The organism is Deinococcus sp. AJ005, from assembly GCF_009017495.1.
Taxonomy (GTDB): Bacteria; Deinococcota; Deinococci; order Deinococcales; family Deinococcaceae; genus Deinococcus.
The window spans coordinates 1,105,062-1,162,732 of the sequence record NZ_CP044990.1; the positions used below are offsets into that span (position 1 = coordinate 1,105,062).

Genomic DNA, 57,671 nt, shown 5'->3' on the forward strand with positions numbered 1-57,671 from the left:
CGCTGACCTGCTGCGCCACCTGAATGCGGTCCGCGATGCCCACCCGCCGCCGCAGGGCGATGGCAAACAGCGTGCCCAGCGTGATCAGCCCCAGCCCGCCGATCTGGATCAGCAGCAGCATCACCACCTCGCCAAAGGTGGTAAAGGTGGTGCCCACGTCCACCACGCCCAGCCCGGTTACGCACACCGCGCTGGTGGCCATGAACAGCGCCTGAATCGGGCGGATGCTCTGGCCCGGCTCCAGACTGATCGGCAGCAGCAGCAGCCCGGCTCCCACCAGAATGGCCAGTGCAAAGGTTAAAGCGATCAGTTGTGGTGGCCGCAGCCGCGAGAGCAGGGGCTTGCGCCGCAGCCCGGAGGCGGAAGGTTTCGGAAAACGCGGGTCAGGGGCGGAGGGCCGGGTCATATACGCGGCCCGGATTGTACGCCTGTCGGTGGGGGGGGTGGCGTCAAACTATCGAACGGTCTGACCGCCAGTGCCATGTAACATTTTAGCGGTTAGACTTGTTGACCTTTAGACGGTCAGACGCTCTCCGACTGCCGCCAATTCCACCGTCAAACACAAACCTCCATCCTACCCCTGCGGAGAGCTATACTGCCCTGCTATGCCTCGCCCCCAAACAGACCGATTTCAGCCCGCCGGGAAGAGGAAAAGTCGTCCCAAGACCGATTACCGCACCCGCCAGCCCGCCCACGAATACGAGCTGGAGGTGCTGCCGGGTCTGGAACACGTCGCCGCCACCGAACTGGCAACAGTGCCGCTGGCCCGCGATATCCGGGGCCTGCGCTTCTGGTTTCCCGGCGATCCCGAACGCCTGACCCGGCTGCGTTCGGCGCTGGCCGCCTACCGGATTCGCGCCTGGGACGTGCCCCGTCCGCGTGGCCTGCTGGGGAACCAGCAACTCGGGGAGCTGACCGATTTTCTGCGTCAGGTGATCGCCGTGGGCGGGCATACCTCCTTCCGGCTGGGCGCGGCGGGCAAGGAATCCAGCGTGATGCAGCGGCTGGCTGAGGAACTGGAGAACGCGCTGGACATCCCCTTTCGCCCCGAGGACGGCCAACTTCTCATCCGCCTGCGCCCTGAACAGGATGGCCCCGGCTGGGAAGTGCTGGCCCGCACCACGCCCAAACCCCTGAGCGCGCGGCCCTGGCGCGAGTGCAACATGCACGGCGGTCTGAACGCCACGCTGGCCTACGCCACGCACAAACTGGCCGGGCAGCGCGACGTGGACCGGATCTTCAACCCGATGTGCGGCAGCGGCACCCTGCTGATCGAGCGCGACCTGCTGGGACCCTGCGACGCGCTGGTGGGCGTGGACATCGAGCAATCGGCTGTGGACTGCGCCAAGACCAACATCGCGGCTGCCGGGCGCAACATTGAGGTGGCGCGCATCGACGCCCTGCAAACGGGGCTGTCTGCGCGCTCCTTTGACCTGATCGTGGCGGACCTGCCGTGGGGCGACGCCGTGGGAACGCACGGCGGCAACGCGGCGCTGTACCCGGTCTTCTTGCAGGAGATGCACCGCCTGCTGAGCCGTCAGGGCCGTCTGGCCGTGATCACCCACGAAATCCGGCTGTTCGAAGGTCTGCTGGAAGGTTCAACCCAGTGGAGCGCCCGCGAACTGCTTCAGGTGGCCAGCGGTGGGCACAACCCGAAGGTGTATCTGCTAAACAGGCGGTAATACGGCAGGCTCAACCTCTGCCCGCCGCCGTGTCATGCTCAGCCATGACAACTTCTGGGACAACGGCTGCTCGTTCAGGCTCGGGCCTTCGCTGGGGCCTGCTGGGCGCGGCGCGCATTGCGCGGGCGCTGATTCCGGCCATCCGGGCCAGCGGCGGAGAGGTGGTGGCCCTGGGCGTGCGCGATCCCCACTCCGAACATGCGCGGGCTTTCGCTGAGGAATGGAACGTTCCCATCGTAGGCGGCTACCAGGAAGTGTTGAATGCCGATCTGGACGCGGTATACAACCCGTTGCCCAACGACCTGCATCTACCCTGGTCCCTGGCCGCCATGCGCGCGGGCAAGCACGTTCTGACCGAGAAACCCCTGGTCCTGAACGCCGCCGAGGCGCAGGAACTGGCGGACGCGGCAGGGGAGACGGGCCGCGTGCTGCTCGAAGCCTTTGCCTACCGCTTTCACCCGCATATCACGCGGCTGCGTCAGCTCGTGCAGGGCGGCGAACTGGGCGAGGTGCGGTCCGTGCGGGCGGCTTTTGGTTTTTCGCTGGACAACCCGGATGACTTCCGCTGGCTGGCCGATAAGGGCGGCGGGGCGCTGTTCGATGTGGGAACCTACACGGTCAATCTGGTGCGCCTGTTGCTGGGCGAACCCACTGCCGCCGTCGCCCGCGCCCGCTGGACACCAGGGAATGTGGACCTGGGCCTCAGCGGCGTGCTGGAGTATCCGGGGGTGCTGGCAGGGGTGGACTGCGCCTTCGACTGGGCCGAGCCAGCCCCCCAGCGCCTGACCATCCTGGGCACGCGCGGCACGCTGGACATGAACGGCGTGTTCCACAGCAACACCCACTCGCCCGTGTCGTTCACCGTCACCGACGCCGCCGGGGTGCGTGAGGAGGAGTTCCCGCCCTTCAACGCCTACGCCGCGATGGTGGAACACTTTCAGCAGGTGGTGCTGGGCGAGGAAGAGGCTCTGTATCCGCCCCAGGACAGCGTGAGGCACGCGCGGGTGCTGGACGCCCTGTTCGCCTCGGCGCGGATGGGAGGGCGGGTGGAAATCGGATAGAGCAGTGTTTTATGGAATCGGCCAGCGGATCGTCCCCATCTGATCGGTTCGCCAGACCTTGACGCCCGCCGCCCCCAATCGCCCCAGCATCTCTGGATTGGGGTGGCCGTAGGTGTTGCGGCCCACGCTGATGATGGCGTCGGTGGGCGTGGTTTCTTGCAGCAATGCCTCGTCCGTGGAAAAGCGGCTGCCGTGGTGCGCGACTTTCAGCAGGCTCAGGTGGCCCAGGCCCAGATAATTCTCGGCAGGATCGGGCAGGTCACCCAGAATGGCGGTGGACCACGCGCCAGACTGGAGGCGCACGGCCACGCTGTTCTCGTTGTCCTCGGTACTCCAGACCTTGCCGGTGGGCCACAGCACGGTCAGCGTCACGCCGTCCGAAGCGATCTGATCGCCGCGCCGGGCCTCGCGGACGGGTACGCCTTCCTCCTTTGCCACGGTCAGCACGGTGGTCAGCACCGGATCGTCGGTCTTGCGCTGGCCGATCCACAGTTCACCCACGGGCAGGGCGCGCAGCACGCCGCTGATGCCCTCAATGTGGTCCGTATCGGCGTGGGTGCCAATGATGACGTCGATTTTCCGTACTCCCAGCGCGCGCAGGGCGGGAACCACGGTCTTGCCTCCCACATCAAAATCACTGTTCACCGAGCCGCCCGCGTCCACCAGCACGGTCAGGTGGGGCAGGCGAATGAGAGTTGAGTCCCCTTGCCCGATGTCCACGAACACCATCTCGCGCGGTGGGTGCAGTCGCCCCGGCAATAGGGTCAGTACCGTGCAGACCATCACCACGCCCAGCACCGCCCGGAAGCGCACGCGGCCCCATAGCCACAGCACGCCTGCGCCCGCGCAGACCGCGTAGGCCACGAATCCGGCGGGCGACACCTGCCCCCAGGTCAGCACCGGGGCCTGCCCGAAGGTTTCCACGATGCCCAGCAACAGGGCGGCCAGCGGGCCTACCAGCCAGTTGACCAGAATGGCCGCTGGCCCCAGCAGCCCGGCGAAAAAGCCCAGCGGCACCAGCGCGGTCATCACCACGCCCGCCGCCAGATTGGCGGGCAGGCCCACCAGGGGCATCTGCCCGAAGGTGGCGGCAATGACGGGCAGGGTGCCGAACTCGGCCAGCACGGTGGCCACCAGTGCCAGCCGCAGCCACAGCGGCCAGCGCTCCGGCAATTTGCCCGCTGCCTTTAGAGACAGCGTGAGCGCTAGTACTGCCAGAAACGACAGTTGAAAGCCGATGTCCAGCAGCCATAGCGGGAACAGCAGCAGGCAGACCGTGGCGGTCAGGGCCATCAGGCCGTAAGGATCGGGCCGCCCACGCCCCAGCGCCAGTGCCAGCAGTACGGTCAAGCCCATGATCACCGCGCGGGTAATGCTGGGCGATACTCCCACCAGGACCAGATACGGCATGAGCAACAGGGCAGGCACACCGTAACGCCACAGCGGAGGCCAGCCGAACCAGCCGAAAATCCAGATCAGCACCACCGTGATCAGCGCGACGTTCTGCCCCGACAATGCCATCAGGTGGGCCAGCCCGGCGCGGTTAAAGCCGTCGCGGATGCGTGCTGGAAAATAATAGTTAAGTTCCTGAATAATAGTTACTGATCCGAGCGTAAGTCGGTAGCGCCCCGGAGGTCGGATCCCCCGCCAGGAGCGACACCGCTGCACTGCCAACGTTACGAATCGATGCACGGCTCAGTAGTTTCCAGGGCATTATTGATGACACGGGAAGATGATGTCGGGCTGTAGATCAGAGATAGGACTCAGGTGTGGCAGCCCAAGTTGAGGTTCTTGACTCTTCACCAGATGGGAGAGCGGCGACTCGTGGCTATGCCGTTGCTCTGACTACCCCTTGTAAGTTGGTAGGTGGGACAGGACATGGCAGACCGAACTACCCTGGATCGAACAGATCGGTTTTGAGCGAGCGTCGCCATGTCCCCCTGTCCCGGCCCGAAACCCGAACAGCTGCCAGAACCCAGAGTTCGTTTCAGCAAGGTTGGCGACCGCCGGAACACGTCCCAAAGGACCGCTATGGCGAATTCCAGTACGTTTGTCGGCGTGGACGTCAGCAAAACCTTTCTCGATGTCGGTGTCCTCAACGAGGACACCGTGCGACGCGTGTCCAACACCCCTGCAGGCATCCGACAATTGGTGCGGCTCTTCAAAGCATCGTCCCCACAGTTGATTGTCTGTGAAGCGACGGGTGGTTTGGAACGGGCGCTCGTCCTGGCGTGTACCGCAGCCGATCTGCCGATCACCAGCGTGAATGCCCGGCATGTCCGTCACTTTGCCAAAGCGATCGGAAAGCTGGCCAAAACGGATCGCATTGACGCGCTGGTGCTGGCCCGATTCGCAGCTGCTGTGCAGCCCGAAGTGCGTGCCCTTCCTGACGAATTGGTTCGTCGACTGGCCGCCCTGGCAGGTCGTCGCCGGCAACTCAAGCAAATGATGACGGCAGAGCGCAATCGGTTATCGAGCGGCCAGGATGCATGGGTTGATGTCCAGATTCATGACGTGCTGGCCCTGCTCACCCTCCAGGCGAAGCAGGTCACGGACGAAATGCTTGTCCTGGTGCGGGCCGATGTCGCAATGCGACATCGGTATGAGCTGCTGATCAGTGTGCCAGGCGTGGGGGACGTGGTGGCACTGAATCTGCTGAGTTCGTTACCGGAACTGGGCCGTCTCTCCCGGACACAGGTGGCCGCGTTGGTGGGTGTGGCCCCTCTCAATCGTGACAGTGGCGCGTCCCGTGGCAGACGCATGACGTGGGGCGGACGGGCAGAAGTGCGGACGATGCTGTACATGGCAACTGTCGTTGCCTGTCGACACAATGCCGTGATCAAGCCTCATGACGAGCAGCTCGTGGCGCGGGGAAAACCGAAGATGGTCGCTCTAGTCGCCTGTATGCGGAAACTCCTGGTGTGTATGAATGCCATGCTGCGTGACGATCTCCCCTGGCAGGCGGCGCCTGGATGATTCAACTGGTCAGGAGGTACGCTGAGTTCACCGGTCTCAAGGTGAGCTTTGAAGCTCGTCCCCACTCGAGAGGAGTGCCTGGCTTGAGATCGGTTCTTTCCTTTACAGGGTCTTTTGCTGTTGAACTTGACATTCAAGACAGCTGCTCAAAACGAGGCGTGAGCTTTGCCAATGCCTGCCAGGACGCTGTCGAAGGGTGAAGCAGCAGATCCTGGAGGTGATCCAGGCCCAACCGGAAGACGCTGACTTCTCCGTAGCCATGGCTCTTTTTCCTGATGGGGAAAGACGCGCCAGAACCTCTCCGATTACACAGTCGCAGATGAACGAGATCGACACTGCGGTGAGCAGGGCCGAGACGCGCTTAGCGCGGGTCAATCCGGTGTCCTCCAGATTGAAGACTCGTGTATTGAAAGCGCTATGCAGATTTAGGGTCTTCCATCTCAAACTGTACCGGGCCAAATTCCTGCCCCCGCGTCCCTAGTACACCAGGAACAAGGTCTCGCCTGCTGCATTAAAAGAGTACGGCAGTTATGGCGATTCGCAAGTTTGACTGTTCCAGGGACTCAAGCAGCGTAAACTGCGGGAACATGCCCCCTTCTTCCCAACCCAGCGATGCGAATGCCAAGGCTGCCATTACTACCTATCTTGACCGTATAGAGAAGGATCTGAAGGCCGGACACGCCACTGAACATACCCACCGAGCTGCGTTGAGCGCCTTGCTGGACGCATTAATACCTGGCACCACGGCCACCAACGAACCCAAACGTGGCAAATTTGGTGCGCCCGATTATCTGATTACTCGTGGGGAGGGCGCGATAGCGTTCACACTTGGTTACGCTGAAGCCAAGGATGTGGGCGTCAGCCTAGATGACATCGAGAAGACGGAACAGCTTCAGCGCTACCGCGACGCCCTGCCCAACCTATTGCTAACCGACTATCTGAACTTTCGCTGGTACGTGAAAGGTGATAAGCGGGACGCGCAGACTACGCTGGGCAATTGGGACGGTAAAAAGCTAAACCGGAATAAAGATGGGCTAACTAAGTTGCGTAGTGTGCTGGACGGCTTTGCGACTCAGGCCCCACTAAAAATTGGCACAGCTAGCGACCTCGCGCACCGCATGGCCCGACTTACGGCCCTAATCCGCGAAGTGACATTGAGCGTGCTACTCAAGAACGAAGCTAGCCAAACTCTTAAGGATCTACTGAATTCCTTTCGCGAAACCATGCTGCCAGGTCTGACGAACGAGGATTTTGCCGATATGTACGCCCAAACTCTGGCGTATGGCCTATTCGCTGCGCGGGTCCAGCATTCTCGTAATCCTGGCAATGACCTCTTCATCCGCCAAGACGCCGCCCGCAATATTCCCAAGACCAATCCGCTGCTCCAAAAGCTGTTCTACACCTTGACTGGCCCAGAGTTAGATGAAGAACCCTACGTTACATTCGTGGATGATCTAGCTGCCCTACTTAACCACGCCGACATTGTGCAGGTGCTAGCCGAGTTCGGAACGCAGGTGCGCGAAGAAGACCCAATTTTCTACTTTTACGAAAACTTTCTGGCTCAGTACAACCCCAGATTGCGCGAGCAGCGCGGCGTATATTACACGCCCACTCCCGTCGTGGATTACATCGTGCGCAGCGTAGACGTTCTTCTTAAACGGGATTTTGGCCTGTCAGATGGTCTAGGCGACACTGAGAGAACCATAGTCACTACTAGCGACAGCGACGGCCAGCCACAGCAGTTTAGTGCCCCACGCCTACTAATTACCGATCCGGCCACCGGCACAGGCACCTTCCTGTATCAGATTATCCGGCTGCTGCGGGGGCGCTACGCGGCGGGCGAGAACGCCGGACAGTGGCCCGCCTTCGTCCGCGAACACCTAATTCACTCCCTGTACGGCTTCGAGTTGATGATGGCCCCCTACGCCATAGCCCACTTGAAGCTGAGCATGGAGCTGGGCGGCTTGGATTTACCTGATGCCACCGCCGAGGAACAGGAGGAACGTCAGGCTTTGAGCGTCCACCTAAAAGACAAAGACCGTCTGAACGTGTACTTGACCAACACTCTGGATGACCCGCAGAACGAAATTCAGCAACTTTCCGGCCCCTTCCGCGCCATTAGCGACGAGGCGCAGGCTGCCGGTAAAATCAAGGCCGATTATCCGATCATGGTGGTGCTGGGCAATCCGCCTTATAGCGGCCACAGCGCCAACAAGAAAGAGTGGATCGACGATCTGCTCAAGGGTATTCGCCGCGACATCGAAGGCAAGGAAATGAAGGGCCGCCGTATTGAAGGTAATTATTACGAGGTGGACGGCCAACCGCTGGGCGAACGCAATCCTAAATGGTTGCAAGACGATTACGTGAAGTTCATCCGCTGGGCGCAATGGCGTGTGGAGCAGACCGGCGCGGGCATCGTCGCCTTTATTACACCACACGGCTATCTGGACAACCCCACTTTTCGCGGCATGCGCCAGAGCCTGAGCCGCACCTTCGATGACATTTATGTGCTGGATCTGCACGGCAACGCCAACAAAAAGGAAAAAGCCCCGGACGGCGGTAAAGATGAAAACGTCTTTGACATCCGCACGGGCGTTGCCATTGGCTTGTTTGTCCGCAAGCCCGGCGAATCTGGCCCGCGAAACGGCAAAATTCACCGTGCCGATTTATGGGGAGATCAGGATAGTAAATACAAGTGGCTAGCCCAACAGGACGTGATGACAGGGAATTACACAGAATTAAAGCCAAGCAAGCCGATGTATCTGTGGGCCGATCAGGACGAGACGTTGAAAGAGGAGTACGAACAGGGGTGGAGCTTGCCAGCCATTTCACCACTCAATGTCATGGGCTTTCAGAGTCACCGAGATGATTTCGCTATCGCCTTTGATCGCGAAGAAATTGAGCGTCGGATTGATGTTTTAAGGGGCGATGAATCTGACGATGTCGTTATGGATAAGTTTGGCATCTCCAACAATAGAGATTGGAAAGTAGATACAGCCCGTAAAGCCCTCAAAGCCAATAAGGCATGGAAAAAGAAGATCATTTCTGTCGCATATAGACCCTTTGATACACGTTGGAGTCTCTATGGATCGGAGACGATGGATTATCCGCGCCGTGAATTAGAAGATAACGTCGGAGGGCAAGAAAACTTGTGTCTAGGTGTGGGCCGACAAGGCTCAGCTATAGCGGAAAACGAATGGCAGCTTGTGACTGTCTCGGATTCACCAATGGATGCAAATATGTATAGGCGGGGAGGGGTAAATGTTTTCCCGCTCTATCTCTACCCGCCGCCCTCCGAAGGGCTGGGGCTACATGCTTTTGACTTTCCCGTAGACGCCAGTGGACGCACACCCAATCTGTCTAAAGCGTTCGTGGCAGCGCTGTCGAAAGGCATTGGCCTCCAATTTGCCCCGGACGGCAAAACGGGCGGCGACGCAGGTAAGTACACCCCCGAAGACGTGTTCCATTACATTTATACCGTGTTACACAGCCCCAGCTACCGCACGCGCTACGCAGACTTCCTGCGCTCGGACTTTCCGCGTATTCCCCTGCCCGATACGGCAGAGCGTTTCCGGGCGCTGGCGGCACTAGGGAAAGAACTGGCCGGGCTGCATCTATTAAAAACGGCCCCCCGACTGGGTGGCTTCCCGAAAGCTGGAGACAATGTGGTGGCGAAGGGCTACCCCAAATTCACGCCGCCGGAAGCGAACGAAAGAGTGGGCAAGGTGATGATCAGCCCGCAACAGTGGTTTACGGACGTGCCACCGGAAGTCTGGGCCTTTCGCGTGGGCGGCTATCAGGTGGCCGAAAAATGGCTGAAGGATAGACGCGGACGCGTGCTGAGCTTTGAAGATGTTCAACACTATCAGAAAACTCTAGGCGCTTTGCTAAAGACGCTTAATATTATGGTGGCTATCGATGAGGCCGCTCAAGACTTTTGGAATCCGACTTCAATTTATTCATTAAATATGCGGCTTTCAAAAGATATTAGATTAGAGCAAAAAGATATAGAAACCATGATGAAAATTGAAGATAGTGACCCTAATTCTAGTATCATAAGATTTACGGTAGATTGCTATGATCGAGTTAAACTAATAACTGGAGACGATTTATATGCGTCAAAATGGTTTTACATATCCAATCCTTCAATAGATGGGAAAACTCCGATGAAAGCCATATTAGATGGCGAGTCTTTCGCATTAACGCTCGCCTTGGATAAGCTTGAAAATGCCATAGGCTTAATAGGAACAAAATATGCATGATAGAGCTACTTTGATAGGTCTTTTGGGAGCAGTTGAATTAAAATATAGCAGTCATAACGTGCATAGGTGCGTTGCTGGAAGATTCCTGGATAGCTTAGCATCAACTAGAGGCAGCATGATTGCCGATAACAGATATAGTACTGCGAACACTTTTGAGGCATTATATACTTCATATTATGATTATTTAACAATTAAAGAAGTAACTCAAGATCGTATATACCAAGAAACACTCCCAGGAGCAGGTACAGTTGCAAATTTCGTTTTTAGTGTGCGAGCAGAATGCGATGGTATTTTAGATCTCACTGATCCTGATACACAGGCAATTTTAGGCACTAACCTACAAGAATTAACAGGAGACTGGCGACTACTAAATGAAAATAAGATTGTCGCTCCCACGCAAATGCTAGGTCAGGTAGCTCACGATTTTGGAACGATTCGAGGTATAAGATACCCGAGTAAGATTGAACCTCATAGGGCCAACTTAGTTATATTTAAAGCCCGTATGCTGTATCCATTACAGCCTATTAACCTCCCGCATGGCTTTCCTGAACAGGAGCCTCTATAGTCTGACTACCCCTTGTAAGTTGGTAGGTGGGCCAGGACATGGCAGACCGAACTACCCTGGATCGAACAGATCGGTTTCGAGCGAGCGTCGCCACGTCCTGACTACCCTTCAAAACAAGGCATAAGCTTTGTCAATGCCCGCCAGGACGTTGTCGAAGGGTGAAGTAGCAGATCCTGAAGGTGATCTAGACCCAACCGAAAGACGCTGACTTCTCCGTAGCCATGGCTCTTTTTCCTGATGGGGGAAAGAAGCGTCAGAAACTCTCAGGTTACACAGGCCCAAATGAACGAGATCGACACTGCTCATAGCAGTGTCGAGATGCGCTCAGCGCGGGTCAGGCCCGTATCCTCCAGATTGAAGCCGCGTGTTTTCAACGCACTGTGGAGATTTTCTACCTGCCATCTCAAGCTGTAGCGGGCCAAAATCTTGACTCCGCGTCCACGGTACGCCAGGAGCAAGGTTTCGCCTGCTGCGTTCTTGGTTCCCAAGACCCGGAGCTTGACCCCATAGACCACCAGCGGGCGGTGCCAGATCCTGAATTCGCTGTGCTGGAGGTTCTTGAAGCAGGCCCAGACGGGCATGCCACCTACCTTTGAGTCAGCGCGTAAGCGGATACATGGGGCGATGCCCTGCTGCTTGAGGAAGGTAAACCACGGCACAGGGTCTGGAAGGGGCACAAACCTGTTCCTGCGTTTCCAGCAGCCGATTGGCCCGGTTGAAGGCTTGCGTGTACGAGGGCAGACCGGAACGGTCTGCCCTCAGATCACTCCACCAGACCGAGGGGTACGCCTGCTTGTAGATCAAGCGTGCCAGCAGCGGAGCGATGAGCATGGCATCGGTGATTTTCTGATGACGACACTTTTTTGATCACTGAAGTGCTTTTTGGCCCAGCAGTGAAGCGTGCGAATATTGCGGCGACGGGCTAAACTGTGGTGGAGACGATATCTAGCCATATCGTCTCACTTTTTATCGTCTGGGTGCGGAGAAATCTACAACAGCTCAAGCCCTAAACGGGGTAGATAAGTGATTAGCGGTATAGAAGTTATATAATTTTGGTGTTTTCGTCATTTTAGTTAAATACGCTCCTTGAAGAGGATATCCAATCCTATCTGATTTTCGATTTCGAATCAGGACTTATAAAATTAAGCTAGCTGCTATCACTGGTTATTGAGATTTTTCGATAAGTATATCGCTCGCCATGCGCTATTAATTGGCAACATATAATATATTATGAATTCAAAGTATATTTTTTCCTGCTCTAATTGTAACTAGCCTAATGCTGTGAACATATTTTTCATATATGGTATTCGCTACAATCATCAATTTTTCTGTTCTATAACTTCCAAAAATACATGCACTTTCGAGAAACCGAGGAAAACTTATCAGTTTTCCGTCTTGCATTAGCCTGATGGCGAGATGATCAAGCTTGCGGATGTGAAAGTCTTCTAAGCTCTCCGAAAATTTCTTGATCTCTGCGCTTGTCAATGGTAATTTCCCAGTCCGAAATGCTCCATGTCGCAGATCTATATGAGAAATTATCTCATGACTGGTGATCTGCCGTATTTTTTGCCTCTCGTTGTCTAAAGAATACAAAGAGCGAACAAGCACTGGAATCTCCAATGCTGTTTTGACATCCATGGCATGCCATTTTTGCGCCAACCGCGCATAATCTGTCACATGGCGGCGTGGTGCGGGAACATGTTGATCAAACCATTCTCGGTCATGCCGCATCAGCCACTCATAATGTCGCTTATAGGGGCCAGTTGCCAATTGTGTTCGGGAAATATTGGGTTCTACAGTTATGGCGTTTAATATTTTCTGACGCCCTTGCTGTCGCCTTTCTCCCGATACGGCCTCTTTTCTTTCTGCTCTTGCAAAGATGCCTCTCATATACCGGGGAGAATCCCATCTATCACTGCCAAGCGACTTCGAGATTTTCATGAGCTTGGTTACGCTGATACCTAGAACATCGGCAATATAGCTTTTATCTCGATCTGATTCAGTAACTAGCTTGATCAGTTCTTCAATCCAAATTGCCCCATAGTCATACACAATTGTCTTTTCAATTGAATTTTTGACAAGAACTGCGTATGTATATCCACAGCTTTCGCATTTGAATAAATATGATTTATTTCGATAAGAGAGAGTTATCTCTCTTATCTTTCCCAAGCATCTAAAATTCTTTAAAGAGTTTTTGCAGCCCCATGGCCCTTTACCAAATGGATGGATAACTCTGGAGATGGAAGGCGGCTGACTAAAGAACTCATCAAGCGGAATCTTAAGGAATAGAATCATGAGGATATGTTGCAAAGTGTGTGAGCGTTTCGCGTGTGGTGAGATTAATCCTGCTATCCTTTTCCAAGGATCTTCCATATCCTTAAACCCCAATAAGAGTAAAAGTGATTTAGAATAATACTTCATAAGCATTTCTTTAAGACCAGATCTATCTGCCATCCCTCCTGGCGACATCAATCCCAGGACAGTAATCTTCTCACGGTATTTCAGAGTTCCCCAAGTTTGGTGTGGCATATTGCATTGTGATTGAATGAGTAGAAGTGATATAGTGGAAATATCTCTTAGTATATCATGATCTATTTGTCCCAATTGATCAATTTGCGCTGTAACATGTTTTGTTGGAGGGAGTTCCGAAACTGTTAAAATTTGTGAGCTTGATACTTTGCTTGATGTGGAGACAGATGTTTGAAGAAGAGCGGTGTCGAGGTGATATGGACATATCAGTACACCAGGAGCTTGATGCACGGTATGCCAGTATGGCTCACCATACCTTTCGGTGTCAGCTTTGACGCACTCTGGACATATATGGAGCCAGCTCTGCTCTCGAATCCCACTCATGGTTAAGCCCATGAATCCAGGCAAACCGCTACCGGACCCTTTCATTCTTTCCATAATTTCAGATTGACGGTCCGGCACTGTGAATGCTGTATAGTATCTGAATAGTGTATTTTGTGATATTAGATCTTCTACAGAATAGTCTTGCCAACTTGGTAGATTCTCGACTAATGTAGACAGATGGGCTGGTAGGCGAAAGCCAACTTTATTAATTTTTCCACTGAATACATGACGTATTGTCTGAGTATAGGTAATCTGAAGATTAGAGCTATATCGAGCTAGAACACTATACAGAAGCTCATCTGGATAAGCGTCAGGAATTAAATTTGGCATACTTCAGTCCTCCGAATTTTCTGTATTGACGACATCTAGAAGATTTTGAACATAACCATGCCGTTTTAGACTATTGTGAACGCTGGTGGGCGCGTCTTTTGCGATCTGTGGCAGCTCCAAGCCGCCAAGATTCGCTCTACGCTTCCTCTTGGGTCCAACTGTTACTTGTTTGGCTATCTGCTGCGCTGCTGCCGGTGCAGCAACTGCAATCAAATCTTGAGCTGTCGCGTGTTCACCCAGACTGCTCATCGCCACTCTGACCGCCTCAAAGGCAATGGCTTCTGTAACTCCCTGATTCCGAAGTCGAGCGACTGCTTCGATTGATGGCGTCATTGTCGTGTGAACTGTGACTAGGCTTTGTAGCTCGGTCATTAATCGTGTAGCTTTTCGCGCATCTTCGATGATTTGATCTGCAATGTCACCTGTAATGAAGAGGTCTTGGATCATCGCGAGTGGTGCTTTTCCTGTCGAACCTTGTCGCAAAACCTTTAACGCACCATGTGCGAGTCTTAGGCTATCTTGTAGGACTGAGTAAAATAGGTCAGCCGACATTTCTACTGGTTCGTCTCGAACAATCGCACGAGCTTGTGCCAGCATATAAATTTTGCAGGCCATGTCAGCGATACCCTGTGACGTGTTGAATAAAGCCATACTCAATTCTTCAGTCAATGGTGTCGGTATTGTAGTGTATTGATATCTCCAAAGCTCTTCAATAAATATTTGCCAAGCCTCATCATACTTGAGTACTTCCCAAATAAAGTCGCCTTGGCCGGTTCCACGTCTCGCGATTCGGAAATCACGAGTTAAAAGCTCTTTCGCGGCGAGAGTGCCAATGAGAATAACTGGAACGCCAATAGTGTTCATCAACTCCACAAAAAAGCTCAAGAGTCTAGCCTCACCTCCAGAGGAGGCTTGTTTGAGGTTTTGAATCTCGTCAATAACCCATACACCTAGGTGGATCTCGGCCATGACCACTTTAAGATTTTGAAGCAGAATATCAGCAGTTGTTGTGGTGCTGACATATAGCTTCTCATAACCAGTTTCAAGCACAGCATCAATTGCACGGAAAGCCGCGACACACATGGCTCTTACACTTCCATCGTTAGGGCAATCGAGTTTGAGCCACACCATCTGTGCAGCGGTGAAACGCTTATCAGCATATTTTCGGTGCAAGATAACCTGAGGATAGAGAAGTAATGTTCGTTCGATTGCTGTTGACTTACCCGTGCCTGGGGTTCCAAGAATATAGAAGCTACTTTGGCTTGCGGCAGGGGCGGGTAAGTCTTCGTCCAGAAATGTTTTTCCAGATAGAGCTTCCCTAATTCCACGCCTCTGGGTAGAATCGATTGGATTACGCCCAACATAGCCCCAGCGTAATGCACTGTTCACAGCGTTCATGAGGTAAACGTAATTGGGAAGAGGTTGTATGAAGCGTCGTGTATTATAAATCTTCTCGAGACGGTCATAGGCTGGAAGCTCTCTCTCTTCGTCGCTGTAAGCAGGTGCATGGCGTTGCTTATCGAGAGCCAGCCCGATGTTCCGGCGATCCGGGATCGCTTCAATCAGCGGATGCCCCTGGTATTCGGAAACGGACTGAGCGGTATATGTAGCGTGGATAATTGCTCCTCTGAGAAGAGGGCGCATTCTTGGCAGTGTGGCCGTCATTTAGTTCTCCTTGGTGTCGAGCGCAAGAGATCCATGAATGTAGGTGGGGCGATGTAACCTGCCGACCTCTGCGGGTGACTAGTGGCGTGCGGTGGTTCGTCCGATGGCACAAGGATGGTCGACAGCGCATCCTCTTCACGGCGGAGCGCTTTCTCTGAGGCTTGGAGGGCGGCATCAACCGTGGCTCTGGCCGCTTTGGAACGCCCTGCCCGGTGGACCTGGAGGCGGCCTTCTACCCTTGCTGCCTGGTGCTGGAGGTCAGCGTTGTAGTTTGCCGTACCCTGCCGAATGTGTTGCTCACCTTCTTGTTTCAGTGCCTTCTGATTAACCGTCCATTCGTCATAGTCCACAAAAGACCGGGCTTGAAACGCACTGTGGTGATCTTTAAGGGTGCAGATCTCATGTGTCTGCTCACCGGGAATACGCAGATATAGTTGATCCATCCGCCAAGGGTCATACGACACCTCTACGTATCTTGGGCCGGTGCGGCTACCTTTGTATTCCCGCTCTCGTTCCCGCCCCCACCATTGTTCGTCGTCTCCTCGCTGGGACCAGTACATATTGTTTTTGTACGACAGCCCAGAGGACGTCACTCTCGCCTTGCCCACCGGCAATAGGCTGAGCGCCAGTTCAGTGGCATCAACGACGCGGCGGTGCTGGGGCCGGTGTGTGAGACCCCAGGCCCAGATTTCGTCGGGGAACGGCTGTACGCCGTCACGCAGCATGTCTTCGTCCAGAAAATCAAGAGAGAGTCTGCGGAATTTATTCATGTGCTGCATCGTCCGCAGGAGCGCCCAAGTGAATTCATCCAGCGTGAAGCGGGCATCGAGCTTGACATCATGTTCGCCTGGAGTTCGCTTTCTGCTTCGCTCAGTACCGTCTAGGCGGGCAACCAGCATTCTCTTGAGTGAACTGATGGCCCCCTCCACGAGTCCCTTGAGGTCTGGACGGTAAGGCGGGTCTTGCATGAAAGCCAGGCCTAGATGTTCAGCGATATGCCGGATTTGACCGTTGGCAAATTCGCCCCCATCAATGTGGAGTTTGCTAGGCAAATAGCCTGCTGCAAACTCCGCGTCGTGTATTCCGTACCGGGCCAGAAAATCGGTCTTGTCGCTGGCGGCGTTGTATAAAGCTAGTTTCGCGGAGTGATAGTTCAAGTTTTCGTAAGTGACGCATACTCCGACCCACCGTGCGCTAAATGCGTCCACGAAGACGTATACCTTCGGAAACCTGTTTAGAAATGCGGGATTGATGCCGTTGAGCAGGTGAATCGGCACCACCATCCCATCACCCACGTACACTTCCCCCGGTCCTGAGACGCGGCGCTTGTCCCGGCCCATATGGGGCCGCAACTCCCGTCCATAGCGCCGTTCCCCTACGGTCTGGGTCAGATGCTTGGCGAGATCACCGTACTTCGTCTTCTTCATCCAGTACAGAAACTGGGTCTTGGTTGGGCAACGGTGTGCAGGCCATAGCACTGGCACTGGATAGCCACCCGTCCAGTCTTCATCCGAAAAAGAGTCTTCCAGGGTGGCTTGATATGCCTGCTCTGGGGTACGTCCTCCACGGATGTAATGTCTGTTGATGCCCAGAACAAGTTTCTCTGCCGTTCGGCCTGTGACGTTAATTCCCTCAACCTCTGGATTTAACTGGCCCCGTACCGATGGACGCCCAAGCTTGCGCCCGGTATACTCCCTCGGCTTTCCTTTCCCTCCCCGCCGTGCGTAAGCTGGGACAAGAGCATTTTTGGTCTGCCCCAATTGCAGATAAGTGCGAAGCCAGCGTCGTATGGTTTTTTCCGAGACTCCCGCCTTTAAGGCTGCGCTCCGAATTAGTGGGCGGCGCTTTGAAGGTTGCAAATACTGCTCTGGCCCTGCGTCGAGAATAGGGGTTAGTCCAAGCCAGGCGGTCTCCAGAGCGCGGCGCTGGGCATCACCCTCATTGGATGTCGCCGCTGCACCGCCGTTGAAGAAGAGCGGGGGGCGGCAGCGCGCCAGCACTTCAACACCTTCTGCTGTATTCTCATCCTGTAAAGCGGTCAGCGTGTCTGCTTGCCAATCTTCACTGAACTCAATTTTGCTTAGGAAAAACGGCTGCGCGAAAGGGTCAAACACATTGATGAAGAGCAGCGTTTCGCTGTCGTGAGAAATCCAGAGAAGGCGTTCGTAACGTCTCTCTCCGTCCTCACCGAGTCTACGGAGGACTGTATTGATCGCAGGCCAGGGCTGAGCCGTCATGACCGTACACTCCAAGTTGGCATCTGTTTGCGCTGATCCACGATCAAATCGGTCAGTGGATGGTTGACTCTGAAGATGGTGTTCCTTAGATCGCAGACCCACAGGCCGTGATAGATCAACTGCCGGACCACAGACAGGGCGCTCCCAGGTTCCAGGGCAAGGTCGCAGTCCACCCTTTTTCCTAGATTGGTCAGCGCGAGAGCAGGATGCCAGTGTTGCTCCAATGCCGCCCGTATTCTGGTCATCTGCGCTTGGGAGATCAGTCCAAACGTGCGCGGTGAGAGGTGGGTAATATTTTTGATCAGTATTTGCGGCAGTTCATGCTCTGTCACGATGGACCAATCCACTTCACGGTCTTCCAGACCGTAATCGGTCAGGTAGCGGCGCTCTAACTCCTGGCGTATCAACGTCGCGCGATTTTCCAACTGCGCTGACTTTTTGAAACTAATGACTTTGAATGGTACCGCAACATCGTCCGAGAGGGTCACCACAAAATCGATGGTGAGGACAAATGGCTGGGCACCATTCTTTGGGTCTAGTGGATGATGGATACCCAGACGATCCGCCAGTTCAACGGTGGATTCGAGAGGCAGCAGTGGATATTGCTCACGGATGTCGATAACGGCTGGATGCCATTCCAGGACACTTAGGCAGGCAGCCTCGCCGTCACTCAACAGGTGGTGTTCGCGGCCAGTCTTATAGCCGGGCAATAGATGTTTGCGACCCTTGGACGATATCTCGTGCATGAGTATCCACGGGACGTAATCGGCCAGTGTTCCCTTACCACGCCCCTCCTTGTGACGGCGTGCGTCCGCAGGGATCAGGTTTGCTTGTTCGCCCGTCATTATTTCACGCCTATCAGTAGGGTGCAAAGATAGGAAGAATAGCGTGCAGGACAACTGGTGCGTTGAACGTTGGAAACGGTAAACTGAGCAGAATACATAGGCATAACCTCCCCTACCTGCCCTCATCAGCGTTTTGCGCTGAAGTGTGGGTAGAGCAGGGGATGTCGCTCGCGCCTACTGCCAGACGTTTAATGTCGTCATTGCAGGTGCCTTAAATCTATACCCGGCTCGGCGGCGGAGCAAGGGGGTTGCAGGTGTAAAGATGCCGCAACGGCATCACGCACTATTTTTGTGCGCCAGCAGTTGCTCATTGGGATTTTCCTTTCTCATTCTCCATTGTGCTGTTGTGTGGGGTACGCCCGAGAATCAAGTAGAGATGGGAGTCCAAAATCAAAGTCCCAATGTTTTATCACTTGTGCTTCCACTGGATTCCCTGCAAAGCGTCTGATGCCTCACACGCCGAGCTATAATGGGTATAGGTTTCAAAGTATGTCCACTGACTACCCCTCAAAACGAGGTGTGAGCTTCGCCAGTGCCCGCCAGGACGATGTCGAGGGATGAAGCAGCAGGTCCTGGAGATGATCCAGACCCAACCGGAAGACACTGACCTCACCGTAGCCGTGGTTTTTCTTCTTGATTGGGGAGAGACGCGCCAGAACCTCCCCGGTCACACAGGCCCAGATGAATGAGATCGACACTGCTGTGAGCAGTGTCGAGATTCGCTCAGCGCGGGTCAGACCCGTGTCCTCCAGATTGAAGCCGCGTGTTTTTAACGCACTGTGGAGATTTTCTGCCTGCCATCTCGAACTGTAGCGGGCCAAATTCCTGGCCCCGCGTCCCTGGTACGCCAGGAACAAGGTTTCGCCTGCCGCGTTCTTGGTTCCCAAGACCCGGAGCTTGACCCCATAGACCACCAACGGGCGGTGTCAGATCCTGAATTCGCTGTGCTGGAGGTTCTTGAAGCAGGCCCAGACGGGCATGCTGCCTACTTTTGAGTCAGCGCGCAAGCGGATACACGGGGCAATACCCTGCTGCTCTAGAAAGGTGAACCACGCTTTGCCGACAAATTCGCGGTCTGCGAGCAGACCGCTGACCTTGCGCTCAGGACAGGCTGTCCGGAAACGCTCGACGAGAGCCTGTCGGGTGGCGCTGTTGCTGTTCCCACCGTGCGGGATTAACGTCCACATCAGAGGCAAGCTGAACCCGTTCCAAACGGCAGAGAGCAACAGAATGTTCACATCCTGTGAACCAAGTTTCCAATTCGTGCGGTCCAGGATGAGCCAGAGGTCGTCTTCAGGCAAGAAGGACAGGGCAAACCGGGCGAAAAAGGCATCAGGAAACTCGAACTGAACGAAGCGCAGCAGCCGCTGGTACCGGGTCTCGAGTGTGCCAGGAAGGTGGACGTGCGTTTTCAGGGTGTACAGCACCACCGTCCGGGCTTGGAGGATGGCGAGAATCAGGGCGGAGAGAACGGCCAGGCGGCGAGCGTCAATCGGAAAGGCAGACCGCAGCGCGGTCTGCAACGTATCCTGTGGGTGTCGGTTTCGGGACGGGGTCTTCATCGCAGAAAACACCCTACTGGAGCCGACCTTTTGTTTCAGGTCAGGAGTTTTGAGGGGTAGTCAGGTACTGCCGAATCCATATTAATCGTGATTTTAGCCTTTTAACTTAATAAATTGCATCAAGCCATTATTCCAGGGCGTTAGTCATTTGCCAATTACCGGTAGATGCATATTAATTAGCATTCCTCGTCGAGTTCTCTGTAAAACATATGAACCTTGCTTCGGATCATAAATTTTCATAACATCAAACACTTCTAGATTGAATTCAGTAATGGTTTGTGTCCCTCTAATCTTGATAGCAGGGCCACGAAAAACATATTGTGGAGTAGTGTAGACTGTCGTTTTAAAGGTTTTGAGCGGCTTTGCATCTTTTACGAAGATATTAATCATTTGTTCAGCTTCCTTATTAGTTACTCCCGCAGGATAATTAAGTTGTCGTGCCCGGTTACCAATACTCTTCGCAAAAATCGACTCGGAATTGATCGTACTAATAAATGACATCATCTTTAGAGTTTTTTCTTCTGGTAAGCTTGATCCAAGTTCTGTTACTCTGAGAATTGTGTTAGCATATATTTTCGGATTAAAATTTTTAATATTTAAAATAATATCTTTAAAAACCTCAGTTTTGCTGGCAACTGTAGCCAGTTTAGAGATAGGAAAGAATGGTATACATAAGGCGATATAATGTGTTGTAATTTCAAAATCAGATAACTCATGGCCATCAAACATACTTTTGCCCGTTAATATTGAGGCCGCAGATATGGGTATTGATGTCACAGGGAAGATACCTAAACCGATTTCCAAAGCTGATATTGCTAAGGTTCTTGCGATTTCGTATTCAATTTTATCTCCGCTGATTAGGGCAGTATTAGCAATCTTAACAGCTTTGATGCCAGCAGGTATAACATTTTTGTCCACTGCAATAGCTTGTGCATTCTTTAAGTCAATGTATAGCTGATTAAGACTAGAAGAATCTCCCAGTTTTTCATATTTATTTTGAGGCAGAAGAGATAAATTTTTTAGTGTTTCATCTGGCGCACTAATTTGCTTATCCAATAACGATCTATTGTTGGAAATTAAATTTTTATAAAATGCGTAGTAATTTGTTGCTTCTTCAAGTCTGTTCTGCGACATCAATTTATCCATAGCTTGCAGTGTATTTGTTTGAAGTCTCCTGCGGTTATGGTAGCTTCTCTCAATATAAAATTGGCTCTTGGAATAAAAATTATAGGTTGAGTTTTGAGGAAGGAATAAGTCTTGGTCTGGATTTTCACCCTTCAATCTGTTCGGATACTCACTGTTAGTCTTCATTTTTCCATATAATTCTAATGAATCCAGCAAATCTTGTATCATAATCTCGGCAACTAGCTTTCCTTGTGGCGTTTCTTGATTTGTTTTTATATTACCTTTTATTTCTTGATAAATTGAATTGGATATTTCTTTACCAATAGACGATGTGTCATCATTGGATTGAATCCTTGCAATAGATTGCTCAAGTGCTTGTTTCGTATCATTATATATTTTTTGCAGTTGCGAATTATTTATTGGAGTGATTCCTGTATATAATCCCGATGGATATGTCCCGATTGTTGGCGGAGTAAGAATATAGACTCCTGGCAGATGGGCTTCTCCAGTATTCTGACAACCCCCGTAACAATATCTTAAATCATAATTTATTTGAAGTGCATTAACAGGATCCGCGAGTATTGAAGTAGAAAGAATAAAGATTGTCATGTATATTCTGTTTTGGCAATTATTTAGTCTATTGTTTGACATGTTTGAGTATCTCCTCTCTCAAGGGAATTAACCCGTCCAATGTTGTTTTATAGTGATCTGAGAGGCCATTTAATCCCAATAGATATTTTTCCCTGGTAATTTTAAAATTTTTGGATTCTAGTAAATATGGCATATACTCGAATAAATCCTCAGTTTTCGTAATATCAGGCGTTCTCTTAAACTTTCTTTGAAATGCTTCAGTAGCTAATTTATCAAAATCGTCATGTACGAGCCAAAAGCCTTTTGTATCTTCAATAGAACTTTTTTCTAGATCTTTATATATATAGCCGCTGTTCCTTAAATAGAACGCATCTGTTTCGATTCGATTCAGTCCAGAATAATATCTATGAGATATCGCTGAAATTCCTACAAATTTTTCGGCAGAATCAAGCCAATCTTTGATGTCAGATTCAGATTTTTTATAATCTATAGCACAAACCCCATAGGCTTTTTCTCTCTCTAGCATTCCTTTTTCACTCTCATCTAATACAGTTATTAATCCTCCAATAATACTTGCGACAATACCATCACAAGATCCAAAAAGACATGCGATTCCTTGACCTGTGGCTGAGGCCATGGTATAATATGTAAAATTAACTCTATAATTCTCAACTGCATCCTGATATCTATTCCAAGCGTCTTCACATGGTATACCATTCGGCCATAACTTATTTAATCTTTCTATTTCATTATCAATTTCATTTAAACCTAATGCCTGATAAATTAAATAATTTTCTCCATCTTCACCACTTAGAATGGATTCTTTACTGTTTATTCCACACATAACATATCCTATGATTTCTTTTTGATACATAATCGGTAAAGAAAAGTTTTTGGATCCATTTGCTAATTCATTCTGAATCGAGATACCACTTGTTTTATATAAGTATCTCAATTCAGTACAGAAGGAAGATGGTATAGTAGGCGTATAAAACGACTGCACTTCTGCTTTTGCATTCGCAAAGCCTCCAGAGAGTAATAACAAAATAACTAAGATCAATCTTGACATTTTCCACCTCTAAATATGTAGTTGTTTCAACTTCTACCAAATTTCTTCTATACCGGGAACACTAATCCTGAAGACACCCATCGATCATCCTCGTCGATCTAAGCATGGAATTTCGAAGCGTCCTGTCTGCCCACCGCCTGCGCTATCCAAAATAATCAGGCGTGAGTCCATTGCCGTAAATGCACCGCGCACCTAGCTGAGTTGCGGCTGTCAGTCTTCTAGGGTGACATGCACCGGAGCAAAACTGATGACTAGGGCCTGCACCATCTCGGCTTCGGCAGCGCCGGGAACCAGCGTCTCGTTTCAGGCTTCCAGCGTCGCCGCCTCAGCGGGTGTGGAGTGCTTGAGGGGAATGCCCTGGACACTGGCCTATGCCGGACTGAGCGGACCCGGCGCCTTCATAATTGTGGGTGCAGTCAGTCCCAGACCCATCCGAGTCAGCACCTCGTAGCGGTTCAGGTCAGCGGCGGAGAAGAGCGGTTCATCCATAAGGGCCTCGCTCGAACAGATTCCGGGCGCAGCAGCAACTCAGAGGGGGGATCCTGTGGGAGCTGGGAGCGTCACAAGTGGCCTGTGAACATAAAGCTGGAGACCCGGTCAGTATGACACAGCGCGGCCTAGACGCTTGTAAATACAGCCTGATATTCTGACGGCATGGTCCCATGGCAACCCGCAGAATATTCTCGCGCCCAGCTTGAGCAACGTTGACTGGCCGCCGCCGAATGGCTCCAACACGGTACATACAGGTACCGCGAGATTGCCGAACACTTCAAATTCAGCGTGTCTGTGTTGACCGTCACCACCTGGAGCGCCCGGCTCAAGAAGATCGGGACACTTCAGGCCACAGTGGCCACCGGGCGACCATCACGTCTGACCTCTCACCAACTCGACCAGTTCAGCACCCTCCTTCGGGAGGGTGCGCCGCAGCACGGCTTTTCCAACGACACGTGGACGATTCGCCGGGTCACAGATCTGATCGGGCGGCATTTTGAGATCTGGTATCACCACGATCACGTCCAGAAGATCCTGCGTCAAATCGGTTTCACGCCACAGATGCCGGATGGACGAGCGGCTGAGCGGCTGAGCGGAATGAACTTCGGATTGCCTCCTGGCGGGAACAGATTCCGCCAGAGTTGAAAAAAAAGGTGGCTGCGAGAGCTACGCTCATCTCTCTGGATGAGGTGGGATTCTCGCTCAAGGGTGTGAGGCGGCGGACGTAGGCAATCAGGGGCATCACGCCCCTGGTCACGCTACTAGCCAACTGGGAAAAGCTCTCTCCCGTTGACGCGATCACATAGGACGGGCACTTCTTGCAGAACACCGTATTGGGGGCTATTCGCAGTGGGGACGTGATCGCATTTTTCCGGCATCTCCTGCGCCACATCCAGGGGGAGATCGTGATCGTGCTGGACAATGCTGGAATTCACCGGGCGAAAACGGTTCAGGCGTTCGTGGATCTCCACGAACGCCTTTCTCTGGTGGAGTTGCCGCCTTATGCGCCAGACCTGCATCCGATTGAGCTGGTGGGCGGACGTGAAGCGGAATGCATTGGGAAACTTCTGTGCCCGTTCGGTCACGATGTTGAAGCGGAAACTTGTCGGTGCCTGGCAGCGCATCAGGTACGTTCAATTGCCTCGCCAACTCATGAATTCCAATTTATGCCGCGATCAATAGTGAGGTTGTGGGCGATGAAGATAGGACGATGCGCAGCCGCAAGATAACCAATTTTATTGATATTCGTCTCGGTTATCGGAGTGTCGCTGCCCTGACTACCCCTCAAAACGAGGCGTAAGCTTTGCCAATGCCCGCCAGGACGCCGTCGAAGGATGAAGCAGCAGATCCTGGAGGTGATCCAGGCCCAACCGGAAGACGCTGACTTCCCCATAGCCGTGATTCTTCTTCCTGATGGGGGAAAGACGGGCCAGAAACTCCCCGGTCACACAGGCCCAGATGAATGAGATCGACACTGCGGTGAGCAGTGTCGACACGCGCTCAGCACGGGTTAACCCCGTATCCTCCAGATTGAAGCCTCGTGTTTTGAGAGCACCATGCAGATTTTCGGTCTGCCATCTCAAACTGTAGCGGGCCAAATTCTTGGCCCCGCGCCCCTGGTACGCCAGGAACAAGGTTTCGCCTGCTGCGTTCTTGGTTCCCAAGACCCGGAGCTTGACCCCATAGACCACCAACGGGCGGTGCCAGATTCTGAATTCGCTGTGCTGGAGGTTCTTGAAGCAGGCCCAGACGGGCATGTCGCCCACCTTTGAGTCAGCGCGCAAGCGGATACACGGCGCAATGCCCTGCTGTTTCAGAAAGGTGAACCAAGCCTTGCCAACGAATTCGCGGTCTGCGAGCAGACCGCTGATTTTGCGCTCAGGACAGGCTGCTCGGAAACGCTCGATGAGGGCCTGTCGGATGGCACTGTTGCTGTTGCCCCCGTGTGGGATCAACGTCCACATCAGAGGCAAACTGAACCCGTTCCAGACGGCAGAGAGCAGCAGGATGTTCACATCCTGCGAACCGAGTTTCCAGTTTGTCCGGTCCAGGATCAGCCAGAGGTCGTCTCCAGACGAGAACGACAGGGCAAACCGGGCGAAAAAGGCATCGGGAAACTCGAACTGAACGAAGCGCAGCAGCCGCTGGTAACGAGTTTCCAGCGTGCCAGGAAGGTGGACATGCGTTTTCAGGGTGTACAGCACGACGGTTCGCGCCTGAAGCATGGCGAGGATCAGGGCTGAAAGAACGGCCAGGCGGGCATCGATGGGAAAGGCAGACCGCAGCGCAATCTGCAACGTATCCTGCGGGTGTCGGTTTCGGGATGGGGTCTTCATCGCAGAAAACACCCTACTGGAGCCGACTTTCTGTTTCAGGTCAGGAGTTTTGAGGGGTAGTCAGCGTTTCCTCAACCTTAGACGCATTTGGGGGAATGGGAAGACATACGATTCTCAGGGCGGCGTGCCAGATCAGTTCACCGATCCGTTGCGCCAGACTGTCGGGCACCAAGCCATGGGCCAGATCATTGCGGAAGTTGTAGCCGTACCGGCTCACCAGTAGTCCCTGAAGCTCGAAGACGAAATCCTCGCCAAGCCATCGTCTCAGAGGTTCTAGAAACTCATCCTCTCTGAGTAGCCGATTCAACTCAATGGAATCTTGCACGCCATCGGCGGCCAGGGATGTGGTGATGACATCAGAGTGTTCTAGGATGTGCCGCAATAGCGTCTCAAACTTCGGGGTGAGGAGCGAGGCAGCCGTAATGAAGTCGCCGCGCAGACCTGCTTCCAGACCCAGCAATATGGCGTAGCTGTGTCCAGCCGGGATGAATGGGTTGCCGTCGAGCAACGGCATCAGATGATCCCGGTGGATAATATGCTCGTCTAGCAGGGCCGTCCGAGCTTCGTATAAGAAGGGGAACGCGAAAGTCTGATGGGTAAGGGTCTGGCGCTGCCGCATCAGCTCGTCTATCCGAGCCTCGTCTGAGGTGCCTGTGGACGCCTTCATTCGTCCCATCCCATCCACGTATTTTGTAGAGAAGAGTGACCGGAGTGAAGGTGCCGACAGTTCTTCCTCAGCGGCTTTTCTCAGTGCGCCAACGCTTTGCTCAGTGGCAACTCGGCCAAGTTTGATCACCGCGTCGGTGGGATCATCCGCTTTGACCTGCTTACGCGCCAGCTCAAGGACATTCCGAAAGTGTTCTTCCCCAAGAGGAACGCTGATGGTTCCAAATTCCTCTACTGAATCTGCCTGGAGATCAATCAACTGAAGGCGCAATGCCCTAACCCGCTCTTTCGTGCCAGGGATGCCACGGAGTTCCCGGATGGCGGTTTCTATCCAGGAGGCCGCATACAATTTCTTCCCACCTCCCTGTAGAGCGGTTTCGCCGTCGGCAACGCGCATTTCTGCGGCATCAATCCGCGCGGCATTCCTGGCTGCCGTATTGTCTGCCCTGCTGTGCCACTTCGACGCGATGATCCAGTAGTGATGGGCGAGATGCCAGTGCTGTGCGTCCTGAGCAGCCTGCGCGTACTGGGTTGCGATGACGCTATACGTGACAGGCTCTCCTGCCCCACGCTCTAGCAGCATTTCCATCAGACGGGCTGCGGCCCATGTTGTTCCCAGGCGCGGGTCTTGAGCATGCTTCTCCAACGCCGCTGTCACGGTGGCCCGCTCCACAGCTCCTCGCCCTAGGGAAAGTGACAGGTTGGCAGCCCGAACAAGTGCATCAATGTCCCGCACCCACTCCTCAGAGTCTTTTGCCTGATTTGCCACGTCCAAGTAGTGCTGGACAGCCCTTTGTCCCGCTGCATGATCCTTGGCGAAGACCCAGAGCAGATCATTGGCCCGCGCTTGCAGGCTGGAATGTTCCACATGTTCAGCCACAGCGCTGAATACAGTCGAGGCTTCGGCGGTCATTTGTCCACGATCAAACAGACGATTACGAACATTGTCAGTGGGTGAGCCGTAAGGCGTTTTCTCACTATCGGGATGAAAATGAAGGATAGCCGCGCATGCCAGGATTCGGCAGACAAGTTGTATGTCCTCGTCCTCATCGGCCTCAGCCTGCTTCAGTCGGTCTATCAGCGGGCCGAAGGCAAGGGCTGAGAAACCGTCACCGATGATGTTTGGGATGTTCAGTTGAGCCAGCACAGAAGGCCACGAGTGGGTCATGGTCCAACAGTAGACCTCTTGCGAAAGTCAGGCACATTTAGCGGTGGCGTTGCAGATGGCGGCGATGAGGTTGACTCGGAGGCTGAACCACTTTCGCCGATGGCGATACGTTTCCTTCAACACTCGAAAAATCTTGAGCCGACGAATGACATGCTCAACAGCGATTCTGAAGCGTGCCAGTCGAAGATTTTCTGCTTTCTGTGCCGGAGTGAGCTTGCGTTTCTTGCTCGCCTTGTGCGGTGTACGGCACAGCGGGTGTTGGTGTTGAACGCCCTGATAGCCAGCATCGGCAACCAATTCAGTTTCAGGGTGAATGTCGGTCTGGGAGGCTCGAAAGAGACGCAGGTCATGCGTGGAGCCTCGCCCAGCGGCAATGCAGAGAATCTCATGGGTGACTGGATGCACCAGCAACTGAAACTTCAGGGTATGGCGTTTTTTCTTGCCGCTATACCACCTTTTCTGATTTTTTTGGGCGCTCACACGGGACTTCGCTGACATCGACCAGCACGGCTGTGAAGACCGTGCCGTGGTCAATCAGGGCTTTTTTGCCAGGAAGCGAGAATTTCCCGCTTTGTATCAGGGCATCGTGGGCACGCACCACGGTTCGCTGAACCGTGGCCTCATGGACACCCCAGTCCTGGCCGATGTGAAACAACGTGCGGTACTCGCGCCAGAACTCCAGCGTCATCAGGAGTTGCGCTCCCAAAGAGAGTGCAGGTGGCCGTCCAGATTTGACTTTGTTGGCATGGCGTTCTTGCAACACGGTCTCCATCTCTAGAAATGTTTCGGGGTACACACCAGTGCGACGGCGAAAACTCGTGCGATTCAGCTTCAGGGCCTGGTGATATTTTAGCGTGCCAACCATCCCCTACCCTAGCGCACGACTTTCGCAAGAGGTCTAGTAATGGAGAGAGCGAGAAGCAAGGTATTTGCAGAGGGTGGCGTTTACACGAAGAAAGCTATCAGAACTGCCTGACTGAACTTGTCAAGGTTTGAGACGGCGAGGCCACTTCCGCCAACTCGTCTGCCTACCCACGCTTCGCAGGTTCGTCATTGCTTTGCAGCAAAAAGGCCAGAGGCACACCTACCGCGCGTGCCAGCGCCGCCATGTTATCGATGCCAATGTTCCGGGTACCGCGCTCCACCTGGGCGATGTAGGACCAATTCATGTCTGCCGCTTCTGCCAAATCTTCAAGGGTAAGTCCAATGAGGTGTCGCTCAGCTCGCAGCCGCTTACCAAAGACAAGGCGTTCTGTGCTGGGAGGTCGTTGTGTTGTAGGCATCGCACTAGCGTCACAAATCTTGTTGTTTGTAGTACAGTGAGTATCTGTACTGTGACTTTAAGGACTAGGAGGAAGATATGATCGAGAGCCGATTGAATTACATCAGGCACGGTGGCCCCCTGGAGATATATGAACGGTGACCCTGCCTTCATTCCACCCCTCCACATTCCCTTGCAGCGTCTCAGCGTGACCTACAGCGCATGCTTCACAGATTTTCTGAAGGCTGCTCGGGACGCCGCTAAAAAGCTGCGAACAGATAGGCAGCCGCCGTGGCATGTCGATGGCTACAAGAGCGACGCCCTGTTTTTAGTGTGCAGACATCCAGACGGTGCCATGCGCTACCCCCAGATTACTGCTCATTTTGATCTTCAGATTTCTGAGGATGCCGTGACTGTGGAGGTTTTTTCTAGATCTGAAAGCTTGCTCGGCCTTTACCGCGACTACATTTGGCAGCTTAATATGTTGTTGCCCAGGAGATTGTCGTGATGCGTTTTTCCCTCCAACTGGCTCTGATTCTCCCGCTCCTACTGAGCGCCTGCAAGAGTGAGCCTGATCAGGGACAACTCGACGCGTCTGCCAAAATTTTTCTCGATAGCGGTGGGACAGCGCTTCTGAATACGGCGTCTCATAACTACGGCCTTCCCTGCTTGGACAGCTTGGAGCTGGACGGCACCCGCCTCAGCTCAGGAATACTGTTCGGGAACCGCAGTGCGTTGGTGGATTTCATTGAGCGACATCGCCTGGCGAAGACGACGCACGAACGTTTACCCGATGGTGCGGATCATGTCATCCTGACGCCTGTTGTGCCTTATGAGGCCAACTGGCAGGCCGGTTCTGCCGGTTCTTCAAACTTCTGTCTTGGCTTTGATTTATTGAAGGCTGAGGCAGTGCCAGACGCCAAGACCATCACGGCAGGAGCTAGCGAGCCTTACATCATTCAAGGGAGTGAGGCTATCGCCACCCGTCTGACTTTCAAGGTCACAGGCATCCCAGGGGGCGACTTTCTGGACGATCTGAAGCGGCGGCCCAACCTGCTAACGCGCGGAGCCATGCGTCCCAGCGACTACGATAAAGAGATCACATTGGTTGCCACGTTGCCGCTCAAGCCCAGTAGTTTTATTCCTCCCATCATTCAAACCAAATAGGAGATTTTGATATGCGCCGATTCTTGCCTATGCTCCTCTTTCCCATCCTTGGGGCCTGTACCCCCCTGCCCGCTCGCAGCGCTCTCCCTGCGGCTGCGCCCGTTGCCACGCGAGTGACCGCCAACCTCAGATACACCACTGGCGTGGTCAAGGCGGGGGACGATAACCCCGTGCTGGCCGCCGTGGTCTCTCTGGCCCCTACGGCCCCGGTGCCCCAGGCCCGGCAGCCGTGGCGTGCTGAAGAAATCACCAGCAACAGTGTGGTGCTGCGCTCCAATGCAACGGCAATTGACAACGCTAGTTTCGAAAGCTACTTGGCAACACTGCCACTAGAAATGTCTTTTAACGTCATCACCTCTAGTGGAGTGACGACGCTGACCGCCACTTACAGCAGTGCATATGCAGCTAGCGCTCAGCATATCTTCGACAAATTGGATGACAAATTTAACCGGATGAAGTGAAGGAAGATCAATATCGCGCTGAAGGGCCATCATCTTGACGGGCGGTGCAAGCTCTCCAACCAGCGATGTGGCGGCAGTATTTCTAGGTGAGCAGCTAAGGCATGAACACTCTCCAGAGTTGTCACTGTGAGGTTCCCCCCTCCGTCGGTCCAGTCCCGTTGCACTTGAATCGTACCTCTGAGGCGCCCCCAAAAACCGGTCCAGGTCAGCTTGGAATCTCTGACGGGCGGTGGGTAGAGGCACTCTGCGCTGCGAACGCTCCAGGAGCGAGATTTCCCAGCGCCGAATGCGGCCTGACCTCAATTATAGTCGACCCTCCAATTTTCAATCTTCTCCGCGGCGTCCTCCAGCGACAGGAACCAGTGGGTATTCAGGCACTCATCCCGGAAACTGCCGTTGAATGATTCGATATGGGCGTTGTCCTGAGGCCGTCCAGGACGTGAAAAATCAAGAGTGACGTGTTGCTCATAAGCCCAGAGGTCGAGCGCTTTACTGACAAATTCACTGCCATTGTCTACCTGGATCCGCTCGGGGGTTCCCCGAGCTTGCGTCACGCTCCGCATGATCTCCACCACGCGCTCCGCGCGAATGCTCAGATCCACGTGGATGGCCAGGCATTCCCTGGAAAAGACGTCCAGCAGTGTCAAAGTGCAGAACCGCTTTCCGTTAAAAAGCGCGTCCGAGACGAAATCCATCGACCAGACCTGGTTCACCTTCATAGGATCTGTTCGCGCCGCGCGGTGCGCAGCGCTGACCCGTCGGCGGGGCCGCTTCATCCGGAGATTCAAGCCCGCCTGCTGATACAAGCGGTACAACCGCTTGTGGTTGATCTGCCACCCTTCACGCTGCATCAGGACGTGAATGCGCCGATATCCGTAGCGCACACGGGTCTGCGCGATCTCGATCATGCGCTTCAAGATGACGTATTCATCCTGCTGGCGTCTGGGCGCGTAGCGGAAGGTGCTTCGCGCGACGCGAAGCACCTGACAGGCCCGCCGTTCGCTGACCCGGTAGCCAGCCTGGAGATGCTGGACCAAGTGTTCGCGCTGGACGGGCCTCAAAGCTTTGATTTGATGACGGGGAAGGAGCATGATCTTGTCGAGGCTGAGGTCAGCCACGAGCTGCCCCTGCTTCTGGTTTTCATCCTCGAGCGGTCTCAAGCGGCGAAGTTCAGTGACCCCCAGGCCACTGAACTTTTTCTTCCAGTGGTAAAACGTCGACTCGGCGATCCCCATCTTCCGGCAGATTTCACCGACGGACACGCCAATTTCAGCCTGATTAAGTGCAAATGCAATCTGCTCTTCCGTGTGCTTCTTTCCCTTCATGCTGACCTCCGGGGATGGTCCCCTATGGTGCCAGACACTCCATTCTCATGTGGATCGGTTTTCGGGGAGCAGGTCAGTCATCGTCGGCCTGTCAGTGATTCACTTGAAGTTTGGGCTACTGTGGCTGCTGTCGCCCTGCATAAACTTTCTGACCTTCCTTGATGATGGGAAGATAACTATTCTTTCCAACTGCCTCAAGTCTCACACAAAATTGATTTTCGGAAGACAACTATTCTTTTTTTACGTTAGAAAATTCCACAAAATCCGCTGAATTCAGGAACTTAACTATTATTTTCCAGCATGCGGTAGCCCTCTGCGAAGTCTTCGCGCCCTATGTCGTTGCGGTCCCCGAGTTCGATGGCCGTCATCAGCGCCGCCTCACGTTGTGGGAGGCCCGCTGTTAGGCCGCGCCTGAACCACCCGCGCAAGCCCTTTTCGGCCTGGGAGTCGCGTACCTTCGCGGCCACCAGGATCGCCGTCGGCGTGGTCAGAAAAATGCCGCCCTGGGCACGCAGCCACGCCGCCTGATTGAAACCGCCGGGGGTGCGCTGTCCGTCCGGGGCCACCAGCCGCCCGCTGACCACCAGTTTGCCTGGTTTGACGGCAGGCTTGGGGGCCACCGCCAGCCGCGCACGCGGGTCTTTCAGGGTCAGAAACTGCCCGTCCCACTCGCCACTCAGCGTGACCTGCGCGCCTATCCAGGGGGCCAACGGATCGGCCCGCCCAGTGACCAGCCGCTCGGAGCCGAAGCCCAGCGCCGCGCCCAGCAGTGCCAGCGCCGCCAGCAGCGGGCGGGCGTCGCGCAAGGCCAGAATGACGCCCAGCAGCAGCGTCGCCGCGCCCCACCACGCACCCAGCCCCAGTTGAATGCCGCCCATCACGCCAAAGACGGCGGGCACGGACCACGCCAGCCGCCCCGCTGTTCCCTCGGAGGTCAGGGACGTGATCGAGAACGCCGCCTCTCGTGTCATACCGACACCAGCAGGTTCAACACTAGTAGCTGACCAGGGGCAAGAGCAGCTTCAGCGTCGCCTCGCCCACGCCCTTGATGGCGTCCAGATCGGCCTGTGAGCGAATGGGCCGCGCGGCGATGATCTTGAGGGCCATCGACGGGCCGACTTTGGGCAGGGCCTCAAGCTGCTCCTGAGATGCCGTATTCAGATTGACCCGGCCCGAGATCAGCGGTTTGATGCTGGCAGTGGTGGGAAAGGTGGGCGGTTCGGTTCTGGCTGTCGGCACAGCAGGAGCGCTCGGAGGCGGCAAAGCCACGCGCGTCACTGTTGGCACTTGCGGGCGAGGCAGCAGCACCGGACCCAGCGCCAGCGCGCCCACCAGCAGCACGCCAGCGCCCAGGCCCAGGGTCCAGCCGCGTTCGTTGTTGATCACGCGGTCATTGTAGGGGGAGGCGGGTGGAGGTGATTCAAGGGTTATCTACAGCGGCGGCGCTACAGACCGCGCGCCACAAACTCCGCTGTCCGCGCGCCGATCATCATTGTGGTGGCGTTGGTGTTGGCGTGGATGATGCGCGGCATAACGCTGGCATCCGCCACCCATAAACCCTGCGTGCCGTGGACGGCCAACTGGCGGTCTACCACCGCGTCCTCGCTGTCCCCCAGCGCCGCCGTGCCGACAGGATGATACAGCGTCGCCGATTCGGCGCGGATGTGGGCAGCGATGGCAGCGTCGCTGCGGATGCCGCCGCCGGGCAACGCCTCTCCCCCACGGTGGGCCAGCAGCGGCGGCGTGTCGGCGATCTCGCGGGCCAGTTTGACCCCGGCGATCAGGCTCTGCATGTCGCGCACGTCCATCAGGTACTGCGGGTCAATGTGCGGCGCGTCTCCCACATCTGCCGAGGCCAGCGTGATGCGTCCCCGGCTGTGCGGCTCCACCAGCACTGGCCCCACCGAGAAGTGATGGCCCGACTCTTTGCTGAAGCCGTGGTCCCGGAAATACGCTGGGCCGAAGTGGTATTGCAGGTCCGGTTCATCGGTCTGCGGGTCCAGTCCGGGGCGCGCGTGGGCAAAGGCCGATGCCTCTGCGATGTTGCTGGACAGCGGCCCGCTGCGGTTTCGCAGATAGTGGGCCAGCGCTAAGGCTTCCGGCATGGCCTCCAGCGACGGCGTGTGGGAGCGGAAGATGACCGGGACCGCCAGATGGTCCTGCAAGCCCTCGCCCACGCCAGGGAGGTGCTGGCGCACGCGCAGGCCGTGCCTCTCTAGCTCGGTGCGCGGTCCCACGCCCGAGAGCATCAGCAGTTGCGGGGTCTGCACCGCCCCTGCCGCCAGGATTACGCCGTCTGCCGGGGCGTCCAGCGTGCGGCCCTGCCAGCGAAAGCGCACGCCAGCCGCTTTTGAACCGTCCCACAGCAGTTCTAGCATCTGGGCGCCGGTCAGCACCGTCAGGTTGGGATGTTGCAAAACAGGCTTCAGAAACGCCCGGAAGGCGCTGTAGCGTTCGCCATGCAGGTGGTTACTTTCCAGCAGGCCCGCGCCTTCCAGCGTGCCGTCGTTGAACGACTTCGCCTCTGGAATATGCAGCGCGCCCGCTGCCGCCGTCACGAACGCCTCGCTTAATGGGTGGGAGGCGGCCCGCGCACCCACCGGGAGTTCTCCCTCTGCCCCGCGCGTTTCAGAGGCTCCGCCCCGGAAGTTCTCCAGAGCCTTGAAGGTGGGCAGCACCTCGTCCCAGGTCCAGCCCTCGCCCCACCCGTCGTAATCGCGCTTTGACCCCCGGATGTAGATGGTGGCATTGATGGCGCTGCTGCCGCCCAGCACCTTGCCGCGCGGCCAGTAGAAGCTTCGGCCATCGGCACATTGCTGGGGCACCGTCTGAAAATTCCAGTCCACCGCCGAGCGGAACAGGCGCGGAAAGCCCGCCGGGGCACGGATGAACGGGTTGCTGTCGCGCCCACCGGCCTCCAGCAACAGCACCCGCAGTCCCGCGTCCAGCAGCCGCCGCGCCGCCACGCAGCCCCCCGATCCGGCCCCCACGACGATCACGTCTGCTTGCATTTTTCCTGTCTGAGCTGTCATTGCAGCGAGTATAGACGGGGCGTCTTGAAGTTCAGACTAAGCCAGCAGACGTTCTGCCAGCCCGGGCAGCAGGCGGTAGATGTTGACGCCGCATTCGTGATCAAAGTTGGCCTTGAGTTGCAGTTTCGCACGCCATTTGTCGGGCGTTCTGGCGTTAAAGGTGTAGCGCAGCGCGATGTCTACCAACCTCTCCTCGATGGTGCAGAAGCCGCTGGCAAGGCCCAGCATGTCGCACAACTGGATCAGTCGGTCCTCACCAGTCTGCTGCGCGCCCAGCATCACTTCGCTCAGGCGCTGCCACTCTCGCGGTGTGCCGTCCCAGTCGCCCTGCAAGGTGTCCATACTGGGAATCACGAACGAGTGCGTCACGGCGATGCGGGCGGCGTCGGCATAGCCCAGCCCAGTCAGAAAGTCATAGCCGTCCAGCAGATGGCGGTCCCGGTTCGGCCCCGTGCGCCGCCCGATGTCGTGCAGCAGGCCCAGCGTGTAGGCCCGCGTGGGATCGAGATTGGGATGGACTTCAGCAATGTTCCGCGCGGCCAGGGCAACGTGGCGCGAATGCTTCACCCACGCGCCGGGGTTGAGGGCGGCAGCATCCAGCAGAAGTTGTTCGGCGGTCTTAATATCCGGCAGGCTCAAGCGCGGCTCCACTGTGCCGCCTGCCTGAGAGCGTCTGCGGCCCTATCGATCTCTTCCTCAGTGGTGGCCCGCCCGAAGCTGAAGCGCAGGCTGGCGCGGGCGTCGGCGTCGCTCAGGCCGATGGCGCTCAGGACATGGCTGGGCTGCATGGTGCCCGCACTGCACGCGCTGCCGGCGCTGGCGGCCACGCCCAGCAGATCCAGATTCATCAGTAGGGCTTCGCCGTCTGCCCCAGGCAGCGTCACCGAGGCGAGTTTGGGGCTGCCGTCCGGCGGATGGTTGATTCGCAGGTCAGGAATGCTGGACGCGGCAGCCACGAAGCGCTGACGCAAGTGGGAAAGATGCAGATATGTCACCTCGCGCTCCGCCTCCGCCGTGCTCAGGGCCACCCCAGCCGCATAAACTCCTGCCGTGTCCTGGGTACCGGGGCGGGTGCCGCCCTCCTGCCCGCCGCCGAAGGTCACGGGTGGCAACTCCGAGCCGCGCCGCACGTACACGAAGCCCACGCCGCGCGGTCCGCCCCATTTGTGCGCGCTGAAGGTGGCGTAGGTGACGCCCCACTCGGGCAGATTCACGGGCAGGATGCCGGGGGCCTGCACTGAGTCACTGTGATACGGCACCCCACGGGCGGCGGCGACGGCGGCCAGCGCAGCCGTATCCTGCACGGTGCCCAGCTCGTTGTTGGCGTGGTGGATGGACACCAGCGCGGTGTCGGGGCGCAGTGCGGCCTGCAACTCCTGCGGCGAGTAGCGTCCGTAGGCGTCGGGGGTCAGCCACGTCACCTGCCAGCCGCGCGCTTCCAACCAGCGGGCCGGGGCCAGCACGGCGGAGTGTTCGGTGGGCGTGGTGATCAGGTGGCCGGGTGTACCGTGCTTCTCCTGCCACGCCCGCGCCACGCCCAGCAGCACGGCGTTGTCGCCCTCGGTGCCGCCGCTGTTGGCGATCAATGTGCGCGGGTCCACCCCGAAAGCGGAGGCGATACGCGCGCGGCCCTCCTCCAGCAGTTCGCGGGCCGCCTGTCCCGCTGCGTGGATGCTGGCAGGATTTCCGGGCAGGGCGGCGGCACGGGCATAGGCCGCCAGCGCCTCAGCGGTCATGGGATGGGTAGCAGCGTAATCCAGGTAAATCATGTGGGGACCGCGTTAATTGGGCGTGACGGTGGCGTAGTCGGCCCCATCGCGGCGCACGATGAACACGGCATCCCCGGTCACCTGCACAGGCTGAGAACTGTTGGCGTTGCGTCCGGCCAGTTGCGAGGCGTCGGTGGCCTGCAAAATCTGGCGTTCGCCGCCCGCGTCGCTGACCACCACGCTGTAGGTGCCCGCAGGCAGATCGGCGGGAAAGGTGTACTGGAAATTGACGCTACGGGTCTGCGGGGCCGTGGTTTCAGGAGCCGTGTTGTTCGGGCTGGCGGTGTCCGGTGGAGTGGGAACCGAGGTATCCGGCGGAGTCGCTGGAATCTCCTGCGGCGTGGGAACCGTGGTGCCCGGCGGCTCCTGCGGGACTGGAATCTGCTCCTGCGGCAGCGGCTGGGGGTCCTGCGGTACGGGCTGCGGCTCCACGGGAGTGGGTTCGGGCGGCGGCTTGGGCACCGGGGGCGGCGGCAGGGGCAGGCTGCCCGCCGCGCGGCTGGGGGCGCTGTAGCGGGCCACCGCCACACTCAGGGTCACCGGACTGCCCACGTCCACCCGCACGAACGGCGCGGGTGTCTGCTCCAGCACGCTGCCGGGGGGTTTGTCGCTGGGCTGCTCGCTGACCTTTGTGACCACCAGTCCGGCCACGCGGGCGTACTCGCGCGCCTGATCCACCGTCAGCCCGGTCAGCAGGGGCAGCCAGGTTTCCTGGCCACTGATGCCGGTACTGACCATCACCTGAATGGGCTGGCCGCGCTGGGCGGGCGATCCGGCCTCGGGCAGTTGCGAGACGATGCGGCCTTCCGGCGTGTTGGTCAGCGTGCCGTCCACCTTCAATACCTTGCCCAGTACCATCGAGCGGTCCTTGAGGGTGCTTCTGGCCTGATCCAGGTTCTGCTCTTCCAGCTTGGGCACCTCGATGGACGGCGGGTTGTTGACCGTCAGCGTGACCAGTCGGCCTATCGGCAGGTTGGTGCCGGCGGGTGGGTCCTGCCGGATGATTGTGCCGACGCCCTGGTTGCCCACCTGTCCCTCGGTGTAGGCCACCCGGAAGCCTGCTCCGGTCAGTTTTTTGGCGGCGGCCCGCGCCTCCTGGCCGCCCACACCTGCCACCTCGCGCACCGGGGGATTCAGGTAGATCTGCGCGGCCTGCGCGCCCAGATAGCCCGCGCCGCCCAGAAACAGCAGCCCAGGAATGAAAGCCAGCCACGCGCCGGGCTGCCGCTTGCGCCGGACCTTGCCGTCCTTGAGGGCCGACAGCACCTGGGCGTTGCGCGAGGCGATGTCCTCGGGCGTGCGCGGCAGTTGCAGGGCGCGCAGGTAGGCGATGCGGGCTTCGTCTGCATCCATCACGATATCAGCGTCGCCCAAGGCGTAGCCGTGTTCGGCCAGTCGGGCGGCCATGCTGCGGATGTTGTCCACCGTCTCCTGGCGCTTCTTGGGCTGCGCCAGCACGCCTTCCAGCGGGGTGCCGTTCACCGTCTGCCAGACCGCGTAATACGCGCCGGGCCGCGCCACGATATCGGTCAGGCCCAGCGGGTTCAGGGCGCGTAGCACCGAGCGGTACGCGTGGAACGCCTGCCGGTCTGCCGGGGTGGCGATCTCGAACCACGCCACCTGCCGGGTCACGCCCTCGGCGGCCCGGACCTCCGACAGGGTCACGTTGCCGTGCCTAGACAGCTCCCGCAGCACGCCGTACTTGCCGTCGATGGTCGTCATTTTGGGGTTCGTCCCCGCGTCGCTCGCCTGCCCCGTCATTCGCTCCCCAGCATAGCGCGGGCCGTGTGTGCGGTGTGGGCGTGGTCACCAGTAGATGTGTCCACTCAATCTCCTACCCCGCCAGCGCCCGCACCGCCCAGTACGCCGCAAAGCCGCCCAGAATGCCCAGCGCGAGGTTGCCGCTGCGCCACACCACCAGCCCGCCCACCACGCTGGCCAGCAGGCGGCGCGGCCATTCGGGGCTGCCCAGCACTTCCGGCACGATCAGGGCGGCGATCACGCTGACGGGCACGAAATTGAGGAAGGCCAGCCAGAACGGCGGAAGTTTCACCCGGCCCAGATTCAGCCCCAGCCAGCGCATCGGGTAGGTCACGGCCCACATCAGCACGATCACGACGGCGATGCTCATGCGCCCGCCCCCTGAACGGCGGTCTTTTTGCCTGTCAGCCACGCGCCCAGCAGTGCGCCGCCCACCCCGGCCAGCAGGATCACCAGACCGCCGGGCAGCACGCGAGACAGGCCCCACGCCGCCAGCCCGGAGGTCAGCGCCACCAGCACAGTCACGCGTCCCCGCAGCATCGGCACCAGCAGGCCTAGGAAGGCCAGTGGAAAGATCACGCCCACACCCAGCGCTTCCGGCGAGGGCAGCACCGCGCCGCCCAGCGCACCCAGCAACGTGGAGGCGTTCCAGACCACGTACAGGCTGAGTTCCGCGCCCAGCACGTAGCCGAAGCTGGGGCCGCCCGGCTCCTGTCCTCCCTTGACCGTGACCATGCCGTAAGCCTCGTCGGTCAGAAATTGCGCGGCGATCAGGCGTTGCGGGCGGGTCAGCGAAACCTGCCGCGACAGGCTCAGGCCGTAGAGCAGGTGCCGGGCGTTCAGCAAGAAGGTGGTCAGCACGATGCCGATGGCCGAGGCCCCACCCGCCATGCCGTACCCCGCGAACAGGCCCGCCGCTGCGAACTGCGAGGCCCCTGCAAACACGGTCAGGCTCATCATCTGTGTTTCCCACACGCTCAGGCCCGAGGCCCGCGCCGTAACCGCGTAGGCCGCCGCGAACGGCACCATGCCCAGCCACAGCGGCAGCATGACCCGGAAGCCGCGCCAGAACGCGGGCCAGAACGGCGGAACCTGGGCAGACGAGGGCATGACCGCAAGATTAGCGGTTGTTCATCCGGTCAGGCCAGGGAAAGACCGTCTATGCTCTGGGGCATGACCCGTCTGACCTCCCGTGGCCGCACCCGCCTCGCCCTGCCGCCGCGCGTGCGCTTCTGGCTGGGGGTCATCCTGGCACTGGTGCTGGGCTACCTGATCGCTCTGGGCCAGAGCGCTGTCGTGCGCCCCCCGCTGGTGATCGGGCAGGACGCCGTGCCTCCCTCCGGTCAGGCGGTGGGCGTGACCTCCACGCTAGAAAACGAGGGCGGCGCGTTTATCAATATCAAGCCCAGCGGCGAGGCGAAAACATTGCTCGTGTACTACCCTGGCGGCCTCGTTCGTCCGCAAGCCTACGAGTGGCTAGGCCGCGCGCTGGCAGCAGACGGCGTGCAGACCGTGATTCCGGTGTTTCCCCTCGATCTGGCTGTGACGGGCATCAACCGCGCCGACGCGCTGATCAAAAAGTTTGGTGCGGGCAAGACCGTGGTGATCGCGGGCCACTCGCTGGGCGGGGCGATGGCGGCGCAGTATGCAAAAGGGCACACTGATCAACTGAAAGGCATGATCCTGATGGGCGCGTATCCAGCAGGCAACGTGAGTCTGAAAGACACCAGCCTCCCGGTGCTGTCGCTGCTGGCTGAGAATGACCGGGTGGCCGATCCTGCCAATGTGCGCGACGGTCTGAACCGTCTGCCTGCCAGCGCCAAATTGACCGTCATTCCCGGCTCGGTCCACAGCTTCTTCGGGCGTTACGGCCCGCAGAAGGGCGACGGCCTGCCCACTGTCACCCACGCGGCGGCGGAAGCGGAGATTCTGACGGCAATCAAGGCGTTTATAGCCACCCTGCCAACTCCGTAAGGCCCACGCCGGAGCGTTTTGAACACATAGAGACGGCCCTGAATCCATTCAGGGCCGTCTCGGTCAAACGTGGTTTGTGATGGTGGGTTTCAAGCTTATTGAAAGAGCTGCGCCACCTTGATCAGGGTCTGCCACACGCCCCACACCAGAGGAATGCCAGGGACCAGCCACGCGAGGTAGGTCAGTGAAGAGGTCTGTTCCGTGTCCGTTCGGTTTGTCATGTCGCTCTCCTGGAGTGATCAGTCATCAGCGGCCTGCTGTCTGGTGGGTGGGGTGGGCTGACCATCTGTGGGGTTGGCCCAGTACCGGCTGGCCACCGGGCGAATGAGCAGGTTAGTAATAAAGCCGATGACCAGCAGGCCCGCCATGATGTACATGACCGTCGAATACGCCTGGGCAGCGGGAATGCCCGCCTTGATCTGGCTGTCGCGGAAGCCGTTGACCAGGCTTGGCCCCACGATGGCCGCCGCGCTCCAGGCCAGCAGCAGCCGTCCGTGAATGGCCCCCACGTTGGCGGTGCCGAACAGGTCCCGCAGGTAAGCGGGCACCGTGGCAAAGCCGCCGCCGTACATGCTGATGATGATGCAAAAGCCGATCACGAACAGGATCAGGTTGGCCGAGTTGCCGAACAGCGGAATCAGGAAGTACAGCACCGCACCCAGCACAAAGAAGATCATGTAGGTGGGCTTGCGCCCGAGGCGGTCACTGGTCGTGGACCAGAAGAACCGGCCACCCATGTTGAAGATGCTGAGCAGACCCACGAACCCGGCGGCGGCGGCGGCGGTCACGCCGTTCCCGGCCCCAAGCACCTTGTCGCTGAACATCTCCTGGATCATGACGCTGGCCTGCCCGAGAACGCCGATCCCGGCAGTCACGTTCAGGAACAGCACGGCGAACAGCAGCCAGAACTGCGGGGTACGGAAGGCCTGATCCACCAGAACGTTGTGGTTGGAAATCATGCCGCCCGCCGTATTGACCTTGGGCACAAACCCTGCTGGCACCCAGCCCTCGGCGGGGACACGCACCATGAACGCGCCGAAGAGCATGAACAGGAAGTACACCGCGCCCATGATCAGGAACGTCGAGCCGACGCCCAGCGTGCCGTCTCCGGCGAAGCGGGCCATCAGTGCGGTGCCCAGCGGGCTGCCGATCAGCGCGCCGCCGCCGAAGCCCATGATGGCCATGCCGGTGGCCAGTCCTGGCCGGTCCGGGAACCATTTGATCAGCGTGCTGACCGGGCTGATATACCCCAGGCCCAGGCCGATCCCGCCGATCACCCCGTTGCCCAGCAGCACCAGCCAGAGCTGATGCTGACTGACGCCCAGCGCCGCGATCAGGAAGCCGCCGCAGAACAGCAGGGCGCTGGTGAACATGGTCTTGCGCGGTCCCTCGCGTTCCACCCATTTGCCGAACAGCGCCGAACTCGCCCCTAGAAAGAACAGCGCCACGCTGAAGATCAGGCCCACCTGAAACAGGGACCAGTCGCCGGACGCACCTGTTTCGGCCTTGACGTCGCCGCTGATCAGGCGCGAGAGGGGTTTGTTGAAGACTGAGTAGGCATAGATCTGCCCGATGCTCAGGTGTACGGCCAGCGCTGCCGGTGGCACGAGCCAGCGGCTCCAGCCCGGTCCAGCGACGGAATGTTCACGGTCCAGAAATCCCATAATTTCTCCTGCCCTCTTTTGGTTTAATGTCGAGCGATAGTAACGGGTGTTGATGCCAATTTGTCGATTTCGTCAGCAATGTGCAATTCATGAAGTGAGAACGAATACAAATGCTTCCAGGCGCTGGATGGTCACGGTGCAGAGGACTTCGCCTGTCCGGCTCAGTCCGCAGCCCCCCTCACCCGGTCTTCCCCCGAGTACACCGTCAGCCGCCCTTCGCGCGTAAAACCGCACAGCGTGACCCCAAAGACGGCTGCGGTATCCACCGCGAGACTGGTGGCTGCGCCCACGGCCACAACCATCCCGATTCCGGCAGTCACAGCTTTCTGCACGATCTCGAAGCCTGCACGGCTGCTGACAACCAGCACATGGTCAGTCAGCGGCAGGCCGGGTCTGCGGGCCCCCACCACCTTGTCCACGGCGTTGTGCCGCCCGACGTCCTCGCGGGAACACAGAAAAGTGCCTGCCCAGGTGAACAGCGCCGCGCCGTGCATCCCGCCGGTGTCCCGGAATCCGGCCTGGGTTTCCCGCAGCCGCTCCGGTAGACCCGCCAGCAGGGCGGCGCTGATCAGCCCGGCTGTCCAGAGCGGGCCCGAGGCCCGGCTCAGCAGTTGCTCGACGCTGCCCGAACCGCACACCCCACACGCACTCGACGACACGGCCAGCCTAGCCCCTGCCGCCAGCCGCTCATGCTCCGGGGTGTGCAGGTGCCAGACGTTGGCGTTCTCTGGATCGACGCCAAGCGTAAATTCCTGTGGCAAGAGACCTTCAGACACCAGCCAGCCCAGCAGCAGCTCGTGGTCATGGCCGGGCGTCCGCATCAGCACGCCCAGCGGCAGTTCGCGGTTCGGGGTGTGCAGGCGCAACTCCAGCGGCTCCTCGACGGCGACGGCGTCCTCACGGTGCGCCCACCGCTCATTCCGGTACAGCCGGACGGGCAGGTGAGCAACGCCCTGTGCGCCTGGCTGCGCGTCCACCCGCCCGACCTCTGCATCGTTCAGCGGCCCACCTCGGCCTGATTGGCGGTCTTGACGGTCTCGCCATTGGCCTCACGTAGCGCCCGGCCCGCGCCCTTCAGAACCGCCATCAGCGCGCCCAGGGCCACCTGCACGTCCCGGTCTTTGAGCAGGCCCAGCAGTTCGCCCAGGCCGATGCCTTTCCCGGCGGCGACGTGCCGCGCTCCCTCGTTCACGCCGGTGGTCACGGCCTGACCCAGGACGCTGACCTCGCGTGGGTCCAGGGCAGCCAGCGTCTTGCCCAGCTCCGTAACGTTCCGCAGCAGGGTGGTGCCACTTTCGCCGCCCGCAAGGTGCAGCAGCGACGCGGTCAGGCCCTCGCCGCCGCGCACGGTTTTGCCCAGCACGTCCAGCACCCCATGCTCGTGCAGTTGCCGCAGCAGGTACAGCCCTTCCTCAAGCGCGGCGGTCGAGTCCTCGACGCCCGAGTGCAGGCGTTCCTGCGGTGTGGGTTCGCGGGGGGTGAAATCAAGCGCCTTAGCCATACAAGCTCCTCGTGGAAAGAAACATCAGTCGTCCGCGCCCAGGGCGTCGACCCGGGCGTTGAGGCTGTCACCGAGCATCGGCAGTTCGCCGCCTGGATAGACGTAGTCGGGCCGCGCCCACTTGCGCTCGACCTCCACACCCGTCTGGGGCGTGGGGTGACCCCACCGGAAGTTGCGGGCTGGCAGCGGGTTCGCGCCGACATCGCCCAGGATTTCCATACGGACGCGGTTGTCCTTGTAGGCGGGCGTGTTGGTGATCGCGTCACCCTGGGAACCAGTCAGGTGGTTCACGGCGTCCTGGGCCTTGCGGGCGTTCATGGGCACGTATAGCTCGTTGTCGCTGACGCGGCCCGTCACCAGAGCCTGAAGCCGGACCGCGCCGTGCGCACTGACCAGCCGCACCCACTGCCCGCTCTGGATCTGGCGCTCGGCGGCCAGTTCTTGGCTGACCTCCACGAACGCGTCGGGCGCGGTCACGGCGATGCCCTCCACCCGGAAGGTCATGTTGCCCTCGTGGAAGTGTTCGAGCATGCGCCCCGAGTTGAGGTGCAGATCGAACTCTTCGTTGGGGGCCTGCTCGCGGGGACGGTATTCCCCGGCGTACAGGCGGGCCTTGCCATCCGGGAAGTTGAAGCGCTCGGTGTACAGCAGCGGCTGGTCCGTGCCGTCCTCGGCCACCGGCCAGCACAGGGTGTTGTAGCCCTCCAGGCGCTCATAGGTCACACCCGCAAAGAACGGCGTCAGGCGCGCGATCTCGGCCATGATCTCGGACGGGTGGGTGTAGCCCCAGCGGTGGCCCATGCGGTCCGCCACGCCCATGTAGATCTGCCAGTCGGGTTTGGTGCCCTTGAGGGGCGGCATGACCTCGTACAGGCGCTGCATGCGGCGCTCGGTGTTGGTAAATGTGCCTTCCTTTTCCAGCGACGCGGCAGCCGGGAAGACCACGTCCGCGTACCGGGCGGTGTTGGTGAAGTACAGGTCCTGCACCACTAGGAATTCCAGCGCCTCAAAGCCCTCCTGCAAGTGGTTGGCATTGGCGTCGGTGAGGCTCATCTCCTCGCCGGTGATCCACATCGCCTTGAGCTTGCCGTCAATGGCGGCGTCCAGCATCTGCGTATTGTCCAGGCCGCGCTCCGGGCGCAGGGTGACGCCCCACTCGCGCTGGTGTCGCTGCACGGTCAGTTCGTCGGTCACATTCTGGTAGCCGCTGACCTGATCGGGCATGGCCCCCATGTCCGACGCGCCCTGCACGTTGTTGTGCCCCCGTAGCGGGTACGCCCCGGTGCCCAGTCTGCCGTAGTTGCCGGTGATCAGCAGCAGGTTGGAAATGGCCGCGCTGGTATCGGTGCCGCCGCACTGCTGGGTGACGCCCATCGCCCACAGGATACACACGCGCTCCTCGGCGGCGATCTGGCGGGCCAGGGCTTCCAGGGTGGCGGCGCTCAGGCCAGTTTCCTTCTCGGCGTACTCCAGCGTGAATTCCTTGATGGACTCGCGGAACCCGTCCAGACCGTTGACCCGCTCGGCCAGGAAAGCCGTGTTCTCCAGACCGTTGTCCAGGATGAACTTGCTGACTGCGCCCAACCACACGAAGTCGGTGCCGGGTTTGGGCCGCAGGAACTGATCGGCACGTGTGGCGAGTTCATGCTCACGGATGTCGAACACGACCACCTTCGTGTGGCCCAGCTTCTGCGCCCGCTTCACGCGGGTGGCCAGGACCGGGTGACTCTCGGCGGTGTTGCTGCCCACCGTGATGATCAGGCTGGCGTTCTCGATGTCCTTGATGGTGCCGCTATCGCCGCCGATGCCCACGGTCAGCGACAGGCCCTTGCTGGCGGGCGACTGGCAATAGCGCGAGCAGTTGTCGACATTGTTGGTGCCAATCACTTGCCGCGCGAACTTCTGTACCAGGAACGCTTCCTCATTGCTGGCCTTGCTGCTGGCCACGAAGGCCAGCGCGTCCGGGCCGTGCTGCTCCCGGATTTCCATGAAGCGGCGGGCGACAAAGTCCAGCGCCTCGTCCCAGCTCGCCTCGCGGAAGCGGTCGCCGTCGCGGATCAGGGGTGCGGTCAGGCGGTCGCCGGAATTGACGTAGTCCCAGCCGAACTTGCCCTTCACACAGGTGCTGATGCCGTTGGCGTGGCCCAGCCCCGGCTCGACTTTCAGGATGTGCCGTTCGTCGGTCCACACGTCGAAGGAGCAGCCCACACCGCAGTAGGTGCAGACGGTCTTGGTCTTTTTGATGTATCGGTCACGCGCCGCCGACTCGATGTCCGAGACGTTCATGATCGGCTTCAGGCCCGCGCTGGCCTCCACGCCCTTGACCACGTCCACAGCCGCGTCGAACACTGGCAGTGGAATGCCGGTGAACATGCCCGCCTGCCCCAGCATTGACTTTTCCTGGAGCGCATTGCACGGGCAGACCGTGACGCAGTGGCCGCAGCTCACGCAACTCGATTCGCCGATGGGCTTGCCACCGTCCCACAGCACGCGCGGCTGCTCGGCCTCCCAGTTGATGCTCAGGGTTTCGTTGACCTGCACGTTCTGGCAGGCTTCCACGCAGCGCCCGCACAGGATGCACTGGTCCGGGTCATAGCGGTAAAAGGGGTTGGAGTCGTCCTTGGCGTAGCCCTTGGGCTGAAAGGGCCGGGTCTGGTGTTGGATGCCCAGCACCCCCAGCGTGTTGTGGACGGTGCAGTTGCCGTTGTTATTGTCGCAGACCGTGCAGTACAGGTCGTGGTTGCTCACGATCCGGTCATAAGCGTCCCGCTGCGCTGCACGCGCTGCAATGGTCTGCGTTTTCACCACCATGCCTGCTGCGACGTTCGTGCCGCAGGCCCGCCCGAGCTGTCCGTCGATCTCCACCGAGCAGGTGTCGCAGGTCTGGATCGGCCCCAGTTGCGGGTGGTAGCAGACCTGCGCCAGCTCGATCTTTGCGCGGTTGATGGCGTCTACCAGGGGTTCGCCGGTGAATGCCTTGAACGTGGCCCCGTCGATCTGAATGTCCACCGCTGGCCCGCTGGCTGGCCGTGTCGGTCCCAGCGTGGAGCGGATGTGGGCGTCGTTGGGGGTGGGTAGATGGTCCGTTTGCTGCATGATTGAAAGCCTCCCTGCACTGTTGAATCTGCACTGTTGAATCTGTACTGCTGAGCTTGCGCTGCTGAATCTGCACCGTAATGAATCCGCACCGGAAAACTGTGCTGCCTGACTGCGCCGATTTGTGAACCCCAGGAGTATAGGAGGCAGCATGCGAGAAAAGATGGCTCCCAGATTACGGAACCCCTATCTTTTGAGGGTCCGCCGATGGTGTCTCCTGCGCTGTTCCGGCCAGCATGCAGGCGGCAAGATACAGGTGATGCCCGGTCCCGCCCTGCTGACACCACCCAAGTCTGAGCTGCCTGCGACGAACGCCACCGCCGCCGAATTGACGCGGCTGGCATACAGCGTCACCGCGCCGCACCTGCTGGAAGCCGTCGCCCGCCATCCCAACACCCCCGTCACGCTGCTGGGCGAACTGGCCGCACGTTACCCGGAAGCGGTGCTGGACAACCCGGCCCTGCCCCTGCTGCGGCTGGCGCATGGGCAGCAGATCAGAATGTGGACGGGACTGGCGGTCTCAAAGCTGGCAGCGGTGGACGCGGCCCCGGAATGGGTGCAGGAACTGGCGATGCGTCATCCCGAACCGCAGGCACGCTGGGCGGTGGCCGGGCGGGCGCGGCTGAGTCAGGAACGGCTGGGGCAGTTGGCGAGGCGGGGCGAATGGCAGTTGCGCGCGGCGGTGGCGCAACATCCTGACCTGAACGCCGAATTGATCGAGCGACTGTCGACCGACGCCGAGTACAGCGTTCGCCTCTCCCTTTCCACCCGTTCTGACCTGTCACCGGAAGTCCTGAGCCGTCTGCGAAGAGACCCGCACCCGCTGATTCGCCGCCGCCTCCAGATGGGACGCTAGGCTGCTTGCCATGTCTCTGACCCTGCGCCAGCCGATCATCTTTCTGGACGTGGAAACCGGAGGGCGTGACCCGGCCCGCCATCCACTGCTGACCATTGGCGCGGTGACGTTGGGCGAGGACGGCCAGATATCGCGCCCCATCCATCTGCTGGTCAAGCACCCTGAATACTGCGTGGAACCGGGTGCGCTGGAAGTGACGGGCATCGACATCCTGGAACATGACCGCGCCGCCCAGCCGCCGGAAGCCGTGGCCGACGCCCTGCGCGAGTACGCTGCCGGGCTGGGCCGCGTGATGCTGGGCGGGCATAACTTTAACTTCGATCTGCGCTTTCTGCGCCCCCTGCTGCCCGATCTCCGCAAGGTGTTCAGGAGCGGGCATGTGGACACCAAACTGACCGCCCAGTTCCTGATCCACGCCGGGGTGCTGCCCCACCAGATCGGCACGCCGCTGTCTCAGCTCACAGAGCATTTTGGAATCGAGTACGCGGCCCATAACGCCTTGGAAGACGCCACCGCGACAGCAAAAGTCTATGTGGAGTTGTTGCGGCTGGTGGGGGCTGGGCGCGAGGCTTCCACCTAGCCCGCCGGGTGCCTGACCGGGGCCTGACGGCGCATGTGAAGCGGCTGTGAAGGGCTTCATTCCGCTCAGGAAACAGCGTGCTAGTTTTCGTTTCATGAAGATCACCGCCAAATCCCTGGCCCCTGTGGCCATCGTCGCCGCCTTCGGGCTGGGCACCCTCGCCCCGCACGCCCAGACCCCTGCCCAGAAGATCGGTTTCGTGAACGTGGCGACGCTGCTGGCCGCCCACCCCAACGACAAGGACATCAAGGCCATCCAGGCCAAGGCCGACGCCGAGTTGCAGGTTCTGGACACGCAGGTCAAGGCCATCGACGCCAAGGGTGCCGCTGCCACCGCCGCCGACAAGCAGCAGCGTGACACCCTGGTCAAGACCATCCAGGCCAAGGCCGCCGACTACGATAAGCAGATCGATCCCAAGATCACGGCAGTCGAGAAAGCCGTGGACACCGCCGTGGGCGTGATTGCCAAGTCCAACGGCTACGCGGTGGTCATGGACCGTGACGTGGCCGCCAAGAGCGGACTGGTCATCTACGCCGATCCCGGCACCGATGTCACCGCCGCCGCCGTCAAGGCCCTGAAGCCCTGATCACCCTTTCCGGCTGAGACAATGGCCCCGCATGCCCTGGCGCGGGGCGTTTTCATGGTCCCCGCAAAACGCCTGAGCATTGCCTGACCGTTGGAGGTTGTCCCTTGAATAAATTCCTGATCCTTTTTCCGCTGGCCCTGCTCGCCACGGTGCCGCAGGCCCAGACCCCCAAGAACCGTGTCGGCCTGATCGACGTGCAGGCCGCCGTCAAGGCGCTGCCCGCCAGCAAGGCGTACCTGGACCTCTCGGCCCGTGTGGACGCGGACCTGAAAGACAAACGCAGCAAGATCGACGGTCTGGCTGCCAAAGCCGGGGCCACGGGGAGCGCAGCAGACCGCAAGGCGCTGAATGATGCCCAGAAGGCGTACAGCACTGCCCAGAGCGGGTATAGCGGACGCATCGCCACGGCCTTCCAGCCGCTGGCCGTCAAGGTGAATGCGGCGGTGGCCCAGGTGGCCAAAGCCAACGGCTACAGCGTGGTCATGGACCGCCAGATTGCCGCCCAGAACCGGCTTGTCATCTATGCTAACGCCAGCACCACGGACCTGACTCCCGCTGTCATTAAAGCCCTGAAGTAGTTCCGCGCTTTCCAGTTTCTGCTTAAAGGCACGTCTTAGACGTGCTTTTTTCATTGTCTGTCGGGGTCTGGCTCCCATCCTGCTCCGGGCCTGTTCCCCACAAAATGTACGCGCACGTCTATTATGAACGCTGACGTATTTGACCAGAGGCGGGCGACATGGAAGCATGGACGCCTCAGCACCACGCACAACTCAAGGAGGCTCCACACATGACCAGCGCGCAAGCAGAAATGGTTCAACAGTCCCGTGACGGCGAGATTCTGATTCTCACCATCAACAATCCGCCCGTCAACGCCTTTTCCCCCGGCGTCCCGGAGGGTCTGAAAGCTGGGCTGGACGTGGCCGCAGCCGACGACGGCGTGAAGGCCGTGGTCATCATCGGCGGCGGACGCACCTTCGTCGCTGGGGCCGATATCAAGACCTTTGGCCGCCCGCGTGAGGAATCCCCCGATTTGCGCGGCACGATTGAAAAGCTGGACGGCTTTGGCAAGCCCACGGTGGCCGCCATTCACGGCACGGCGCTGGGCGGCGGTCTGGAACTGGCGATGGGCTGCAATTACCGCGTGGCGGTGAAAGAGGCTCAAGTTGGCCTCCCCGAAGTCAAGCTGGGCGTGCTACCGGGCGCGGGCGGCACGCAACGTCTGCCCCGCGTGGTGGGCGCACAGAAGGCGCTGGAAATGATGCTGTCTGGCAACCCGATTAAAGCGGGCGAGGCGCAGAAACTGGGTCTGGTGGATGAGATCGTGGACGGCGATCTGCTGGCCGGAGCGGTGGCCTTTGCCCGCAACCATGCCGACGCCCGCCCGCTGCCGCGCATCAGCGAGAAGGGCGTGGAAGGCGGCTCCCCTGAAGTCTTCGCCGCCGCCCGCGAAGGGATCAAGAAGTCGCACCGGGGCCAGCTCTCGCCCTCGCTGATCATTGATCTGACGGAAATGGCGGCCAACAAGCCCTTTCAGGAAGGATGGGACGCCGAATCGGGCAAGTTCCTGGAGGCCATGAACAGCCCGCAGTCGCGTGGCCTGCGCCACATCTTCTTCGCTGAACGCGAGGCGGGCAAGATTCCCGGCATCACGAAGGAAACGCCCACCACCGAGATCAAGTCCGCCGGAATCATCGGCGCGGGGACGATGGGCGGCGGCATCGCCATGAATTTCCTGAACGCCGGAATTCCCGTGACCATCGTGGAAACCCAGCAGGAGGCGCTGGACCGGGGCCTGGGCGTGATCCGCAAGAACTACGAGAATACCGCCAAAAAAGGCCGCATGAGCATGGAGGACGTGGAAAAACGCATGTCCATGCTGACGCCCACGCTGGACATGACCGATCTGAAAGACGCCGACATCATTATTGAAGCGGTCTTTGAGAACATGGACGTGAAGAAGGAGATCTTCACCAAGCTGGACGCCATTGCCAAGCCAGGGGCGATTCTCGCCAGCAACACCTCCACGCTGGACGTGAACGAGATTGCCAGTGTCACCAAGCGCCCAGAAAGTGTGATCGGGCTGCACTTCTTCAGCCCGGCCAACGTGATGAAACTGCTGGAAATCGTGCGGGCCGACAAGACCAGTGATTCGGTGCTGGCGACGGGTATGGCGCTGGCGAAGAAGATCAAGAAAGTGGGCGTGGTGGTGGGCGTCTGCGACGGTTTTGTGGGCAACCGCATGGTCCACCGTTACGGCGACGAGGGCCGCAAACTGGTGGAGGAAGGCGCGAACCCGCAGGATGTGGACGCCGCCATGAACGCGCTGGGGCTGCCGATGGGGCCGTTTCAGATGGGCGATATGGCTGGCCTGGACATCGGCTACGCCATCCGTCAGCATCAGGCGAAGGTGGCGGGGCAGCCCAAGCCCGACGGCTGGATTGACCGGATCGTGGAGACAGGCCGCAAGGGTCAGAAAACTGCTGCGGGCGTCTACGATTACGGTGAAGACCGCAAGCCGAAGCCCAACGCCGAAATGACCCAACTGATCGCCGACTACCGCACCGAGAAGGGCATCACGCCGCGCGAGATCGGGCAGGATGAGGCCACCAAACGCCTGACCTACAGCCTGGTCAACGAGGGCGCGAAGATTCTGGAAGAGGGCATCGCCCAGCGGGCGGGCGACATTGACGTGATCTACATCTACGGCTACGGCTTCCCCGCCTACCGGGGCGGCCCCATGCAGTACGCCGACGAGCAGGGTTTGAAGAATGTGGTGGCCGACTTGAAACAGTACGGCCAGACGCCCGCGCCCCTGCTTCAGCAGTTGGCTGATGAAGGGGGAACGTTCGGGGGTTGGGATAAAGCGAAGGGGAAAAGCTGAGCCTTGTTATCAAATCTGATAACATACTGAGCGTGATTCATGCCGCGTAAAGTCCGTGAACTCATCCGTGATCTGGAGCGGGCGGGCTTTGAACTCCAGAGCGTGCGCGGCAGCCACCGCAAATTTGTGCGGCACGGCAGCAAGATTGTTCTCAGTGGTGGAGATGGTGACGATGCAAAGAAATATCAGGAGAAAAATGTTCGGGAAGCTATCCAGGGCGAGGAGGAATAAATGTACCTGACAATTATTTCTAGCGGTGAACGCAACTGGAATGCTCTAGTTCCCGAATTGAATTGCATCGTCACTGCTCCAAACCGCGAGGAATTACTTAAGCTGACCAGGGAGAGTATTGCTGTTGCGCTAGAGGACGTTCCTGCTGTTTCGCCCACGGTCAATTCTGTTGCAGATATTAGCCCTGGCGTGAGAGCTGAGTTGGACGGCTCCGAAGAAATCCTCTTCCTCAATCCCGCCTCCATGAACCCGGTCAGCCTGGAAATTGAACAGACTTTGAATGCCGCTGGAGTTTCGCAGGCTGAACTTGCCCGGCGCATTGGCAGCAGCCGCTCAGCGGTCAATCGCCTCGTCAATCCGTTTTACTGGGGCCATTCGCTGGATGTCCTGCGGCGCGTGGCTGAGGCTTTGAATACTGAAGTTCAGGTCAAGTTTGCGGCGAAGGCGTCGTAAATCCTTGCCAGCTATTCGATGTAAATGCGGAACGAAGTTGAGCTGGAGCCAAATACCGAACCCGATTGAATGGCTTATGGTTTCCGACGAGACCTTTGACAAGCTGACAGATGCGGAAACAGACAGCTTATCTGCTGATGCTTTTCACAATCAGATGAAGCATCTACTTCTCTGCCCTTGCTGCGGAAGATTATGGGTGTTCTGGAATGGTTTTTCCGGCGATCCGCAAGTTTTCCTACCTGAAGTCAACGAGTTATAAACCCTCATTCTCAAAGGAGTAACCCAATATGCCCGAAGCAGTCATCGTATCCACCGCCCGCACGCCCATTGGCAAAGCCTACCGGGGCTTTCTTAACGACACGCACGGCTCTGATCTGGGCGCACACGCTGTCATGCACGCCGTGCAACGCGCCGGAATTGACCCCGCCGAGATTGAGGACGTCATCATGGGTTCCGGCAACCCCGAAGGCGCAACCGGCAGCAACATCGCCCGCCAGATCGCCCTGCGCGCCGGATTGCCGGTGAGCGTGGCGGGCGTGACCGTCAACCGCTTTTGCTCCAGCGGCCTGAACACCATTGCGCTGGCGGCCAATCACGTCATGGCCGGACAGGGCGAGATTTTCGTGGCGGGCGGCCTGGAAAGCATCTCGCTGACCCAGAACGAACACGCCAATAAATTCCGTCTGCGCGGCGAGTGGCTGATGGAACACAAGCCTGACATCTATATGCCCATGCTGCAAACGGCGGAAGTCGTGTCCCAGCGCTACGGCGTCTCCCGTGAGGCGCAGGACGAGTACGCCCTGAGAAGCCAGCAGCGCACGGCGGCGGCGCAGGAAGCCGGGAAGTTTGATCACGAAATCGTCCCCATGACCGCCACCATGAAGGTGCAGGACAAGGCGACGGGCGAGATTTCCGAGCAGGAAGTGACCCGCAAGTTGGACGAGGGCAACCGCCCGGAAACCACGCTGGAAGGGTTGCAGAAGCTCAAGCCCGTCATTGAGGGTGGTGTCATCACGGCGGGCAACGCCTCGCAACTGTCGGACGGCGCGGCGGCGGTGGTGGTCATGGACGCCGATATGGCCCGTGAGCGCGGCCTGCAACCGCTGGGGCTGTTCAAGGGCTTCGCGGTGGCCGGATGCGAACCCGACGAAATGGGCATCGGCCCAATTTACGCCGTGCCCAAACTGCTGAAGCGCCATGGATTGACTGTGGACGACATTGACCTGTGGGAGCTGAACGAGGCCTTCGCCGTGCAGGCGCTGTACTGCCGGGACCAGTTGGGCATTGACCCGGAGAAGTACAACGTCAACGGCGGCAGCATCAGTATCGGCCACCCCTACGGCATGAGCGGCGCACGTCTGACCGGCCACATTCTGCTGGAAGGCAAACGCCGGGGCGCAAAGCATGTGGTGGTGACCATGTGCGTGGGCGGCGGCATGGGCGCGGCGGGATTGTTCGAGGTTTTGTAATCGTCTGATGGTCGCTGGGCTGTGGGAGGTCTTTTCTGGATCTCACAGCCCTCCGTTATTTCACTGCCTTTCCTCAATCCTGTGGAGGTTTCCTATGCCCCTTGATCCCGCCTTAAAAGAAGTCCTTTTGCAATTTGCCGCCGCGCCCCAGCCGAACGGTCTGGAGGAGATGCGACAGGCCGTTATCGCCACCTCGGCCCGCACGCCCAAAAGGACGATCACGGGCGTTTCCACCCGTGACCTGACCATTCCCGGCCCCGCCTCGGCACTGCCCGTCCGGCTGTACACGCCGGAAGGAACGGCCCCGGCGCAGGGCTGGCCGCTGACCGTGTTCTTCCACGGCGGCGGCTTCGTGGCCTACAACATCGAGACACACGATCAGGTGTGCCGTGAATTGTGCGTAGGCGCAAAGAGCGCGGTGCTGAGTGTGGAATATCGTCTGGCCCCGGAGAACAAGTTTCCGGCCCCAGTGGACGATGCCTATGCTGCCTTCACCTGGGCTGCCGCGAACGCCGCCGAACTGGGCATTAACCCGGCCCGGCTGGCGCTATCGGGCGACAGTGCGGGCGCGAGCCTGTGCATCGCCGTCACCCAGCGTGCCCGTGACGAACATGGCCCGGCCATTGCCGCGCAACTGCTGATCTATCCCGCCGCCGATTTCGTGAACACGGACCGCTACGCCTCGCGCAAAGAGAACGGCGAGGGCTACTTTCTGACCGAGGAGCGCATGAAGTTCTTTGGAGAGATGTACCTCGCGGAAGCTGAACACGGCGCGCACCCGCACGTTTCCCCGCTGCACGCCGCCGATCTTAAAAATCTTCCGCCTGCGCTGGTGCTGACGGCTGAGTTCGATCCCTTGCGCGATGAGGGCATCGCTTACGCCGAGGCGCTGCGGGTGGCGGGGAACCGCGCCGAACACCAGCCCGGCCCCGGCATGATCCACGGCTTTGCCAACATGACGGGCGTATCCCCGGCGGCGGCGGCCCTGATTGATGAGGCGGCGGCTTGGCTGGGGCGCGAACTGACATAGGCTGGGCAGCTCCAGCGGCAGCGGGCCAGCCTTCCCTCCAGCGCAGGGTGGGCTGGCCCGCTCGTTTCCAGTGGGTTCGGAGGCATTGGCCCTATGCCTGCGCCTCTACAATGCCCCCATGACCGATTCCTCTACCTCCAAGTCCCCCGAGGTCAACCGCGATGAGCTGGTGCGCTGGCTCAATGAGTACCTCAAGATCGACGCCTACCCCGATCCCAGCATGAACGGCCTTCAGATAGAGGGGACCGGAAAGATCACCCGTGTCGCGGCCAGCGTGGACACCAGTATCAAGACCTTGCAGCACGCGGCAGACAGCGGCGCGGATATTCTGCTGGTGCATCATGGCCTGTTCTGGGGCGATCCGCTGGCGATCACCGGGCCACACCGTACCCGCCTGCAAACGGCGCTGGCGGCAGACCTCAACCTGTACGCCGCCCATATTCCGCTGGACGCCCACCCCGAAATCGGCAACAACGCCATGATCGCCAACGCGCTGTCGCTGGAAAACCGCCAGCCGTTCGGGGACTGGGCGGGCCACAAGATTGGGCTGGCCGGAGAACTGCCGTTTGAACAGTCATTACAGGACTTTGCAGACCGCATCCAGAAGCTGACGGGCGAAATCTGTCTGGTCCACGGCGGCGGCAGCCCCACCGTCAAACGCCTGGGTATCATCAGCGGCAGCGGCGCAGACCGCATTGCCGAGGCCGCCGCGCTGGGTCTGGACACTCTATTGACGGGTGAACCGGAACACAAGCACTTCCACGATTCTTTTGAAAACGGCGTGAATGTGGTCTTCGCCGGACACTACGAAACCGAGGTGTTCGGCGTCCGTGCCCTAGCCGCCAAGATTGAGGAAGAGTTTGGCCTGCCCTGGCAGTTTCTGCACCATCCGACGGGCCTGTAGTCGGTGGTTTCGTCGTCTCAGCCCGAGACTGGCCTCTTCATTTCCTTTGAAGGGCCGGAAGGCGCAGGCAAAAGCACCCAGATTGCTCGTCTGCTGCGGCATCTGGAATCGGAGAGCGTGCCCTACACCGTCACCCGTGAGCCGGGCGGCACCCCACTGGGAACACGCGTGCGGGATGTGCTGCTGGACCCCGAACTGACCATTGATCCGCTGCCCGAATTTCTGCTGTACAGCGCCAGCCGCGCCCAGCTCGTTACCAACGTCATTCGCCCAGCCCTCGGCAGGCGAGAGGTGGTGGTGTGTGACCGTTACGCCGATTCCAGTCTGGCGTACCAGGGTTTCGGGCGCGGCCTGAATGCCGGACTGCTGCGCGGCATCACGGCGGCGGCGACAGGCGGGCTGTGGCCCGATCTGACGGTGTTGCTGGACCTTGACTCCGTTATCGGTCTGGAACGGGCAGCGCGGCGCGGTCAGCCAGACCGGTTGGAACAGGCAGATCTCACTTTCCATCAACGGCTCAGACAGGGTTTCCTGAAGCTGGCCGAGGCGGAGGCAGAACGTTTTCTGGTGCTGGACGCCACTCTGGATGAAACCGATCTGGAAAAAACGATCTGGGAGGCGATCCAGTCACGCCTCCCAGTCTTAAAAATCTAGGGCCTCAGCGTCGGGGCTGAGCGCGCCCGTTCGTTGTTCCCAGTCCGGGCACCTTGACCTCAAAAATCGTCCCCCAGCGCTTGCCGGTCAGCAGCAGCGTGCCGCGCTCGGGGATGTACGCGATGCCGTTGGGAATGTCATCGAAGGTCAGGGGCTTGCCCAGTTTGGCGGCGCTGGCGCTGGCCTCGCGGGTCAGGGCGGACACGTCGATCCAGGCGGTAACTTTGCCCGTTTGCGGATCGATCCGCGCAATCCGGTCTGTCAGCCAGATGTTGGCGTACACGCTTCCCCCGGCGTATTCCAGCTCGTTGATGTTTCTGACGGGCTGCCCGCCATCGGTGACAGTGACGCTCCGCTTGGCCGCAAAGGTTTTGGGGTCGCGCCAGACCAGCTTGGGGGTGCCGTTGCTCATGATCAGGTCCTTGCCGTTGGTGGTCAGCCCCCAGCCCTCGCCGCCGTAGCGGTAGCGCCCGACTTCCTTCAGGGTCCCGGCGTCGAAGGCGAAGGCCAGCCCGTCTTGCCAGGTCAGGTGGTAGGCCACGCCGCCCACCACCGTGACGCCCTCGCCGAAGGCGGTGGACAGCGGCGTGGCCACCCTGCCCAGCACCTTGCCGGTTTTCAGGTCTACCCGCCGCACACCGGATTCGCCTACCAGTCCGGTGCTTTCCATGTAGGTGCCGTCCCCCAGGTACTGAAACCCCTCGGTAAAGGCGGCGCGGTCATGGGGATAACGGTTGACGATGGTGGGGGTCAGGATCGTCGGCACTGAATTGGCCGGAGCTGAATTCGCTGGAGCAGCAGCGGGTGAGGAGGCAGGAGGCGTGGACTGGGCCAGGACCGTGTTCAGGGACACGAGACCGAGTAGGGAAAGCAGGAAGACGGCGCGCACAGGTTCATGGTAGGCAAGTGGGGCGTCAGGTATCTGACATTTGCCCCAAGATTGTTGATCCTGGCCTATGCAGACTAGACAACTGCGGGGTGGCCAGCACCTGTGCCGCACCGGCCTTGACCGTCTCGTCCGGGTCATTGACCAGTGTACGGACCGAGTCCATCTCACCCCACTGGCCCAGTGCCCAGGCGGCAGCCTCGCGGACTTCGGGGGCAGGGTCGGTCATTCCTGCCAGTAGCAGCGGCCAGCCTTCTGGCGCGCGGGTGTTGCCCAGCACGGTCAGCGCGTTGCGGGCCATCCCTTTGCGGCGTGGGCGCAGAAAGGCCGTGCCAGCAAACCGGCGGTTGAATTCCCGCTCTCCAATACCGAAGAAAGCGCTCAGGTCTGGGTGCGCCAGCTCAGGTTGCGGCCTCAGCAACTCCGCCAGCGGCCCCGCTTTCTGTGACCACGGGCAGACCTCGCTGCACACGTCGCAGCCGAACAGCCACTCGCCCATATCTGCGCGGAACCCGTGCGGTACGGGGCCTCGGTGTTCGATGGTCAGATACGAGATACAGCGCCGCGCATCGATGGCCCGGTCATTGCCAATCGCGTTCGTGGGGCAGGCGGCCACGCAGCGGAAACACTTGCCGCAGCGGTCAG

Annotated in this window: 49 protein-coding genes and 5 pseudogenes (2 of these 54 cut by a window edge); 21 read left to right on the forward strand and 33 right to left on the reverse strand. The window is 58.6% G+C overall.

Features of this window, described 5'->3' with window-relative positions:
- Nucleotides 1-406 carry the 5' end (the start) of a TrkH family potassium uptake protein gene (locus tag DAAJ005_RS07235; protein ID WP_151846523.1) on the reverse strand. The gene continues 1,004 nt to the left of window position 1, outside the view, so only the first 406 of its 1,410 coding nucleotides appear in the window; it begins with the start codon at nt 404-406; its stop codon lies off the left edge, out of view.
- A 199-nt stretch (nt 407-605) separates the two neighbouring features.
- Between DAAJ005_RS07235 and DAAJ005_RS07240 the strand changes: the two genes are divergently transcribed.
- Both DAAJ005_RS07240 and DAAJ005_RS07245 read left to right on the forward strand, forming a co-directional pair.
- Nucleotides 606-1,682: a methyltransferase domain-containing protein gene (locus DAAJ005_RS07240; protein ID WP_151846524.1), complete on the forward strand. Its 1,077-nt coding sequence runs from the start codon at nt 606-608 to the stop codon at nt 1,680-1,682.
- A gap of 44 nt (nt 1,683-1,726) precedes the next feature.
- Entirely contained in the window at nt 1,727-2,743 is a 1,017-nt protein-coding gene (locus tag DAAJ005_RS07245; protein WP_151846525.1) for a Gfo/Idh/MocA family protein, read from the forward strand.
- Between the two features lie 9 nt (nt 2,744-2,752).
- Here DAAJ005_RS07245 and DAAJ005_RS07250 read toward each other — a convergent pair whose 3' ends face one another.
- Nucleotides 2,753-4,264 (reverse strand): DNA internalization-related competence protein ComEC/Rec2, encoded by a 1,512-nt coding sequence (locus tag DAAJ005_RS07250; protein WP_255448052.1) that lies wholly within the window; start codon nt 4,262-4,264, stop codon nt 2,753-2,755.
- Between the two features lie 537 nt (nt 4,265-4,801).
- Between DAAJ005_RS07250 and DAAJ005_RS07255 the strand changes: the two genes are divergently transcribed.
- Nucleotides 4,802-5,719, forward strand: a complete 918-nt coding sequence (locus tag DAAJ005_RS07255; RefSeq protein WP_370519793.1) for an IS110 family transposase — start codon at nt 4,802-4,804, stop codon at nt 5,717-5,719.
- Between the two features lie 133 nt (nt 5,720-5,852).
- Here the strand turns inward: DAAJ005_RS07255 and DAAJ005_RS19130 are convergent.
- A pseudogene (locus DAAJ005_RS19130) lies at nt 5,853-6,232 on the reverse strand (IS4 family transposase); the annotation flags it as partial.
- A 74-nt stretch (nt 6,233-6,306) separates the two neighbouring features.
- On the opposite strand from DAAJ005_RS19130, the gene DAAJ005_RS07260 reads away from it, so the two are divergent.
- Both DAAJ005_RS07260 and DAAJ005_RS07265 read left to right on the forward strand, forming a co-directional pair.
- The gene (locus DAAJ005_RS07260) at nt 6,307-9,981 is read left to right on the forward strand and encodes a type ISP restriction/modification enzyme (protein ID WP_192930895.1); all 3,675 of its coding nucleotides are present in this window, start codon (nt 6,307-6,309) and stop codon (nt 9,979-9,981) included.
- Between the two features lie 115 nt (nt 9,982-10,096).
- Nucleotides 10,097-10,546 (forward strand): RES family NAD+ phosphorylase, encoded by a 450-nt coding sequence (locus DAAJ005_RS07265; RefSeq protein ID WP_192930896.1) that lies wholly within the window; start codon nt 10,097-10,099, stop codon nt 10,544-10,546.
- A gap of 101 nt (nt 10,547-10,647) precedes the next feature.
- On the opposite strand, the pseudogene DAAJ005_RS19135 reads toward DAAJ005_RS07265, so the two are convergent.
- The 9 genes and pseudogenes from DAAJ005_RS19135 to DAAJ005_RS07305 all read right to left on the reverse strand — a co-directional run.
- A pseudogene (locus DAAJ005_RS19135) lies at nt 10,648-11,199 on the reverse strand (transposase); the annotation flags it as partial.
- Nucleotides 11,195-11,499 (reverse strand): annotated as a pseudogene (locus tag DAAJ005_RS19140) (IS982 family transposase); the annotation flags it as partial. The pseudogenes DAAJ005_RS19140 and DAAJ005_RS19135, both read right to left, overlap by 5 nt.
- Nucleotides 11,500-11,782: 283 nt before the next feature.
- On the reverse strand, nt 11,783-13,729 hold the full coding sequence (locus DAAJ005_RS07275; protein WP_151846531.1) for a TnsD family Tn7-like transposition protein: 1,947 nt from the start codon (nt 13,727-13,729) through the stop codon (nt 11,783-11,785).
- Between the two features lie 3 nt (nt 13,730-13,732).
- Nucleotides 13,733-15,394 carry an ATP-binding protein gene (locus DAAJ005_RS07280; RefSeq protein ID WP_151846532.1) on the reverse strand — a complete coding sequence of 554 codons (1,662 nt, stop codon included), beginning with the start codon at nt 15,392-15,394 and terminating at the stop codon, nt 13,733-13,735.
- Nucleotides 15,391-17,631: a Mu transposase C-terminal domain-containing protein gene (locus tag DAAJ005_RS07285; RefSeq protein ID WP_151846533.1), complete on the reverse strand. Its 2,241-nt coding sequence runs from the start codon at nt 17,629-17,631 to the stop codon at nt 15,391-15,393. Before DAAJ005_RS07285 ends, DAAJ005_RS07280 begins: the two co-directional genes overlap by 4 nt.
- Nucleotides 17,628-18,476, reverse strand: a complete 849-nt coding sequence (locus tag DAAJ005_RS07290) for a TnsA endonuclease N-terminal domain-containing protein (RefSeq protein WP_192930897.1) — start codon at nt 18,474-18,476, stop codon at nt 17,628-17,630. The genes DAAJ005_RS07285 and DAAJ005_RS07290 overlap by 4 nt, the downstream gene beginning before the upstream one ends.
- A 500-nt stretch (nt 18,477-18,976) precedes the next feature.
- Nucleotides 18,977-20,038 (reverse strand): annotated as a pseudogene (locus DAAJ005_RS07295) (IS4 family transposase).
- Nucleotides 20,039-20,182: 144 nt separating this feature from the next.
- Nucleotides 20,183-21,772 carry a hypothetical protein gene (locus DAAJ005_RS07300; RefSeq protein WP_151846535.1) on the reverse strand — a complete coding sequence of 530 codons (1,590 nt, stop codon included), beginning with the start codon at nt 21,770-21,772 and terminating at the stop codon, nt 20,183-20,185.
- Nucleotides 21,773-21,800: 28 nt separating this feature from the next.
- Entirely contained in the window at nt 21,801-22,823 is a 1,023-nt protein-coding gene (locus DAAJ005_RS07305) for a hypothetical protein (RefSeq protein WP_151846536.1), read from the reverse strand.
- Between the two features lie 708 nt (nt 22,824-23,531).
- Between DAAJ005_RS07305 and DAAJ005_RS07310 the strand changes: the two are divergent.
- Nucleotides 23,532-24,497: pseudogene (locus DAAJ005_RS07310) on the forward strand (IS630 family transposase).
- A 95-nt stretch (nt 24,498-24,592) separates the two neighbouring features.
- On the opposite strand, the gene DAAJ005_RS07315 reads toward DAAJ005_RS07310, so the two are convergent.
- The 5 genes from DAAJ005_RS07315 to DAAJ005_RS07330 all read right to left on the reverse strand — a co-directional run bounded on the left by DAAJ005_RS07315 (nt 24,593) and on the right by DAAJ005_RS07330 (nt 28,768).
- Nucleotides 24,593-25,651 carry an IS4 family transposase gene (locus DAAJ005_RS07315; RefSeq protein WP_151846537.1) on the reverse strand — a complete coding sequence of 353 codons (1,059 nt, stop codon included), beginning with the start codon at nt 25,649-25,651 and terminating at the stop codon, nt 24,593-24,595.
- Between the two features lie 40 nt (nt 25,652-25,691).
- Nucleotides 25,692-27,485, reverse strand: coding sequence for a DUF4209 domain-containing protein (locus tag DAAJ005_RS07320; protein ID WP_151846538.1), 1,794 nt, complete (start codon nt 27,483-27,485; stop codon nt 25,692-25,694).
- A gap of 27 nt (nt 27,486-27,512) precedes the next feature.
- Nucleotides 27,513-27,965: a transposase family protein gene (locus DAAJ005_RS19145; protein ID WP_255448053.1), complete on the reverse strand. Its 453-nt coding sequence runs from the start codon at nt 27,963-27,965 to the stop codon at nt 27,513-27,515.
- On the reverse strand, nt 27,931-28,350 hold the full coding sequence (locus DAAJ005_RS19150; protein ID WP_226342624.1) for a transposase family protein: 420 nt from the start codon (nt 28,348-28,350) through the stop codon (nt 27,931-27,933). Before DAAJ005_RS19150 ends, DAAJ005_RS19145 begins: the two co-directional genes overlap by 35 nt.
- A gap of 163 nt (nt 28,351-28,513) precedes the next feature.
- The gene (locus tag DAAJ005_RS07330; RefSeq protein ID WP_151846539.1) at nt 28,514-28,768 is read right to left on the reverse strand and encodes a helix-turn-helix domain-containing protein; all 255 of its coding nucleotides are present in this window, start codon (nt 28,766-28,768) and stop codon (nt 28,514-28,516) included.
- A gap of 129 nt (nt 28,769-28,897) precedes the next feature.
- Here DAAJ005_RS07330 and DAAJ005_RS07335 point away from each other — a divergent pair, with 129 nt between their 5' ends.
- The 3 genes from DAAJ005_RS07335 to DAAJ005_RS07345 all read left to right on the forward strand — a co-directional run bounded on the left by DAAJ005_RS07335 (nt 28,898) and on the right by DAAJ005_RS07345 (nt 30,374).
- Nucleotides 28,898-29,254 carry a hypothetical protein gene (locus DAAJ005_RS07335; RefSeq protein ID WP_151846540.1) on the forward strand — a complete coding sequence of 119 codons (357 nt, stop codon included), beginning with the start codon at nt 28,898-28,900 and terminating at the stop codon, nt 29,252-29,254.
- A complete protein-coding gene (locus DAAJ005_RS07340; RefSeq protein ID WP_151846541.1) occupies nt 29,254-29,913 on the forward strand; it encodes a hypothetical protein in 660 nt (219 codons plus the stop codon). Before DAAJ005_RS07335 ends, DAAJ005_RS07340 begins: the two co-directional genes overlap by 1 nt.
- 113 nt (nt 29,914-30,026) lie before the next feature.
- Nucleotides 30,027-30,374 (forward strand): hypothetical protein, encoded by a 348-nt coding sequence (locus DAAJ005_RS07345; RefSeq protein WP_151846542.1) that lies wholly within the window; start codon nt 30,027-30,029, stop codon nt 30,372-30,374.
- Nucleotides 30,375-30,579: 205 nt separating this feature from the next.
- On the opposite strand, the gene DAAJ005_RS07350 is transcribed toward DAAJ005_RS07345, so the two are convergent.
- The 9 genes from DAAJ005_RS07350 to DAAJ005_RS07390 all read right to left on the reverse strand — a co-directional run bounded on the left by DAAJ005_RS07350 (nt 30,580) and on the right by DAAJ005_RS07390 (nt 39,371).
- A protein-coding gene (locus DAAJ005_RS07350; RefSeq protein ID WP_151846543.1) for an IS3 family transposase occupies nt 30,580-31,699 on the reverse strand; the annotation gives its coding sequence in 2 pieces (ribosomal slippage) (nt 30,580-30,675 and nt 30,677-31,699; 1,119 coding nt in all).
- A gap of 281 nt (nt 31,700-31,980) precedes the next feature.
- The gene (locus DAAJ005_RS07355) at nt 31,981-32,670 is read right to left on the reverse strand and encodes a hypothetical protein (protein ID WP_151846544.1); all 690 of its coding nucleotides are present in this window, start codon (nt 32,668-32,670) and stop codon (nt 31,981-31,983) included.
- Between the two features lie 22 nt (nt 32,671-32,692).
- Nucleotides 32,693-33,085, reverse strand: a complete 393-nt coding sequence (locus DAAJ005_RS07360; protein ID WP_151846545.1) for a helix-hairpin-helix domain-containing protein — start codon at nt 33,083-33,085, stop codon at nt 32,693-32,695.
- Nucleotides 33,086-33,144: 59 nt separating this feature from the next.
- Nucleotides 33,145-34,731, reverse strand: coding sequence for a GMC family oxidoreductase (locus DAAJ005_RS07365; protein WP_151846546.1), 1,587 nt, complete (start codon nt 34,729-34,731; stop codon nt 33,145-33,147).
- A 36-nt stretch (nt 34,732-34,767) separates the two neighbouring features.
- On the reverse strand, nt 34,768-35,370 hold the full coding sequence (locus tag DAAJ005_RS07370; RefSeq protein ID WP_226342625.1) for an HD domain-containing protein: 603 nt from the start codon (nt 35,368-35,370) through the stop codon (nt 34,768-34,770).
- Nucleotides 35,367-36,500, reverse strand: a complete 1,134-nt coding sequence (locus tag DAAJ005_RS07375) for a cysteine desulfurase family protein (RefSeq protein ID WP_151846548.1) — start codon at nt 36,498-36,500, stop codon at nt 35,367-35,369. The genes DAAJ005_RS07370 and DAAJ005_RS07375 overlap by 4 nt, the downstream gene beginning before the upstream one ends.
- A 12-nt stretch (nt 36,501-36,512) precedes the next feature.
- The gene (locus tag DAAJ005_RS07380; RefSeq protein ID WP_226342626.1) at nt 36,513-38,261 is read right to left on the reverse strand and encodes a PASTA domain-containing protein; all 1,749 of its coding nucleotides are present in this window, start codon (nt 38,259-38,261) and stop codon (nt 36,513-36,515) included.
- A 73-nt stretch (nt 38,262-38,334) separates the two neighbouring features.
- Nucleotides 38,335-38,631 (reverse strand): AzlD domain-containing protein, encoded by a 297-nt coding sequence (locus DAAJ005_RS07385; RefSeq protein WP_151846549.1) that lies wholly within the window; start codon nt 38,629-38,631, stop codon nt 38,335-38,337.
- Nucleotides 38,628-39,371, reverse strand: a complete 744-nt coding sequence (locus DAAJ005_RS07390) for an AzlC family ABC transporter permease (RefSeq protein WP_151846550.1) — start codon at nt 39,369-39,371, stop codon at nt 38,628-38,630. The genes DAAJ005_RS07385 and DAAJ005_RS07390 overlap by 4 nt, the downstream gene beginning before the upstream one ends.
- Nucleotides 39,372-39,434: 63 nt before the next feature.
- Here DAAJ005_RS07390 and DAAJ005_RS07395 point away from each other — a divergent pair, with 63 nt between their 5' ends.
- Nucleotides 39,435-40,235: an alpha/beta fold hydrolase gene (locus DAAJ005_RS07395; RefSeq protein ID WP_151846551.1), complete on the forward strand. Its 801-nt coding sequence runs from the start codon at nt 39,435-39,437 to the stop codon at nt 40,233-40,235.
- A gap of 95 nt (nt 40,236-40,330) precedes the next feature.
- On the opposite strand, the gene DAAJ005_RS19285 is transcribed toward DAAJ005_RS07395, so the two are convergent.
- From DAAJ005_RS19285 to fdhF, 5 genes are all read right to left on the reverse strand, one after another.
- Entirely contained in the window at nt 40,331-40,456 is a 126-nt protein-coding gene (locus tag DAAJ005_RS19285; RefSeq protein WP_255448054.1) for a hypothetical protein, read from the reverse strand.
- A gap of 18 nt (nt 40,457-40,474) precedes the next feature.
- Nucleotides 40,475-41,899: an OFA family MFS transporter gene (locus tag DAAJ005_RS07400; protein WP_151846552.1), complete on the reverse strand. Its 1,425-nt coding sequence runs from the start codon at nt 41,897-41,899 to the stop codon at nt 40,475-40,477.
- Between the two features lie 161 nt (nt 41,900-42,060).
- On the reverse strand, nt 42,061-42,876 hold the full coding sequence (locus DAAJ005_RS07405; RefSeq protein WP_226342627.1) for a formate dehydrogenase accessory sulfurtransferase FdhD: 816 nt from the start codon (nt 42,874-42,876) through the stop codon (nt 42,061-42,063).
- 20 nt (nt 42,877-42,896) lie between these two features.
- A complete protein-coding gene (locus DAAJ005_RS07410) occupies nt 42,897-43,400 on the reverse strand; it encodes a DUF1641 domain-containing protein (protein ID WP_151846553.1) in 504 nt (167 codons plus the stop codon).
- Nucleotides 43,401-43,424: 24 nt separating this feature from the next.
- Entirely contained in the window at nt 43,425-46,496 is a 3,072-nt protein-coding gene (fdhF, locus tag DAAJ005_RS07415) for a formate dehydrogenase subunit alpha (protein ID WP_151846554.1), read from the reverse strand.
- Between the two features lie 259 nt (nt 46,497-46,755).
- Here fdhF and DAAJ005_RS07420 point away from each other — a divergent pair, with 259 nt between their 5' ends.
- From DAAJ005_RS07420 to tmk, 11 genes are all read left to right on the forward strand, one after another.
- Nucleotides 46,756-47,352, forward strand: coding sequence for a hypothetical protein (locus DAAJ005_RS07420; protein ID WP_192930898.1), 597 nt, complete (start codon nt 46,756-46,758; stop codon nt 47,350-47,352).
- 10 nt (nt 47,353-47,362) lie between these two features.
- On the forward strand, nt 47,363-47,932 hold the full coding sequence (locus DAAJ005_RS07425; RefSeq protein ID WP_151846556.1) for a 3'-5' exonuclease: 570 nt from the start codon (nt 47,363-47,365) through the stop codon (nt 47,930-47,932).
- Between the two features lie 94 nt (nt 47,933-48,026).
- On the forward strand, nt 48,027-48,518 hold the full coding sequence (locus tag DAAJ005_RS07430) for an OmpH family outer membrane protein (RefSeq protein WP_075830294.1): 492 nt from the start codon (nt 48,027-48,029) through the stop codon (nt 48,516-48,518).
- 104 nt (nt 48,519-48,622) lie between these two features.
- Nucleotides 48,623-49,096, forward strand: a complete 474-nt coding sequence (locus DAAJ005_RS07435) for an OmpH family outer membrane protein (protein WP_151846557.1) — start codon at nt 48,623-48,625, stop codon at nt 49,094-49,096.
- 209 nt (nt 49,097-49,305) lie between these two features.
- Complete coding sequence (locus tag DAAJ005_RS07440; RefSeq protein ID WP_151846558.1) at nt 49,306-51,399, forward strand: 3-hydroxyacyl-CoA dehydrogenase NAD-binding domain-containing protein; 2,094 nt, start codon at nt 49,306-49,308, stop codon at nt 51,397-51,399.
- Between the two features lie 39 nt (nt 51,400-51,438).
- Complete coding sequence (locus tag DAAJ005_RS07445; RefSeq protein ID WP_151846559.1) at nt 51,439-51,630, forward strand: type II toxin-antitoxin system HicA family toxin; 192 nt, start codon at nt 51,439-51,441, stop codon at nt 51,628-51,630.
- Nucleotides 51,631-52,083, forward strand: coding sequence for a helix-turn-helix transcriptional regulator (locus DAAJ005_RS07450; protein WP_151846560.1), 453 nt, complete (start codon nt 51,631-51,633; stop codon nt 52,081-52,083).
- Between the two features lie 287 nt (nt 52,084-52,370).
- Nucleotides 52,371-53,552 carry an acetyl-CoA C-acyltransferase gene (locus DAAJ005_RS07455; protein WP_151846561.1) on the forward strand — a complete coding sequence of 394 codons (1,182 nt, stop codon included), beginning with the start codon at nt 52,371-52,373 and terminating at the stop codon, nt 53,550-53,552.
- Nucleotides 53,553-53,646: 94 nt separating this feature from the next.
- On the forward strand, nt 53,647-54,582 hold the full coding sequence (locus DAAJ005_RS07460; protein ID WP_151846562.1) for an alpha/beta hydrolase: 936 nt from the start codon (nt 53,647-53,649) through the stop codon (nt 54,580-54,582).
- Nucleotides 54,583-54,700: 118 nt separating this feature from the next.
- Nucleotides 54,701-55,486, forward strand: a complete 786-nt coding sequence (locus tag DAAJ005_RS07465) for a Nif3-like dinuclear metal center hexameric protein (protein ID WP_151846563.1) — start codon at nt 54,701-54,703, stop codon at nt 55,484-55,486.
- 3 nt (nt 55,487-55,489) lie between these two features.
- Nucleotides 55,490-56,140, forward strand: a complete 651-nt coding sequence (tmk, locus tag DAAJ005_RS07470; RefSeq protein WP_151846564.1) for a dTMP kinase — start codon at nt 55,490-55,492, stop codon at nt 56,138-56,140.
- A 4-nt stretch (nt 56,141-56,144) separates the two neighbouring features.
- Here tmk and DAAJ005_RS07475 read toward each other — a convergent pair whose 3' ends face one another.
- Nucleotides 56,145-57,029, reverse strand: coding sequence for a glutaminyl-peptide cyclotransferase (locus DAAJ005_RS07475; RefSeq protein ID WP_226342628.1), 885 nt, complete (start codon nt 57,027-57,029; stop codon nt 56,145-56,147).
- 25 nt (nt 57,030-57,054) lie between these two features.
- A protein-coding gene (gene queG / locus DAAJ005_RS07480; RefSeq protein WP_151846566.1) for a tRNA epoxyqueuosine(34) reductase QueG crosses the window boundary here: on the reverse strand, nt 57,055-57,671 show its 3' portion. 544 nt of this gene lie beyond the right edge of the window; 617 of the gene's 1,161 nt are visible here — the last part of the coding sequence; its start codon lies beyond the right edge, outside the window; its stop codon occupies nt 57,055-57,057.

Excerpts from the sequence above, each read along its gene's own strand:
- DAAJ005_RS07375 (WP_151846548.1), bottom strand. The coding sequence starts at position 36,500 with ATGATTTACCTGGATTACGCTGCTACCCATCCCATGACCGCTGAGGCG.
- DAAJ005_RS07300 (WP_151846535.1), bottom strand. The coding sequence starts at position 21,772 with ATGACAATCTTTATTCTTTCTACTTCAATACTCGCGGATCCTGTTAAT.
- DAAJ005_RS07340 (WP_151846541.1), top strand. The coding sequence starts at position 29,254 with ATGCGTTTTTCCCTCCAACTGGCTCTGATTCTCCCGCTCCTACTGAGC.
- DAAJ005_RS07320 (WP_151846538.1), bottom strand. The coding sequence starts at position 27,485 with ATGACCCACTCGTGGCCTTCTGTGCTGGCTCAACTGAACATCCCAAAC.
- DAAJ005_RS07245 (WP_151846525.1), top strand. The coding sequence starts at position 1,727 with ATGACAACTTCTGGGACAACGGCTGCTCGTTCAGGCTCGGGCCTTCGC.
- DAAJ005_RS07450 (WP_151846560.1), top strand. The coding sequence starts at position 51,631 with ATGTACCTGACAATTATTTCTAGCGGTGAACGCAACTGGAATGCTCTA.
- DAAJ005_RS07445 (WP_151846559.1), top strand. The coding sequence starts at position 51,439 with ATGCCGCGTAAAGTCCGTGAACTCATCCGTGATCTGGAGCGGGCGGGC.
- DAAJ005_RS07330 (WP_151846539.1), bottom strand. The coding sequence starts at position 28,768 with ATGCCTACAACACAACGACCTCCCAGCACAGAACGCCTTGTCTTTGGT.
- DAAJ005_RS07385 (WP_151846549.1), bottom strand. The coding sequence starts at position 38,631 with ATGAGCATCGCCGTCGTGATCGTGCTGATGTGGGCCGTGACCTACCCG.
- DAAJ005_RS07465 (WP_151846563.1), top strand. The coding sequence starts at position 54,701 with ATGACCGATTCCTCTACCTCCAAGTCCCCCGAGGTCAACCGCGATGAG.
- DAAJ005_RS07280 (WP_151846532.1), bottom strand. The coding sequence starts at position 15,394 with ATGACGGCCACACTGCCAAGAATGCGCCCTCTTCTCAGAGGAGCAATT.
- DAAJ005_RS07365 (WP_151846546.1), bottom strand. The coding sequence starts at position 34,731 with ATGACAGCTCAGACAGGAAAAATGCAAGCAGACGTGATCGTCGTGGGG.
- DAAJ005_RS07455 (WP_151846561.1), top strand. The coding sequence starts at position 52,371 with ATGCCCGAAGCAGTCATCGTATCCACCGCCCGCACGCCCATTGGCAAA.
- DAAJ005_RS07315 (WP_151846537.1), bottom strand. The coding sequence starts at position 25,651 with ATGAAGACCCCATCCCGAAACCGACACCCGCAGGATACGTTGCAGATT.
- DAAJ005_RS07390 (WP_151846550.1), bottom strand. The coding sequence starts at position 39,371 with ATGCCCTCGTCTGCCCAGGTTCCGCCGTTCTGGCCCGCGTTCTGGCGC.
- DAAJ005_RS07430 (WP_075830294.1), top strand. The coding sequence starts at position 48,027 with ATGAAGATCACCGCCAAATCCCTGGCCCCTGTGGCCATCGTCGCCGCC.
- DAAJ005_RS19150 (WP_226342624.1), bottom strand. The coding sequence starts at position 28,350 with ATGGTTGGCACGCTAAAATATCACCAGGCCCTGAAGCTGAATCGCACG.
- DAAJ005_RS07305 (WP_151846536.1), bottom strand. The coding sequence starts at position 22,823 with ATGTCAAGATTGATCTTAGTTATTTTGTTATTACTCTCTGGAGGCTTT.
- DAAJ005_RS07425 (WP_151846556.1), top strand. The coding sequence starts at position 47,363 with ATGTCTCTGACCCTGCGCCAGCCGATCATCTTTCTGGACGTGGAAACC.
- DAAJ005_RS07240 (WP_151846524.1), top strand. The coding sequence starts at position 606 with ATGCCTCGCCCCCAAACAGACCGATTTCAGCCCGCCGGGAAGAGGAAA.
- DAAJ005_RS07400 (WP_151846552.1), bottom strand. The coding sequence starts at position 41,899 with ATGGGATTTCTGGACCGTGAACATTCCGTCGCTGGACCGGGCTGGAGC.
- DAAJ005_RS07260 (WP_192930895.1), top strand. The coding sequence starts at position 6,307 with ATGCCCCCTTCTTCCCAACCCAGCGATGCGAATGCCAAGGCTGCCATT.
- DAAJ005_RS07265 (WP_192930896.1), top strand. The coding sequence starts at position 10,097 with ATGATTGCCGATAACAGATATAGTACTGCGAACACTTTTGAGGCATTA.
- DAAJ005_RS07275 (WP_151846531.1), bottom strand. The coding sequence starts at position 13,729 with ATGCCAAATTTAATTCCTGACGCTTATCCAGATGAGCTTCTGTATAGT.
- DAAJ005_RS19285 (WP_255448054.1), bottom strand. The coding sequence starts at position 40,456 with ATGACAAACCGAACGGACACGGAACAGACCTCTTCACTGACCTACCTC.
- DAAJ005_RS07335 (WP_151846540.1), top strand. The coding sequence starts at position 28,898 with ATGAACGGTGACCCTGCCTTCATTCCACCCCTCCACATTCCCTTGCAG.
- DAAJ005_RS07440 (WP_151846558.1), top strand. The coding sequence starts at position 49,306 with ATGACCAGCGCGCAAGCAGAAATGGTTCAACAGTCCCGTGACGGCGAG.
- DAAJ005_RS07290 (WP_192930897.1), bottom strand. The coding sequence starts at position 18,476 with ATGACGGGCGAACAAGCAAACCTGATCCCTGCGGACGCACGCCGTCAC.
- DAAJ005_RS07380 (WP_226342626.1), bottom strand. The coding sequence starts at position 38,261 with ATGACGGGGCAGGCGAGCGACGCGGGGACGAACCCCAAAATGACGACC.
- DAAJ005_RS07420 (WP_192930898.1), top strand. The coding sequence starts at position 46,756 with ATGCCCGGTCCCGCCCTGCTGACACCACCCAAGTCTGAGCTGCCTGCG.
- DAAJ005_RS07395 (WP_151846551.1), top strand. The coding sequence starts at position 39,435 with ATGACCCGTCTGACCTCCCGTGGCCGCACCCGCCTCGCCCTGCCGCCG.
- fdhF (WP_151846554.1), bottom strand. The coding sequence starts at position 46,496 with ATGCAGCAAACGGACCATCTACCCACCCCCAACGACGCCCACATCCGC.
- DAAJ005_RS07250 (WP_255448052.1), bottom strand. The coding sequence starts at position 4,264 with ATGGCATTGTCGGGGCAGAACGTCGCGCTGATCACGGTGGTGCTGATC.
- DAAJ005_RS07285 (WP_151846533.1), bottom strand. The coding sequence starts at position 17,631 with ATGACGGCTCAGCCCTGGCCTGCGATCAATACAGTCCTCCGTAGACTC.
- DAAJ005_RS07460 (WP_151846562.1), top strand. The coding sequence starts at position 53,647 with ATGCCCCTTGATCCCGCCTTAAAAGAAGTCCTTTTGCAATTTGCCGCC.
- DAAJ005_RS07410 (WP_151846553.1), bottom strand. The coding sequence starts at position 43,400 with ATGGCTAAGGCGCTTGATTTCACCCCCCGCGAACCCACACCGCAGGAA.
- DAAJ005_RS07355 (WP_151846544.1), bottom strand. The coding sequence starts at position 32,670 with ATGACACGAGAGGCGGCGTTCTCGATCACGTCCCTGACCTCCGAGGGA.